The sequence below is a fragment of the Thermocatellispora tengchongensis genome (genome assembly GCF_014202315.1).
Classification (GTDB): Bacteria; Actinomycetota; Actinomycetes; order Streptosporangiales; family Streptosporangiaceae; genus Thermocatellispora; species Thermocatellispora tengchongensis.
Genome location: NZ_JACHGN010000016.1, coordinates 55,528 through 109,574 on the forward strand (window position 1 = coordinate 55,528; position 54,047 = coordinate 109,574).

The window sequence follows — 54,047 nt, forward strand, 5'->3', positions numbered from 1 at the left end:
GCGACGAGCTGGCGGCCGCCCGGGTGATCAGCGTGGAGCGGCGCCGGATCCTGCTGTTCCCGGTCGAGCGGATCAGGCTGCGCAAGACGTACCTGTCGCGCAGGCTGGCCGAGCGCGTCGGCGGGGCCATCCGCGGCGGCCGGCCGGTCGGGCACCTGGACCAGGACGTCCGTGTCCTGGCGGCGCTGGCCACGGCGGCCCGGCTCAAGACGGTGGTTCCCTCCTGGCGGGAGATGCGTCTGCGCCAGGACCGGATCCAGCAGATGTCCGCGCCCGTCGAGCCGATCGCGACCGCATTGCGCAAGAGCGTCGAGGCGAGCGGGGAGTACACCACTTGACCACGTCGTTGAGAGCGCCGGCCCGCGCCATCGAGCACATGTTCTCCCGCGACGACGATCGTCATGGGTGTGCTCCAGGCCGATTCCGGCTCGGTGAGCTGGCAGGGCCGCTCGCTCGGCCACGACGACCGGCGCCGCTTCGGCTACATGCCGGAAGAGCGTGGCCATTACCAGAAGATGCGGGTCGCCGAGCAGATCGAATACTTCGGCCGCCTGCACGGAATGAGCGCCGAGGCCGCCAAGGAGGCCACCGAGGACCTCATGGAGCGGCTGGGCGTGGCCGAGCGCAGGAACGACCCGGTGCAGGCGCTCTCGCTGGGCAACCAGCAGCGTGTGCAACTGGCGGTGGCGCTGGTGCACGACCCCGAGGTGCTGGTGCTGGACGAGCCGTTCTCCGGGCTCGACCCGATCGCGGTGGACGTGCTGGCCACCGCTCTGCAGGAGCGGTGCAGGGGCGGGGTGCCGGTGATCTTCTCCAGCCACCAGTTGGACCTGGTCGAGCGGCTGTGCGACTCGGTCGGCATCGTGGCCGCCGGGCGGATGGTGGCCACGGGCACGGTGGCCGGCCTGCGCTCGGCCGAAAACGACGCGCTGCGGGTGGTCGTCCGCGATCCCGCCCATGGCTGGGCGGACGGCCTGCCCGGCACGGTCACCGTGGCCGGTGACCGGCACACTCTGCGTACGACGTACGGCGACGACCAGGAGATCCTGCGCCGCGCCATCAAGGCCGGGCACGTCGAGCACTTCGGCCACGAGCGGCCGACCCTCACCGAGATCTTCAAGGAGGCCGTGGCGTGAACGGGTTGATGCTGGTCGCCGCTCTTCATGATGCTCATCGGCCAGGTCGGGATGGTGCCCGCTGAGTCAGGATGAGACCTCTCACCGGCCGGTGTAGCCACCGATCGTCAGATGTTCGTGCGTGGTCGCGGTGGTGTGCCCGATCGGCCGGTTGAGCGCTGCCCGTGCGCTACAGCGGTCCGGACTCGCCGAGCCGGCGCATGACGTCGTCCACTTGGTCGCGTGTCAGCGGGCGGACGGGCAGCGGGCGCGCGGCCTCGGCGCGCAGCCCGTCGAGGAGAAAGCCGATGCTGCGCCGCCACGCGTCCGGTGCGGTGTCGGCGGTGTGCCGGACCAGCATGGCGGTCGACCAGAACACGAAGAGCATGTCCTCTCGGGTGAAGTCGGCGCGCAGTGCGCCGGCCCGCTGGGCCCGCTCGATGATCTCGCGTTCGCGCTCCTCGGCGACCCGGCACACGACGGCGAGTTGCTCGGCCGCGTACCGGCGGGAGATCACGTCGTTGAGGGCGGGGTCGGACGCCTGGATCCGGGAGACGTCCTCGACGTAACCGGCGAACCCCTCCCACGGGTCCTCGCAGGCCAGCGCCCGCTCCGCCGCCTCGCCCAGGGCGGCGATGGCGAGGTCGGGCATGACCGCGTCGATCAGCCCCTCGCGTGAGCCGAACCGGTGGTACACGGTGCCCTTGCTCACCCCGGCACGCTTGGTGATCTCCTCCAGGGGTGCGTGCAGCCCTTTCTCGCGGAAGACCTCGACGGCGGCGGCCTTGAGTTTCTCGACGTTGCGGCGTGCGTCCGCGCGCAGCTCGGCCTGTGCCATCCAGCCTCTCCTCCGATTTTGACGCTGCCCCCAAGTTTAGTGCTAAGCTGCTGCCAAAGCAGAACTTGGGACACGCGTCAAGATAGGTGGTGGGTCCGGTGGACACCGCAGAAGCGCAGGTCAGCGAGGTATCCGAGGCTCAGGAGAAGCCCGCCGGCCTCATCCTGATCGACGCCGGCGGCGACGTCTGCGCCATCGACGGCACCGGCTGCTGAGCGAGGCGGGAGATCATCATGAAGATCGAAGTCTGGTCCGACTTTGTCTGCCCGTGGTGCTACATCGGCCGGCGGCGGCTGGAGAAGGCGCTCGCCCGGTACGAACGCGCCGACGAGGTCGAGGTGATCTGGCGCGGCTTCCAGCTCGACCCCACCCAGCGGCGCGGTGAGAACATCCCCACCGTCGAGATGCTCTCCACCAAGTACGGCGTCACCCCGCAGCAGGCCAAGGCGATGAACGACAAGGTCAGCGCGCTGGCCGCGGAGGAAGGGCTGACGTACCACCTGGACGACGCCCTCACCGCCAACACCTTCGACGCGCACCGCCTCGCCTGTTTCGCCGCCACCCGCGGCCTGGGCGATGCGATGCACGAACGGCTGCAGCGCGCCGCTCTGACCGACGGCGAGGCCATCGACGACGTGGACACGCTGACTCGGCTGGCCACCGAGGTCGGGCTGCCGTCCGACGCGACACGCACCGTCCTGGACGGCGACGCCTACGCCGAAGACGTACGAGCCGACATTCAGGAAGCCCAGGCGCTCGGTGTGCGCGGCGTACCGTTCTACGTCATCGACCGCACCTATGGCATCTCGGGTGCTCAGCCGGTCGAGGTGATCCTCGACGCCCTGCACAGGGCGTCGTCCGCGCTCGCGTCCTGACCCCGGCACCGGCACGCGGCAACGAGGCTGGTCCGACGCACCCCCGCCCTCGCCTCCGCCACGCGATGGGAACATGTGGCGACGCTCGGCTCAGGCGTTCAGGGGTTCGACCGGATGGCGCCGGCGGAGGAGGCGATCTCGTCGGCGTCGGGTTCGAGGATCTCGACGGTGATCTTGAACGGCTCACCGCATCACCACCGCGGGTGAACCGGCGGGCACCCCCGGCCGTCCGGCGCTTTCGGCATCGAGCGACTTTCCCGAAGCCGTGGAACTCGTGACGCGGCTGTACGACCAGTTCGGGTTCGACACCGTCGACAACAGCCCGCTCAGCGAGTCGTGGCGCAGCGCTCCCGGTCAACCCGCGTGGTTCGCGCACGAGCACCAGGCCCGTGCCGAACTGATCGCCAACCTTGCCAGGGCGCGACGGATCATCGTGAGGTGAGTCTGTCCCTGGAGCCAACCTCCGTCACGACCTGCATCCGCACGAGCCGATGCGCTGCTCCATGGCATCGAGGCGCCCTGCGACGATCACGCCGAGGCCGGACAGCCAGTCCTGGAAGCGTTCCGGCCAGGTGTCCACCGCGTGACCGGTGCTGCTGAGCCCGAAGCCGTGGCCGCCGCTGGGATAGACGTGCGCCTCGACCGGACGACCGGCCGCCTGCCACGCCTCGATCAGCCGCATCGTGTCGGCGAAACAGAGCGAATCGTCCGCGGCCACCGTGGTGAACAGCGGGGGCGCCTGCTCAGGGACGGGTACGTGGCTGTAGCCGCCATAAACGCACGCGACGAAGTCCGGGCGCTCGCGCGTTTGCGCGGAGACCGCCGCCCCCGCCGACAGGTAGGCGCCGGCCGAGAACCCGATCACCCCGACCCTGCCGGGATCGATCCGCCACTCGCCGGCGCGCTCCCGCAGCAGCGCGATCGCACGCCGAAGGTCGTCCAGCGCGAGGGCGGGAACCCCTCGCGTCACGTCGGCGACGGAGCCGGCCGGCGACTCGCCGGTTCGTGCCGCCGCGAAGATGGACACGAAGGATGTGGCGAAGTCGGACTGCGCGGGCCCGCTGTCCTTGAGACGGTACTTCAGCAGGAACGCCGCGACGCCCCGTCGCCGCAGCCACTCGGCGACGTCGCTGCCCTCGTTGTCCATGGACAGCATGAAGAACCCGCCGCCCGGTGCCACGATGACGGCCGCCCCGGTGGCGGCGGCCGGTTCGGGCAGGTAAGGCGTGATGGTCGGCACCACGACGTTGCGGATGCGGAGCCCGCCGGTCACGGGATCCTTGAACGCCTGCTCACGGTGTGTCCAGTCCTCGGAGCCGGGTGCGGCATGCGGCCACAGAGGGATCGCGTCATCGCTCACCGGGGAGTCGAAGGTCTCGGCGGCGGCGGCGGCGTCGAGCACGGCCTTCACGGCCTCCTCCGGCGGCTCGACAGGCGGAGCGCTCGTCTGGGACGCGTTGGTGGTCATGATGTCGGGGGTCTCCTTCTGCTGGTGACGTGCATCGGTGCCCGGTACCGCCGGCAGGTCCTCGATCACGGCGATGATCTCCCGCGCGATGGGCCTCGGCCTGGACCAGGAGCTTTCCGGCCGGGTCGTACGGTGTCGTCATCCCTTGACCCATCGGGCCATGTCGGCGTACGTCTGCTCCAACTGGGGGAGGGCCGGGCGGGCCAGGTGGCCGTGGTCGACGTCGGGCACGGTGTCCAGGACGACCTCCACCCCGGCCTCGCGCAACTGCCGGGCGAAATGCTCGCCCGACGCCCGGAGGCCGTCGTACTCATCGTTGATGATCATGGTGGGTGGGAGGCCGGTGAGGTCGTCCGCGAGGCCCGGCATGGCGTAGGGGGTCGCCTCGCTGATCGGCGCGCCAAGGTAGTTCTCCACGATCGGGGTCAGCAGGTGCGGGGCGAAGGCGGCGGCGGGCGACAGCCGGTCCAGTTTCTCCTGTAGTTCCGGTGACGCCGGAGGCAGTTCGGGGTGGAGGCAGGGGTAGGCGAGCAGGAGCGCGGCCGGCATCGGCGCCCCCTCGTCCCGTACGCGCAGCGCGGCTCCCGCGGCGAGGTTGCCGCCGGCGCTCGCGCCTCCCAGGGTGACGCGCGCCGGGTCGGCGCCCAGGTCCTTCGCCTTGTCCACCGCCCACAGGTACGCCGCCACCACGTCGTCCAGCGGGACCGGGTAGTGCACCCCGTCCTTGGCCAGCCGGTAGTCGACGGAGACCACCACGGCGTCGGCCCGCACGCAGACCTCTCGCGCCGTCGCGTCGGCCTCCGGGCCTTCGAGGTCGCCCGCGGCCCAGGCGCCACCGTGGCACCACACGAACAGCGGACGGCCGTCGGCGTCCGTCTCCGGCGTGTAGACCCGGACGGCGCACGAGCCCGTCGCATGGTCCACCGTCACATCGCGCACCCGTGCCGCCGGAGCGGAGTACCGGGCTTCGCCTTCCCTCGGTGCGCGCAGCCGTGCGGCCAGTTCGGGGTCCGGCGTCCGTGCGTCAGGGTGATCGGCCCCCAGGTGCGCGTGCTCGAGAAACAGCGTCCGAAGGCGATCCCAGTACGCGTCTGCCATGTCTTTCCACTCTTCCTCTCCGCCGCCTGGGGCGGCCGTTAGGTCACGTCGGCGCTGCTCCGGCGCCACCCGCCCGAGCCGGGCCTCGCTCAGGGTGCGGGTCCGTGCGAAGGCGGCGGGGTCCACTGCGATTGCGGGTGCGGGAGGTCACAGGGCGCTGGGGAACGTGTGGGCGCCTCCGGTCACCGTGTGGCGGGTGCCGTCGGGCAGGACGACGTCCGCCTCGATCCCCTCCGGGACGTGGACCTCGACCTCGAACCCCGCGTCCTGACGGCGCCAGCCGCACTCGACGCGGCCGTGGGGCGTGTTCAAGGTGCCCCGCGCCCAGTCGAGGCCCGGGCCGGGAGTGGGCTGCAGCAGGACGCGGGCGTAGCCGGGTTCGGCGGGGCGGATGCCGGCGACCGTCTTGTAGAGCCAGTCGACGACCGCGCCGAGCGCGTAGTGGTTGAAGCTGGTCATCTCGCCCGGGTTGACGGTGCCGTCGGGCAGCAGGGAGTCCCAGCGTTCCCAGATCGTGGTGGCGTCCATGGTCACGGCGTAGAGCCAGGACGGGCACCGCTCCTGCAGCAGGAGCCGGTAGGCGTCGTCGATGTGCCCGGTCTCGGTGAGGGCCCAGGTGACGTAGGGGGTGCCGGCGAAGCCGGTGGCGACGTGGTGGCCGTCTGCCCGTACGAGGGCGGCGAGCCGGTCTCCGGCGGCCTGGCGCGGCTCGCCGTCGAGCAGCCCGAAGTGGATGGCCAGCGCGTAGACCGTTTGCGCGTCGGAGTGGATGGTGCCGTCGTCGTGCACGTAGTGCTTCAAGAAGGCCTCGCGGGTGCGGCCGGCCAGGTCGCGCCAGCGGCGGGCGTCCTGATCCTCGCCCAGGATGGCGGCCGCGTCGGCGGCGAAGGAGGCGCTGCGGTACAGGCAGGCCGTCGCGACGACCCCTGTGTCGGCTTTCGCCTGGTGGGGCCGGTCGGGTGGCGCGGCCGGGTCGAGCCAGTCGCCGAACTGGAAGCCCTGGTCCCACAGGCCGGACGGGGAGAGCCGGGCTTCGACTCCCTCCAGGTGCCGGACGATGGCGGGGTAGTGCTCGGCCAGGCGGTCGCGGTCGCCGTACGCCTGCCACAGGCTTTCCGGCACCCAGACGGCGGCGTCTCCCCAGATCGCGGTCGGCCCGAGCATGGGTTCGCTCTTCGCGCGGACCTCTGCGGGCGCGAGTTTCAGCACGTTGGGCACCACGAACGGGACGTATCCGGAGTGTTCGGTCTCCACTGCGAGGTCGAGCAGCCAGCCGTGCAGGATGTCGGCGCAGTCGAACTGGTAGCAGGCGGCCGGTGCGTAGACGGCGATGTCGCCGGTCCAGCCGAGACGCTCGTCGCGTTGCGGGCAGTCGGTGGGCAGGTCGAGGAAGTTGCCCTTCTGGCTCCAGGCGGAGTTCTCCACCAGCCGGTTGACCAGCGGGTTCGAGCACTCGAACGTGCCGGTGCGGCGCATGGCGGAGTGCACCACGACGGCCTCCAGGTCGTCCGCGGTGACGTCGATTCCCGACACCTCGGCGTAGCGGAAGCCGTGGAAGGTGAGCGTAGGCTCGAAGACGTCCTCGGGGCCGCCGGACAGCACGAACGTGTCGGTGGCGCGGGCGCCGCGCAGCGGCCGGGTGGCCAGTTCCCCGTGCTCCAGGACTTCGGCGTGCCGGACGGTGATCTCGGTCCCGGCCGGGCCACTCGCTCGCAGCCGGATCCAGCCGACGAGGTTCTGCCCGAAGTCCACGAGGGTCTTCCCGCTGGGGGATGACCAGACGCGCACCGGCCGTAGCGTCTCGTGCCGGGTGATGGCCGGCTTCGTCTGCGGCACCAGCGTGGCGCGGTCGAAGTCGGCTGTGCGGACGGGCAGCCGCTCGCCGGATGGCGGGCGGGCGTCGATGCGTACCCCGTCGTACAGGCTGTTCTCGGTGACCTGGGAGCGGCGCGCGCTCCAGTGCGGCCCGGTCACCAGCACCTGGGTGGCGCCGTCGCGGTAGGTCACCTCCAGTTCCGCGACGAAGCCGATCGAAGGGCCGTAGTCCAGGTTCAGGCCGGCGAAGCCGAGGCCGCCGCGCCACCAGCCGTTGCCGAGGAGCACCTCGACATCGACGGTGTCGGCGATGTGGGCGATGTCGGCGATGAGGTCGGTGACGTCGTGTTCCTGCACCTGGAGCCGCCACTCGTAGGCGCTCCAGCCGGGGGAGAGGACGGCGTCGCCGACGGCGCGTCCGCCGATGCGAGCCTCGTATACGCCGTGGGCCGTAGCCCGGAAGACGGCCCCCGCCACCTGCGAGGCCGGCTGGTCGAGCGCGAGCCGGGCGCTGAGCACGAGGGCCGTGCCGCGTTCCGCATCAGCGGTGATCATGAAGGCGTGGTCGAGCACGCTGCTGTCTCCTTTCGTTACACGCACTACGCCGCGTCGAGCACCGCTTTCAGCGCGGAGACGATCCGCAGGACGTTGCTCGCGGCCTGCCTGCGGTGGGTGAGATAGCCGTGGGCGGCACCGACAGTGCCGCGCCACCCGACTGCGGCTCGGTCACCGTCTCGGCGAAGGCCGCCACCACCGGCCCGAACCGCGCCTCGAACGTACCCCCGGCCTCACTCACCGGATGCCTTCCTCGCGCAGGCGGGCCGCCAGGCGGCCGAGGATGGCGTGCGCGACGTCGAGCCCGACCAGGTTGAGGCGGCCGGTGGAACTCGTGGTCGCTCATGAGGTTTCCTTCCGCGCGGCGGCGGCGAGTGCGGTGATGGCGTCGGAGGTGAGCCCGAGGACGGGCCCGGCGAACTTGGCGAGCGGGATCTGGGCGACGGCGGACAGCACCAGAGGATCGACCTCATCGAGCTTGACGGCACCGGGATGCTCGGTGAGCCGTTTCCGGAGCAGATTCCCACCGACCGGATGGTCGAGCCACTCGCCCAGGAGGACGCGCCGGTCAGCTCGTCGGCTACGCCGTCGCCCGGCGTGTGCAGCTCGGCCCGCAGCCGGATGTCACGGGAGGAAGCGCCCACCTCGACCGTGAACGCGCCCGGGTCGATGCGCCAGCCGCCCCGCTTCGTGGAGTACCAGGCCAGGTCGCGGCCGGTGAGCCGGAACTCCGCCCGCGCCGAGGCGCCGGGCGCCAGCGCCGGCTTGGCGAAGCCGCGCAGCTCGTGCCGGGGCCGGGTGGGATGCGGCTCGTCGAAGGCGACATAGAGCTGGACGACCTCCTCGCCGTGGCGGGAGCCGGTGTTGGTGACGGTGACGCGGACCGTCCAGGCGTTCACACCGGTCTCCTCCACCTCCAGGTCGGAGTAGGAGAAGGTGGTGTAGCTCAGCCCGTGACCGAACGGGTAGGCCACCGGCAGGTCCAGGGTGTCGTAGTACCGGTAGCCGACGTAGCGGCCCTCACCGTGCACCGTGTGGCCGTCCTGCCCGGGAAAGTGCAGGTAGGAGGGGACGTCCTGGAGCTGGAGCGGGATCGACTCGGTCAGCTTGCCCGACGGGCTGTGCGCGCCGAGGATCAGGTCGGCCAGCGCGATTCCGCCCGCCTGGCCGCCGAGCCAGGACTCCAGGATCGCCTGCGCGTCGTCCCGCCAGTTGCTCACCGAGACCACCCCGCCGTTGGCCAGCACGACCGCGACCTTGCGGCAGACGGCGGCGATCGAGCGCAGCAGGTCCACCTGGCAGCGGGGCAGCGAGATGTCGGTGCGGTCCCGCCCCTCGGTCTCCGACTCCTCCGGCAGGCCAAGGAAGAGCAGCACGATGTCGGCCCGGGCCGCGTGGGTGACGGCCTCCTCCGTCATCGCCGGGCCGGGCTCGCCGGTCAGGGTGTAGCCGGGGGAGAAGGTCAGCTCCAGCTCGGGGCCGGCCGCCTGCCGCAACGCGTCCCAGGCGTTGTCCAGGCGGGTGGGCGTCACGCGGGAGCTGCCGTGGCCCTGGTAGCGCGGGGTGCGGGCGAACTCGCCGATGACCGCCACCTTCAGCCGCGCCGCCGGGTCGATCGGCAGCAGGCCGTCCTCGTTCTTCAGCAGCACCGCGCCCGCCCGGGCCGCCTCACGGGCCAGCTCGTGGTGGGCGTCCACGTCCCAGCCGTCGAAGCGCTCCGCGCGGTCCACGCGTTCCTGCAACCGCAGCCCCCGGGCGGCGGCGGCCGCGACGGACGCCCGCTCCAGGCTGCCCTCCTCCACCGCCGCCGTGATCCGGCCGTCGGTGCCGTCGGGCGGCATCTGCAGGTCGAGACCGGCGGCCAGAGACGCGACCCGGTCGTTGACCGCGCCCCAGTCGGACATCACCAGGCCGTCGAAGCCCCACTCCTCGCGCAGCACCTGCGTCAGCAGCCAGGGGTTCTCGCAGGCGTACACGCCGTTGACGCGGTTGTAGGCGGCCATCACGGTGTACGGCCGGGCCTGGCGCACGATGTGCTCGAAGGCCGGCAGGTACAGCTCGCGCAGCGTACGCTCATCGACGTCCGCGCTGACACGCATCCGGTCGGTCTCCTGATTGTTGACGGCGAAGTGCTTGACGCAGGCGCCGATGCCCAGGGACTGGATGCCGTCGACCAATGCGGCCCCCATGACGCCGCTGACATGCGGGTCCTCGGAGAAGTACTCGAAGTTGCGCCCGCACAGAGGGCTGCGCTTGATGTTGATCCCGGGGCCCAGGACCACGTCCACGCCGAGCGCCGCGGCCTCCCACGCCATAGCGGCGCCGATGCGGTGGACCAGCGCGGGATCCCACGTCGATCCGGACGTGACGGCGGGCGGGAAGCAGGTGGCGGGCACGCCGGCGGACAGCAGCGACCCGTCCTGTGGCCGCCTCAGCCCGTGCGGGCCGTCCGACAGGCGCAGCGCCCGGACGACGTCGCGGACGGCCTTGGTGGTCCAGGCCGTGCCGCCCGAGGTGAGGGAGGCCTGCTCGGCGAGGGTCAGCTCCGTGACCCGGTCAGACGTCATGCCCACTGCGCCGCCTCCGACTCGATGGCGGCGTGCCGCCGGGCGTCACGCAGCAGGTCGCGGTCGAACCCGTTGACGAGGAGGCAGAACGACAGGCCCGTGGCCGGGTCGGCCCAGGCGGACTGGCCGCCCGCCCCGCCGTGCCCGAACGCCCGCGGCGACACCCGGCCGCCGAACGGCCGCAGCGGCACCTCGACGCCGAGTGAGGGGATCTTCAGCGCCGCGCCGTCGTCGGCTCCGGCGATGATCAGGCCGATGCTCCGGTTGGCGGCGGCCCCCATCCGCATCGGGTCCGGTAAGGCGTTGCGGATCTCTCCCGTGGCCATCGCCAGTACGTCCGGCCGCCACAGCCCCGCGGTGTTGTGCAGCAGCTCCTGGTAGAACAGGGCCACACTGGCCGCGTCGGAGAAGGCGTTGGCGCCGGGCACCCCCGCTGCCACCACTTCCGGGTCGTTGGCGACGGCCAGTGTCCTCGCCGAGTCGGCGTCCAGGGCGGTCTCGTCGACCGGCTGCCCGAACAGCGCCTCCAGCACCTCCATCGAGCGGGTCCCGGTCGCGGTGACCCGCTTCAGGTCGGCCTGCCGCTCCACCGGGACGCCCAGCTCCAGCCGGTCCAGGCCCAGCGGGTCGAGCACCCGGGCCCGCAGTGCCTGCCGGAAGTCCTGGCCGGTCACGCGGTGGATCACCTCCGTCAGCACCCAGTGCGCCGAGGTGGCGTGGTATTCGTAGCGGCTTCCTGGCGGCCATTCCAGCGGCCACGCCTCCATCTCGGCGGCCCGTTTCTCCCGGGAGGCGATGGCGTCACGGGAGATGACGGCGGCCGGGAAGCCGCAGGTGTGCAGCAGCACCTGTTCGAGGGTGACCACGTCCTTGCCGTACGCGCCGAACCCGGGCCACACCTCGGCCACCCGCGTCCCGAGCTCGATCAGGCCCTCATCGAGCAACTGCCACACCAGCGAGGCCACGACCGGCTTGGTGGCCGAGAACAGGCAGAACCGGTCGGAATCACGGGCGTCACCGAACGACTCGAATGCCAGGATCTCACCGTGCCGGGCGACGGCGAACTGAACGGCGGGCCAGACGCCGTCATCGACCGCCTTCTGGATGTGGTCGCGCATCGAAGCGCGGCCGGTGGGGTTCATCGCATCTCCTCGCACAGACGGCACGCCGATCTCGACGGAGTTACTTATACGTCTCAGTGTTCCTGAGAGAGCAACTTAACCCCGGGTGAAGCAGAGGACAAGAGGGTGTTGAAACGTTTTTAGCCACATTCCGGAAACAGCCGCGACACCTGCGACATCAGGGCAGGCGGCCCAGCCTCCGGGCGATGACCACGGCCTCATGCCGGGACCCCGCGCCGAGCTTGCCCATGAGGGACTTCATGTAGCTCTTGACCGTGAACGTCGTGAGGCCGAGCGCCGAAGCGATCTGCGCGTTCGTCAGGCCGCCCGCCACCAGCGCGAGCACATCGTTCTCGCGGGGCGTCAGCGTGAGCGCGGGCGGCCCGGCCTCCTGATCGGTGAACCGGTCGGCCTCTCGCAGGAGCTCCTCGCGGATCACCGGATCGGCGGTCCGGGCGGCGAGCAGGCGCAACTGCGTGTAGGTGTCGCGCAGGGCCGCGCGCAGCCGGCGGTTCTCCTCGATGACCGCCGCCTCGCCGCCCTGCGGCGGCTCGATGGTCTCCAGCGCGTGCGCGACGACGAGATCGTGTTCGAGCGTTCTCGTCTCACCGGCGACGACGTCGTAGATGCGGCCGCCGATGATCTGCGTGTCGCGGAACGCGGCGTAGATGACGGTGACCGTCCGCTTGGCGACCACCACCGGGACCGCCACCATCGCGCGCAGTCCCTCGGCCTGAATGATGCGATCGTACTGGTGCGTGATGTGCGGAGCACGGACGTAGTCGTTCACGACCACGGGCCGCTGGATCGAGGCGGCCTTCCCGCCGAGGCCGTGCCCGAAGGACAGCCTGACCCCCGACAACGGACCCACCACCGGGCCGTCGAAGCGTTCGAGGAGCACGCCGTCACGATCGACAGGCCCGGCGAACGCGAGCGAAACCCCGGTCAGGGACCGGATCCTGGCCAGCGTGGCCTGCACCCGCTCGGCCCGGGGCTTCATCGGTACCCTCTTCGGAGGGTACGCGTGTTGACCGTCACGGCGCAGAGTATGGCGCATGCCATACGCGAATCACAGGGCCCATCACTCCTCCGTGCAGGCGCAGATCGAGTCCTGGCGGGCCGCTTTCGGCTCGGCCGAGGCGTGCGCGGCGGAGTTGCTGTGCGACCGGCACGACCCGTCGGCGGTCGCCTTCACCTTCGTCGAGCCCGATCTCAGCGCCCGTGACCTGACCTACGGCGAGCTGGCGGACGCCTCCAGGCGGCTGGCGACGCTGCTGGCGCTGTCCGGCGTCGCCGCCGGGGACAGCGTCGCCGTGCTGATGGGCAAGCGCCGGGAACTGGTGGTGACCCTGCTGGCGATCTGGCGGCTCGGCGCCGTGCACGTGCCCCTGTTCACCGCGTTCGCCACGCCCGCGATCGAGATGCGCGTGCGTGCCAGCGGCGCCCGGCTGGTCGTCACCGAGCCGAGCCAGCAGGACAAGCTCGCCCCCCTCGACGACCTCACGACGCTGGTGGCCGGACCCGAGCTGGACGAGCTCGTCGCCGGCTGCGAACCCATGGGTGACGCGGTGGCCGTCGGGGGAGAGAGCCCGCTGATCCACCTGTTCACCAGCGGCACCACCGGAGCGCCCAAGGCCGTGCCCGTCCCCGTCAAGGCACTGGCCTCCTTCGCCTGCTACATGCACTACGGTCTGGACGTCATCGCCGAGGACGTGTTCTGGAACGCCGCCGACCCCGGCTGGGCCTACGGCCTGTACTACGGCATCCTCGGGCCGCTGGCCACCGGCCGGCGCAACCTGCTGCTGAACGCCGGGTTCACCGCCGAATCCACCCTCGCCGTCTTCAAGGCGTTCGGCGTGACGAACTTCGCCGCCGCGCCGACCGTCTACCGCGGCCTGCGGCGCAGCGGCGAGGTGGACGGCCTCTCCCTGCGCCGCGCCTCCTCGGCCGGCGAACCCCTCACCCCCGACATCACGGCCTGGGCCCCGGGCGCGCTCGGCGTCGAGGTACGCGACCACTACGGGCAGACCGAGCACGGCATGGTGATCGTGAACGCCTGGCACCCCGACCTCGCCGAACCCGTCCGCCCCGGGTCGATGGGCAAGCCGCTGCCCGGCTTCACCGCTTCCGTTCTCGACGGAAAGGTGGTGCTCGACGTCACCGCCAGCCCGCTGATGTGGTTCACCGGGTACGCCGACGCGCCCGACAGGACCGCCGAACGGTTCACGCCCGACGGGCGCTGGTACCTGACCGGCGACGCGGGGTCGGTGGACGACGACGGCTACTTCTTCTTCTCCTCCCGGGACGACGACCTCATCCTGATGGCCGGCTACCGGATCGCGCCCTTCGACGTCGAAAGCGTGCTGGCCACCCACCCGGCCGTCGCCGAGGTGGCCGTGACCGGACGGCCCGACGAGCTGCGCGGCGAGGTCGTCGAAGCGTTCGTGGTCCTGGCCGACGGGGTCGCCGGCTCGCCCGAGCTGGCCGCCGAGCTGCAGCAACTCGTCCGTACCGGCTACTCCGCCCACGCCTACCCGCGCCGCGTGCACTTCGTGGAGGCGCTGCCGAAGACCCCCAGCGGCAAGATCCAGCGCTACCTCCTCCGTCAGGCCGGCGTACCTGGCCGACCCTGACCCTGCACGAGCACCGTCTCGCCGCCCCGGCCCAACGGAGGATCACCGTGTTCCGGCACTGCCGCCGATCAATCGGCAGCTCAGGCAGAGCGGCGGATCACCAAGGTCGCGCTCTCCGGCGGCGCGGGGCGGCGGGCGTCCGGTCTTTCCAGGCCGGTGAGCACCGTGTCGGCCAGTTCGGCGGCGACGGCCTCCATGTGCTGGTTGATCGTGGTCAGGGGCGGTTCGGCGAAGCGGGCCATGGGGGTGTCGTCCACGCCTATGACGGCCAGGTCGGCGGGGGCCGCCAGCCCTGCGGCGCGCAGCCCGGCCAGCAGGGCGATGGCGACCTCGTCGTTGAAGGCGCACACGGCGGTGACGCCTTCCTCACGCCAGGCCCGCGCCGCCGCTGCCGCGGCCTCGGTGTCCAGCGCGACTTCCCGCACCGACGGAGAAGCGAGGCCGTGGTCGGCGCAGCCCTGCCGGACTCCTTCCAGGCGTGGATCGAGGAAGGCGCGCATGCGGGCATCGGCTGGAGCGGCGTAGCCCACCCGGACATGGCCCTGCGCCACCAGATGCTCGATCTGCATCCGTCCGACGCGGACCTGTCCGCGTGTCATCACGTTCGGCTCGCCGTCGCTGTCGCCCCAGACGTTGACCACGTAGGTGCCGGCGGCGCGCATGTCCGCGCGGTGCTGCTTGGCGACGGGGGCGAAGGAGACGACGGCGGCCGGTGCCAGGTCCTTCCACAGCGTGGCGACGGTGCGTCCGCTCTCGATGCGGGTGACGACGCTGAGGCCGTGACGTTCCAGGCCGGCGGTGAGGTATTCGATCAGCTCGATGGCCGTGGAGCCCAGCGGCAGGTCCGGCATGAGCAGCAGCACGATGTCGCTGCGGCCCAGCCGCAGGGTCCGGGCCGCGGCCGAGGGCGTGTAACCCAGCTTTTCCACGGCCGCGAAGATCCGCTGCCGCGTCTCCTCGGAGATCTTCTGATGCGGCACGTTGTTGAGCACGTAGCTGACCGTCGTCTGCGAGACGCCGGCCTCTTTGGCCACGTCGATGGACGTGACGCGCCGCGCTTTGGCCATCGAGTCTCCCTGGTCCCGCCTGCCACCGTGCTGAATCGTATCAGCGGAGGGGAGCGGGCTGCTCACGTGCCTCTGACCGGCACGTGGTCAGGATCGGCCGGTGTCCAGGCAGGCTCCGTTGGTCGCGGCCACCCGCCCCAGATAGCGCAGGCTCGGCTTCGGGGCACGGTCGAAGGTCTGGCGGTCCACGGCGACCAGGCCGAACGTCATGGCGTAACCGGCGTGCCATTCCCAGTTGTCCAGCAGCGTCCAGTGCAGGTAGCCCAGCACGCCGGCGCCGTCGGCGATGGCCTCGGGCAGGCCGGCGAGGGCCTGGCGGATGTGGGCGATGCGCAGGTCGTCATCGGCGGTGGCGATGCCGTTCTCGGTGACCAGGACGGGCACGCCGGTGAAACCGGCCGCGAGACGGACGGCGTTCCCCAGGGCTTGCGGGTAGTACTCCCAGCCGGTCTGGAAGGTACGCTCGGTGCGGGCGGCCTTGAGAGGGCCGTCCGGGCCGAAGACCATGCGGGTGTAGGTCTGCACGCCGACGAAGTCGTCGTCCTTCGACAGCTCCAGGAACGGCTCCACAATGTGCCGCAGCATCTCCGCGGCCTTCTGCTCGCCGCCCTCGCCCGCCTGGACGTCCTGGAGGGTCAGCGACCAGCCCACGCGGGCCTTCGGCTGGAGTTCCTTGATGGCGGTACGGGCGCGGCGGTGGGCCTCGCAGAGGTTCGCCACGCCCTCGGGGGTGGTGACGGGCAGGGCGAGGGTCGCGGTGCCCGGCTCGCCGCCGACGCGGCGGGCGAAGGCATCCGCCGGGTCCTGCTGCGCGGCCTCGGCCGGGCCGCCGTAGGCGAGCAGGCCGGTCGCGGCCAGCAGCGCGCCCACGTTGGGCTCGTTCAGCGTGACCCACCACGTGACCTCGCCGGCGAAGTGGCTGACGACGCGGCGGCAGTAGCGTTCGAACAGCTCGGGCGCCTCGGGCTGGTTCCAGGCCCCGTCGCGGGCGAACCAGGCGGGCACGGTGAAATGGTTGAGCGTGACGACCGGAGTGAGGCCGCGTTCGTGGCAGGCGGCGGCCATGCGGTCGCCCTCCAAGTCTGCGAGCACACCAGGCCGGGCCGCGGGCGCTACTGCAGTTGGTCGCGGCGGCGGGTGAGGTAGGCGGTCTCGCCGGTGTTGCCGGCCAGCTCGATGGCCCGGTCGTAGGCCGCGCGTGACTGCTGACTTCGGCCCAGCCGGCGCAGCAGGTCGGCGCGGGTGGCGTGATAGGCGTGATAACCGGCCAACGTCTCGGCGAGGCGATCGACGATGGCCAGTGCCACCTCCGGCCCGTCGAGCTCGGCCACGGCGATGGCCCGGTTGAGGGCGATGATCGGCGAGGGGTCGAGGCGGACGAGCTGGTCGTAGAGGGCGAGGACCTGCGACCAGTCGGTGTCGCGGATGTCGCGGGCGGAGGTGTGCACCGCGTTGATCGCGGCGAGGATCTGATAGCGGCCCGGAGCCACCCCGGCAGCGGCAGCGGCCAGGCGCTCGCGTACCAGTCGGTGACCTTCGGCGATCAGTTCCGCGTCCCAGGCGCCGCGGTCCTGCTCGGCCAGGGGGACCAGTTCGCCGCCGGCCGAGACCCGGGCCGGGCGGCGGGCCTCGATGAGCAGCATCAGCGCCAGCAGGCCGGCCACTTCTCCGTCCTGCGGCAGGAGCGCGCGGATCAGGCGGGTGAGCCGGATCGCCTCGGTGGTCAGGTCGTGTCGTACGGGATCGGTGCCGGGGCCGCTCGCCAGGTAGCCCTCGTTGAAGACGAGGAACAGGACGGCCAGGACGCCGGAGACGCGTGCCGGCAGATCGCCGACGGACGGCATCCGATAGGGGATGCGAGCCGCCTTGATCTTGGCCTTCGCGCGGGTGATGCGCCGCTCCATGGTGGTCCCCTGCACCAGGAAGGCACGGGCGATCTCGGGCACGGTCAGACCGCCGACCATGCGCAGGGTCAACGCCACGCGGGCTTCCATCGCCAGTGCCGGGTGACAGCAGGTGAAGATCAGCCGGAGCCGGTCGTCGTCGATGGCGCCGACAGGCTCGGGCGGGTCGTCGTACGACATCTGAGCCTCCCTGTGCTTGGCGTCGCGCTTGCTCTCACGCCGGATCCGGTCGATGGCCTTGCGGTTGGCGGTTGTGGTCAGCCAGGCTCCGGGATTGGGCGGCACGCCGTCGGCCGGCCACCGCTCCACGGCGATCGCGAACGCCTCGGCAGCCGCCTCCTCGGCGATGTCGAGGTCACCGAAACGCCTGGTCAGGGCGGCCACCACCCGCGCCCACTCGCCGCGGTGGGCCCGGGTGATCGCCTCCTCGACGTCGCTCACAGGAACGGCCGCACCTCGATTTTCCGATCGCAGACCTTCGACGCCTCGGCGGCGAGCTTGAGCGCCACATCCAGATCGGGAGCCTCCCACACCCAGATGCCGGCGAGGTACTCCTTCGACTCCACGAAAGGCCCGTCGGTGAACACCGCCTGCTCGCCCCGGTTGTCGATGACCGTGGCCGTGTCGGTGTCCGCGAGTCCGCCCGCGAAAACCCAGTAGCCCTCGGCGATCAGTCGTTCGTTGAACGCGCTGATGGCAGGCCGCCTGTCCGTGCTGCCGGGATTGCTCTTGTCATCGATCACGGAAACCAGGTACTGCATCTGAAGATCATCTCCTGTGGTGTCGAGTAGGAACTTCAGGCCGTTGCGTACCGAGGGCGCCCGGCCGGCCGGTAGACCTGGATCGTCACGCCCTTCGAGTCGACCCGCGACTCGACCAGGTCGAGCGCAAGATCCGGACCGGTCTCCGGGAACAGTCTCGCGCCCTGGCCGAGGATCACCGGGATCACGATCAGAGTCATCTCGTCGACCAGGTCGTTCTCCAGCAGCCATTGGGTCAGGATGCCACTGCCGTGCACCTGCAGCTCACCCCCGGGCTTGGCCTTCAGCTCACCGATGGCCGCCGCGAGGTCACCGCGGAGAACGGTCGTGTCCTGCCAGCGCGGCGCGGCGAGCGTGGCCGAGGCGACGTACTTGGGGGACTCGTTCAAGGCCACGCCGATGGGATGTGCGCGCATCTGGTCGATCGATCCCCACGAGCCCGCGAACAGCTCGTAGGTGCGCCGGCCGAACAGGAACGCCTCTGCGCGCTGGTAGGTCTGCGTGATGAACGCCCTGGTCTCGTCGTCGCCCTTCCCCCGGGCCCATCCGCCGCGCTCGAATCCGTTCCTGCGGTCATCCGACGCGGCGCCGTTTCCCTGCATCACTCCATCGATGGTGACCTGAGTCATGGTCGTCAGCTTCATGATCGCGGTTCTTTCGCCGTGGCGCCGCCCCCTGCGGGCGGCCTCACCCCTGCTACGAACACCACCGCCCCGATCCGACACCGCTCCCAAATTTCTCGTCAAGCCGCCCAGTGCCCCTCGACCACGGCCTGGGCCCGCTCGTGGGCGATTCGGACCACGAAGGAGGAAGTCCATATGATCGCGGCATGGCGCTCGACTTGTTCGCAGGAATCCCGGTCACCGAGTACGCGGCAGCCCTGAAGTGGTACGAACGGCTGCTGGGCTCCCCGCCGACGTTCGTCGCGAGCGACACGGAGGCTGTGTGGGAGCTCGCAGAACATCGGTACGTGTTCATCGAGCAGCGGCCCGAGCGCGCCGGCCACGCCATGCACACGATCTTCGTCGACGACTTCGATGCGCTCGTCGCGCAGATCGCCGAACGTGGACTCGACCCCGCAGAGCGGGAGACCTACTCCAACGGCGTACGCAAGGCCACCTACCGCGATCCCGACGGGAACGAGATCGGGTTCGGCGGCGCTCCTTTGTGACCGCCTTGATGACCGCGTTGGCGCCGGTGTTCAACAGGGCCGAGCCGCGCCTGCAGACCGGCGAATACGTCCCGGGCGGTGATGCCTGACCTGCCCGAACGTAACGGGTGGACGATCGCGGAGTGGGTCGGAGACCGCAGTCGCGACGCCACCCGGCGGCTGCTGGACCGTGCCCGCTGGGACACCGCGCAGGCCATGCGCGTCCTCCGCGGCCTTGCCGTGGCCTTGGACGCGAGGGACGGCATGGGACCTGTCAGGTCCTCGGCTCCTGGCGGGCGCGCTCCTGGTGGCGACGGGCCTTCAAGCGGTTACCGCAGGTCTTCATCGAACACCAGCGGGCGGTGTTGGCCCGGCTGCGGTCCAGGAGGAACAGGCGGCACTCGTCGTTGGCGCAGGGGCGCAGCCGACCGGGCCTGCGCGCCTGGACGTCGTACCAGGCGAGCACCAGCTCCACCGCGAGCATCCGTTCGGGCGGTCCGCACAGACGCCACCGCAGACCTGACGCGCCGACCTCGGGGAGCTGGTGGACGCCCGTGAGCAGCCGCGCAGATCCTCCTCTGGCACGGGGCCGCAGGTGGCGGTGGCGGCGCCGATGCCGCTGGAGGCGCCCGAGACGACGGCCACGCGGCCGGCCAGCGGAGCTCCGGTGAGCAGAGCAGCGGTCATGACAGATCCTTTCAAGGGTGAAGGCGGGCCCGGGGTCAGGCCGCGTCGTCGTGTGCGGTGGCGGCGGATTTGTCCCGCCAGGGGGCCGCGTCCTGCTCGATGCGGTCCAGCTTGACCCGCAGCCGCTCAAGGGTGTCGCGGCCGAGGTACAGGTGCCCCGGCAGCTTGTCCTGGCAGGTGACCTCGTAGATCAGCGCGGCGCCCTTGACCGGGTCGCCGAGCTGGGTGTGGTTGGCGGTGCCGGCCCAGTCCAGGGTGACGTGGGCGGGGGTGCCGTCGTAGGCGTCGATGCGGTGCGCGGCGGTGGACAAGGAGCCGGCGTCGAGGAAGTCGGTACGGAAGACGCCCGGCTCGACGACCATGCACTGGATACCGAAGGGCTCCAGCTCCGCCGACAGTGCCTCGCTGATGCCGGCGACGGCGAACTTGGTGGCGGCGTACATGCTCACCCCGGGCTCGCCTTCGAATCCGGACCGGGACCCGATGTTGACGATCTTGCCGTGCCCGGCGGCGCGCATGCCCGGTAGGACGGCGCGGGTCAGATTGATCAGGCCGAAGACGTTGAGGTCGAACAGGGAGCGCGCCTCGGCGTCGGTGATCTCCTCCAGCGCGCCGAGCAGGCCCCGGCCCGCGTTGTTGACCAGGACATCGATGGCGCCGAAACGAGCGACGGCCGCCTCGACGGCGGGTGGGATCTCCTCGCCGCGGGTGACGTCGAGCCGGACCCCGAGCACCCGGCCGGACCGCTGGAGGTCCTCCGGCAGGGCGTCCGGGTTACGGGCCGCCGCCACCACGGCGTCGCCGCCCGCTAGGGCGGCACGAGCGATCTCCAGGCCGAGGCCCCGGGAGGCGCCGGTGATGAACCACGTGGACATGTGAAAGCTCCTTCGTGCGGATGAGAGACAGGACCGGATCACCGGTCCGATTCCTACTGAACCAGCTCTGAGCAGGGAAAACAGGCGGCAAAACAGCCCAAGCCATCGGGGGACGAACTGGGCCACCCTCACCGAATGCCGCACCGCGGGAAGGCGCGACACTGGGTGGTATGGACGGTGACCACACCAGCACCCCGCTGGCGGAGTTCCTGCGCTCAGCCCGGGCCCGGCTCGGCCCGCACGAGGCCGGGCTCGACGAGCCGCTTCTGGGCCGGCGCCGCGTCTCCGGGCTGCGGCGCGAGGAACTGGCCCGCCTGGCCGGGGTGAGCGTGGACTACTACACCCGCCTGGAGCAGGGCCGTAGCCGCAGCGCCTCGCCCGAGGTGCTCGACGCGCTGGCCACCGCCCTCCGCCTCGACGACGCCGAACGCGAGCACCTGCACATCCTCGCCCGTCCCCAGCCCGCCCGGCGCAGGCGGCGCCCCCGCCCGCAGCGGGTCCACCCGGCCACCTGGCGGCTGCTGGACCTCCTGGAGACGGCGTGCCGGCCCGCCTTCGTCCTGGGCCGCCGCCTGGACGTGCTGGCCCACAACCGGCTCGCCGGACGCCTGATCACCGACTTCCGGGCCCTGCCCGCGGCCGAGCGCAACCAGGCTCGTTTCGTCTTCCTCGACCCCCACGCCCGCGAGCTGTACACGGACTGGCCCGCTGTGGCCGCCGATACGGCCGCCATGCTTCGCCGCGACGCCGGACGCCACCCCGACGACCCCGCTCTCGGCGCCCTCGTCGGGGACCTGTCCATCCGCAGCGAGCACTTCCGCCGGTACTGGTCCGACAACAAGGTCCACCGGCGCACCACCGGTACCAAGGGTTACCACCACCCGCTCGTCGGCGACCTCACCATCACCTATCAGGCACTCGCCCCCGCGGACGACCCCGACCAGACCCTGTTCATCTACGACACCGAACCCGGCAGCCCGTCCGAGGCCGCACTGCACCTGCTCGCCCGCTGGAGCGAGTCGGCCGCCGGCAACCAGCTTGCCGAGAACCGGGCGGACGACCGGTCGAGATGACAGCGACTTTCAGGCTCGTCGGCCGCGGGAGGCGAGGCGGTCGGCGAGGGTGCGGGCCGAACCTGGAGGTGGCGGCGCCGGATCAGCGCGCCGCGCGGTGCACGATCATCGTCCGGTCATGCGGGTGGTCAGGCGGGCCAGCAGGGAGACGCACTCGCGCAGTCGCTGCTGCTCCTCGGGGCTGAGCGTGTCACGGATGGCGGCGTCGAGCCAGGTGGCGCGCTGTGCGCGTTCCCGCTGGAGGCGGGCGCGGCCGATGTCGGTGATGTGCAGCAGGAGCTTGCGGCCGTCACGGGGATGAGGCTCGGCCCGCACCAGGCCGTCGCCGAGGAGTTCCTTGACGGATTTGGCGGCCGCCTGGTGGGTCACGCCGCGCAGGTGGGCAAGGTCGGCCGTGGTTCGCGGGCCGCCGCGATCGAGGTGGCCGAGGATGGCGGCCTCTCCGGAGGGCATGGTGTCCGCGGCCCGTACGGCGCGGACCAGGTCCCCGATCACCTGCCGCAGGTCTTCAGCCAAGGCGTCGTCTTCCATGGCCTCACCCTACCTCTATTATGTAATCAAGTTGTACAGCTTGGTTGTATAGTTGGAAGGGTCGGGGACATGCATCTCACCAAGTTCGGTCACGCCTGCGTCCGCGTCGAGAAGGACGGCCGCCGCCTGGTCATCGACCCGGGCGGCCTGACCGAACCGCAGGCGCTTGACGACGTCGACGCGATCCTGGTCACCCATGAGCACTTCGATCACTTCTCGGAGGAGGCCCTGCGGAGAGCCGTTCAGGACAACGCGGCCCTGAAGATCTGGACCAACACCTCCGTTGCCAGGCAACTGGACGGTCTCGGCGCGGGCGTCACCGCCGTAGGGGAGGGGGAGGTCTTCACCGCGGCCGGCTTCGAGGTGAAGGTCTACGGGACGTGGCACGCCCTCATCCATCCTGACATCCCGCGCGTCACCAACATCGGCTTCCTCCTCGACGACGCCCTGTTCCATCCCGGAGACGCGCTCACCGTCCCGGACGCCACCGTCGACACCCTGCTGCTGCCCGTACACGGCCCCTGGTCCACCACCGGGCAGCTCATCGACTACGTGCGCGCGGTGGCCCCGCGGCAGTCCTACGCCGTCCACGACGGCGCCCTCAACGAGATCGGCACCGCAATGGTCGGCGGCTTCCTGGGCGGCATCGGGCCCCGCTATGACCACCTGACCGCGGGCGCGTCCGTCGAGATCAGTTGAAGCGGCGGCACACGGGTGCACGGCACCGTATGCTTCACCGGCGCTCCGGCGGGAGGGTGGTCCATCCCCGACTTGACCCCGTTCATGATCCCGAGCGGGGTGCGGCTGACCAGCTACGCGGGCGAGGCCGCCGACCTGCCGTCCGACCTCTTCGCCCGCCGGCTCCAGGCCCTCGTCGAAGGGCGCCTCACGACCCCGGTCGCGAAGGTCTACCACGGCCTGGAACAGGTCGGTGACGCCCAGGCCGGCGTCGAGTCCGGCGCCATCCCGGGCAAGCACGTCGTTGTCCTGAACGACTGAGCGGCGAGCCTTCGGGGCGCCGCACTCCGCTCACGGATCGGTCGTAAGCGCGCGGGCTGCGAAGGCGGCTGGGGTGATGCCGGTGCGGTCGCGGAAGAAGCGGCCGAAGTTCGCGGGATCGGTGATGCCGAGGTGGGCGGCCACACTCCGGGCGTCCCACCGGGCGCTTCCCAGCAGGCGCCGGGCTTCAAGGAGGCGCCGCTCGTCGATCAGGTCACGCACCCCTTTGCCAGTGGCGTTTCGAGTGGCGCGGCTGAGGGTGCGGACCGAGCAGCCGAGCAGCTCGGCGTAGTCCGCCGCCCGGTGCAGTTCGCGGAAGTGCAGCTCCAGGGCGTCCACGAACCGGCCGTAGGTATCACCACGGGCCGTGCCGGTCGTCGCCGCACCCGTGGGGGTGATGCCGGGGGCGTTGGCAAGGCGCAGCAGCAGCGATTCGAGCAGGCTGCGCCGCAGGGCGTGGTGGACATCGAGGGGGCGACGTCCAAGTGCGCGGTGTTCGTCAAGGAGCTGGAGTGCCGTCTGCTGCAGCCAGGCTGCACGTGTTCTTCACGCCGTCGCCGGAGGAGGTGGCGTGGGCCGAACAGCGCACCGGCAGCCCGGAGTCGTGCTTCGCGCTGGTGCTGGCGTTGAAGTGCTTTCAGAAGATGGCGCGTTTCCCGTCTCCGGACGAGATTCCCGAGGTGGTGATCGACCACGTCCGGCGCTGCCTGGACTTGGCCGAGGATGTCTGGCCGGGCCATGGGTCCTCCCCGAGCGCGAAGGCGCATCGCAAGCTGGTGCGCCAGCGTCAGGGCGTGAAGTACGACGCGGGCCGGGCCCGGGCGATCGCCGCGGTGGCGATCCGGAAGGCGGCCCAGGCCAAGAACAACCCGGCGGACCTGATCAACGTGGCGATCGAGGAGTTGCTCCGGCTCCGGCTGGAGCTGCTCGGGTACACGACGTTGGAGGACCTGGCCACCAGCATCCGCGCCGAGGTGAACGCCACCATCTTCGCCACGATCGTGCAGCGGATGGGCGAGGCCGGCCGGGCCCGGATGGAGGGTCTGCTCGTGGTCGGGCCGGACGGCAAATCGACGTTCAACCGGACACCCAGGGCCAGAACTTTCCGGTCTTCGCCCTGGCCACGTTATTCGGGTTCGACCTGATGCCGCGTATCCGCAACTTCAAGGACCTGATCTTCTTCCGCGCTTCGGAGAAGATCGCCTATCCGCACATCGATCAGCTGTTCGGCGAGAGCGGCCGCCACGTCATTGACTGGAAACTCATCGAAAGGCACTGGGGCGACCTGATGCAGGTGGCGATCTCCATCAGCGAGGGCCGCCTGTCCTCGGCCACGCTGATGCGGCGCCTGCGGTCCAACTCCCGCAAGAACCGCATCTACAAGGCCTTCCGTGAGGTCGGCCGCAGCGTGCGCACCGTCGCCCTGCTGCGGTATCTGGCCGACCCGGCGCTGCGGGCGCGCGTCACCGCGGCGACGAACAAGGTCGCGTCCTACAACGGCTTTTCCAAGTGGCTCGGCTTCGGCGGGGTGCTGGCCGACAACGACCCCGAAGAGCAGGAAAAACTGATCAAGTTCAACACGCTGCTGGCCAACCTGGTCGTCTCCCACAACGCCCTGGACATCTCCGACATCGTGCGGCAGCTGGTCGCCGAGGGCTGGAGCATCACCGCCGATCAGCTCGGCCGGATGGCGCCCTACCTGCGCGCCCACATCAGCCGCTTCGGTGCGTACGCCACCGACGACCTACGTCATCGGCCCGATCCGTTCGATCCCCTGCTGAAGGAGGTCGACTTCGCCGACGTCGAGCTGGCCGCTTGATCGCTCGCGCGGGTTGGTGTCATGAGCATGCGCAAGCGAACGGTGGCCCGCGCGCCGCGCGGGCCACCGTTGTGGCGCGGGATCCGGCCGGGGCTCAGCCGGGGCGGGCCGGAGTGGAGGTCAGCTCGGGCCGAACCAGGTGGAGAGTGCTTCTCGCAGCGCAGGCGCGGCTGTTGCGGCGGGTTCGTCGAGGGGCGCGGCCCAGGCGATGTGGGCGTCCGGGCGGATCAGCAGGGCGTCGGCCGGCCGGGTGTCGGTCCTGGCGGTGTGGACGTCGACGCGGTCCTTCCAGTCGTGGGCGGCCTCGCGCAGGTCGGGGCGGTCGGCGAGGTCGAGCAGGACGGGCCTGGCGGGGTGCATGAGCCGGGCGACGCTGGTCATGCCCTCGTCGGTGTGCAGGGTGAGGTCGGGGGCGAAGGCGCCGGTCAGTGGGTGGTGGTTGGTGCCGGGCGTGGGGTAGCGCAGGTCGCTTCCGGCGACGAGGGCTCCTATGCGGCGTAGGGGTTGTTCGTCGGTGAGCAGTTCGGTGAACATCTCGCGCAGGGCTTCGGCGGCCGCGTCGTGGCCGCGGCGCAGGGCGACCTGGGCGCGGGTGTGCAGCATGGTGCGGGCGGAGGCGAGGTGGCGTTCGGTGTGGTAGGTGTCCAGCAGGCCGAGCGGGGCCCGGCCGTGCAGGTCGGCGGCGAGTTTCCAGGCGAGGTTGACCGCGTCCAGCATCCCGGTGTTGAGTGCCACGCCGGTGGCGGGGAACAGGTGGGCCGCGTCCCCGGCCAGCAGGATGCGGCCTTTGCGGTAGTGGTCGGCCTGGCGGGCCTTGAAGGTGAAGCGGGACAGCCGGGTCGTGGCGGCGATCGGCAGGTGCGCGCCGAGCACGCGGTGCACGCTGTCCTGGAGTTCGGTGACGGTCATGGGGACGTCGTCGTCGTACTCGGTGGTCTCGTCCTCGATGGTGTAGAGGGAGACGCTGGTGGCGCCGGGTGCGGAGCCGAGGCCGAACAGGCCGTGGTCGGTGCGGGTGAATCCGGCGCGGACCACGCCGAAGCCGGGGACGTCCAGGTCGCCGTTGCCGAGCACGGTCACCGCGGTGGGCAGGGTGACCTGGGCCAGCCGGTTGACCTCCGGGTAGACGGTGCCCGGAAAGCCGATGCCGGCCCAGTCACGGACGCGGCTGCGGGCGCCGTCGCAGCCCACCAGGTAGCGGGCGGGCACCTGATACGGCCCGTCCGGGCCGCGCACGTCCACCGTCACCGCCGCGTCGTCCTGGCGGATGCCGGTCACCTCGTGCCCTCGGTGGATTTCGACGTCCAGCTCTGCGGCACGTTCCTCCAGCAGCCGCTCCAGCTCCTGTTGCGGCAGCGGCAGGGCGTGCATCGGAGGATCGGGGAGCCGGGTGAAGTCCAGGTGCACGCCGCCGAACGGGAACCGGGGCGCCGGCGGCGGTCCCGGGCAGGCGGCCTCGAAACGCTCCAGCAGGCCCCGGTAGCGCAGCAGCTCCAGGATCTGCCCGCCCAGGCCGCCGGCCTTCGGGGTGTCCCGGCGGCGCGGGTGCCGCTCCAGCACCAGCGGCCGCACCCCGGCCAGCCGCAGCTCGGCGGCGAGCATCAGGCCGGTCGGCCCGGCCCCCACAATGATCACATCGGCGTTCGTCACTTGTCTGCTTTCCTCGTCATTCCTCGTCATTCGTCGTTGTCGCCAGCGTCGCCAGCGTCGCCAGCGTCGTCAGCGTGCGCATGGCGCTATTCCCCGGTCCGCCGATCCCGGGCCCGGCCGATGATCCCCCGGGCGGCTCCGCCGGCATGGTGGTGCGGGCCTGAATCAGGGGCAGCATGGCGGGATGGGATGGCGACGGGTCACCAGGCGATGTGTCAGCTTCCCAGGTCGGCCACGGTCGAGGACGGGGCGGTCAGGACGGCGTCGAAAGCGTCCAGGACGGGAGTGTGCAGATAGGCGCTCTGGATCCGGTAGCGGTCGGGGCCGGGAGCCTCGCGGGGCGCCTGCCGGAGGTCGGCGATGCTGAGCCCGAGCCCGGCCTCGGCGAAGGCGGCCTCGACGCTGCCCGGCTCGGGCGGCTGCAGCGGGGTGTCGTCGATGGCGAAGCCGAAGCGGGCGTTCTCGTCGGGGCGCATGTCGGCGGTGTGCCCGCCGATGCTGGTCAGGGCGAGCGCGACGTAGTCTCCCCCGAGGGCGTGGTGCAGGTGCTGGCCCATCGGCAACCCGGTGAGCCGGCCGTTGAAGGAGACGGGCGTCTTCTGGATGTGGGCGTTGTGGGCCGGCAGCACGATGCGGGCGCCGGGGCCGGAGCGTCGCAGGTGCCACTGGACGGATCCGGCCATGTAGACGTCGCGGCCGGAGGTGTCGGCGGTCCAACCGGTGCCGGCGTACAGGCCGGCCATGGCACGGAAACCGTAGTCGGCGTGGCAGGCGGCCTCCAGGCGGCGCAGCGCGAGGTCGTAGCTGTGCCGGTCACCGCGGGAGACGTACAGCACCTCGACGGCACGGAAACGCAGCAGCAGCCGCATCAGCAGAGCGCTGAGCGCGTCCTGCTCGGCGGCGGGCAGACGGGTCCAGGCCGGTGCGGCCGAGGCGGCGGACGCGCCGGCGAAGGATCCGGCGATCCGCATCGCCTGCTCGATGGCCGGCAGGGTCTCGGGGTCGATGTCGCGCAGGTAGTCGGCGACCGGGGCCAGGGCGGGCAGCAGGGAGCCGCCGGCGGCCCGGATGTCGATGCCGGCGAACCGCATCGGCACCCCGGCGGTGGCGTTGTGCCGGCGCATCCAGCGCAGCGGCTCCTCAACGCCCACCGGGATCGTCGCGTCGAGCAGGGCCTTCAGGTCGTCGTCGGTGCCCTGGCCCTGGGCCCAGGCGTCCAGGGGGAAGCCCTCGCTGAAGCCGTACTCGAAGGCCAGGACGGTGAAACCGCAGCGTTCGGCCAGGAAGCGCAGGATGCGCTGCCGCAGGTGCGCGAACTCGGTGATGAAGTGGGAGTTCTCGCCGATCGCGACAACGCGCGCGTCGCCGATGAGCGCGCGCAGCGGCTCCAGGTCGTCCAGCGGCGCCTCGGGGTCGAGGTGGCCGAGCGGGATGGCGTGCTCGCGCAGCCAGCCGGTGAACGGGTCGAGGTGGGACGAAGCAGGCATGCTGATGAACCGATTCTGTCGTGCTTTGGTACGGGTTGGATCAGAGGTGCGGCAGCGCGGAAGCCGCACGCTCCAGGTCGTCGACGCTGCCGGACATGATCGTCCGGACGTGCGCGGTGATGTGCTCCAGCGGCCAGTCCCACCACGCCACCGCCAGGAGCCGGGCGATGTCGGCGTCGCTGTGGCGGCGGCGGATGAGCCGGGCGGGGTTGCCGCCGACGACGCCGTAGTCGGGCACGTCGTCGACCACCACGGCGCCGGAGGCGATGATCGCGCCGTGCCCGATGCGGACGCCGGGCATCACCATGGACCGGTAGCCGAACCACACGTCGTGGCCTACCACGGTGTCACCCCGGCCGGGCAAAGCGCTGATGAGGTCGAAGTGCTCGGCCCAGGAGCCGCCCATGATCGGGAACGGGAACGTCGAAGGGCCGTCCATGCGGTGGTTGGCGCCGTTCATGATGAACCGCACACCCTCGCCGAGCGCGCAGAACTTGCCGATGACCAGCTTCTCCGGCCCGTAGTGGTACAGCACGTTGCGGGTCTCGAACGCGGTCGGGTCGTCCGGGTCGTCATAGTAGGAGAATTCCCCGACCTCGATCAGCGGCGAGGTGACCAGCGGCTTGAGCAGCACCACTCGGGGCTGGCCGGGCATCGGGTGCACCACGGTCGGATCGGCGGGGACCAAGGCTGTCATGAACGGTTTCCTTTCTGCCTGGAGCGAGGTTCGCGGGTTCTGTGTGGAGGATGTGAGGCCGTCCGCCGGGCCTCATGATTCACTGCGGCTTGATCCGGGCCGCAGCCAGACGTCGCAGGCCGGGGTCATGGGCACTCACCGTGGCTCCCCATCAGCGGGGCCTGTGGGTCGTGGCGCCGGTGCGGCGCCCCTGTGTGTACGCCTACGCCCCAGCGGGCGGGACCCATTCGACGAACTGAATCACGATGCCGTTGGGGTCGGTGAGCTGGAAGAGCCGCTCGCCCCAGGGCTCCTCCCGCAGCGGTGCCGCGATGGGGACGCCTTCGCGGCGCAATCGTTCGTATTCGGCGACGACGTCAGAGATGCCGAAGTAGACCATGACCCCCGCCGGTCGCTGCTCGCGGACGCTGCCCGGCAGCATCCGGCTGCCGCGCGCCACCAACACGATGTCGGCGCTGTCTGGACGGGTGAGCGTGACGAAGCCTGTGGCCGCCACCGACTCGTGGAAGCCCAGATGCGTGGTGAAGAAATTGATGGAGGCCGCCAGGTCGTCGACGTTCAGCGACACGGCCGAGGTGATGATGTGCAGAGTGCCTCCCCAGAAACGGAAAATCCGGCAGCCCGGCGAGCACCACCAGCCATCGTGATCTCTACGGACGCCCTCCAGCCTGGCCGCAAGCCGGCACCGGTGACAACTCCGGCTCCGATAAGGTGCCTTAACCTCTCGCTTAACAACGAAAGAGCATGTGTGGAGCTGCGGGACATCGAGATCTTCCTAACCCTGGCCGAGGAACTGCACTTCGGCCGGACCGCCGAGCGGCTGCACGTGACACCTGCCCGTGTCAGTCAGGCGATCAAGAAGCAGGAGCGCCGGATCGGCGCCGCCTTGTTCGAACGCAACAACCGGGCCGTGGCGCTGACGCCGATCGGCAGGCAGCTCTTCGAGGACCTGCGGCCGATGTACCGGGGCCTGCACGAAAGCCTGGAGCGCGCCATCCGCGCGGCCGGCGGAAAGACCGAGGTGCTGCGCCTGGGCATGCTCTCCAGCAATGTCCAGGACTTCCGGCCGCTGCTCGACGGGTTCCACGCCCGGCATCCCGCGTGCGAGGCACAGATCCGCTACGTCGGGTTCGGCGACCCGTTCGGGCCCTTGCGGGCCGGGGAGGTCGACATCCAGATCGCCTGGCTGCCGGTCAGGGAGGCCGACCTCACCGTCGGGCCACTCGTCCGCGTCGAGCCCGTCGTCCTTGCCGTCGGCGCCGGCCACCGCCTGGCCCAACGGGAAACGGTGTCGTACGAGGACCTGGCCGACGAGATCGTCATCGGCGGTGCCAAACCCGACTACTGGCGGCAGGCCCTCGTCCCCAGCCACACCCCCGGCGGGCGGCCGATCCGCGTGGGGCCGGCCGTCACCGCCGAGAGCGAACTGCTGCCGATCCTGTCCAACGGCGAAGCCGTCGCGCTCGTGCATTCCCATGCCAGCCGTTACCACTCCCGGCCCGACATCGTCTACATACCGATTCGCGACGCACCTCCAGCACGGTGGGCGCTGCTGTGGCGCACCGCCACCGAAACCGACCTGATCCGCTCCTTCGCTCACACCGCCCGCCAGGTCGGACCCAGCGTCGCCGGACACGAGTGACCTGTGGACAGCCGCTGGCGCTGAGGATGGATCATGATCACGAAGATTCCTCAGCTGGTGCCACTTCGTCGTGCAGGCCGCAGACTTTAGAGGCGCGGATACCGAACACGTAGGCGGTCTCGAGCAGCGCGTGTTTCATAAGCGACCGCCTATGAAACACGTGTCGCGGCCGGGCGTGTCCAGGACGCACATCGTTTCATAGGTCGGTGCAAACAGATAGTCATTTGAAACGCTCCCATGAAACACTTCCGGGGGGCGCGACGACGACTACCTCTGTGTGGAGGCCCACGCCTGTCCGATGACCTCCTGCGCCGCCCCTGCCGGCTCGCCCTGCCGGACCGGCAAGGGCAAGGTGGCCGTCCAGTACCACACCGCCCGCTTCCGGCTCGTGCCTGCGCTCGCCAAGACGCTCACCGTGGCGACCCCGGCCGTCCGCAAGCCGGGCACGCTCTGGATCGAACTGCCCCGTCCGACCGCGCCCGGCGCAGAACCGGGGGTCGAGCAGCAATGGAACGGCCAGTGGCGTTAGCAAGGCGGCGGTGCGCGGCTTACCGCCACTCGTCGTTCCAATCCGGGTGGAGCGTCGAATAGGCAAGCATCTTGTAACGGTTCCATCGCTCTAGGTGATCCGTCTGCCGGTTGGCCCTACTTTGCGGGCATGCCGGTGGAGTTTTTGACGGATGATGAAGCTGCTGCGTACGGGCGATTCGCGGGGCCGCCGTCGCGGGCGGATCTGGAGCGAGTGTTCTTCCTCGATGACGAGGACCGGGCGCAGGTCGCGCAGCGGCGCGGTCAGCACATGAGGCTCGGGTTCGCGCTCCAGCTGGTGACAGTGCGGTGGCTGGGGACGTTCCTTGAGGACCCGCTGGATGTGCCGGGTGTGGTGCTGGAGTTCATGGCCGAGCAGCTGGAGGTCGAAGACCCCTCGCAGGTGAAGCGGTACGCCGAGCGGCGCGAGACGCCGTTCGATCACCAGCGGGACATCCGGCGGGCGTATGGGTGGAAGGACTTCACCGACGTTGACGGCGAGTTCGCGGCGTGGGTGACGGCCCGTTCCTGGACATCGGGCGACGGACCGAAGGCGATCTTCACCGACGGGATCGGGTGGCTGCGAGAGCGGAAGGTACTGCTGCCGGGCGTGACGACGCTGGCCCGGCTGGTGGCGAAGATCCGAGACGACACGACCAAGCGGCTGTGGGGTGTGCTGGAAGGGCTGCTGACGGGCGGGCAGCGGTCGGACATCGAAAGCCTGGAGCTTGCGGGCCTGGGGGCCGAAGCGCTGGTGCCGCCGCGTCGGCTGGGAGAGCTGGCCAAGTACGGGATGCGGGCAGACGCCTCCGCGCTGCGCCGTCATCCGGACGGCCGCCGACTGGCCACGCTGCTGGCCACGGTCCGGCACCTGGAGGGCAAGTCGGTCGACGACACCCTGGAACTGCTCGATCTGCTGATGGCGACCGAGCTGGTGAACAAGGCGCAGAACGCCTCTGACAAGGAGAAGGTCCGCAAGCACCCGAAGCTGGCGAAGTCCGCGGCCAGGTTGGCGGTCGCGGTGGAGGCGTTGTTTGAGTCCGACGGCTGGGGCGGCCCGGACGAGGAGGTCCGCGTGGCGGAGGTGTGGGAGGCGATCGAGACGGTCATCTCCCGCGCCGATCTGCGCGCGGCGCTGGTGCTGGTGAACGAAAGCGTGCCGCCGGCGGACGCCGCCGACCCCGACGACTGGCGGGCCGAGCTGCTGGGCCGGTACACCACCGTGTCGGGGTTCTTGAAGGTGCTGCCCGAGGTGATCGAGTTCGGCGCGAATGCCGAGGGGACGCCGGTGCTGGAGGCGATGAAGGCGCTGCCGGACGTGCTGACCTACCGCAGCCGCCTGCCCGCCCCGCTGATCCCCGGCCGCCTGGTCGACGCCGGCATGGTGAACAGCCCGTGGAAACGCCTGGTCTTTGGCCACCCGATCCGCGAGGACGGCTCGGTGAACCGGCACGCCTACGCCTTCTGCGTGCTGGAGCGGTTCTGGCGCGGCCTCAAGCGCCGCGAAATCCACGCCGACGCCTCCACCAAGTGGCGCAACCCCCAGGCTGAGCTGCTGGAAGGCGCCCAGTGGGAGGCGATCCGGCCTGACGCGCTCACCGCGCTCAGCCTCCCCACCGACCCCGACGCGCTGCTGGCCGAGCACTCGGCCACCCTGGACGCCGCCCTCCGCGAGGTCGGCGGACGCCTGACCGCCAACCCCGACGTCCGGGTCGACGGGGCGGGGAAGATCCACCTGACCGGGGTGAAGGCGATCGAGGAACCGCCGTCCCTGGTGGATCTGCGGGCCCGCACCACGGCGATGCTGCCGCGCGTGGAGCTGCCCGAGGTGATCTTGGAGGTCATGTCCTGGGTGCCCGAGCTGGCGGAGGCGTTCACCGCGGTGTCGGGAGGCCGGTCCCGGCTGGAGGACCTGCCGGTCTCGATCGCGGCCTGCTTGGCCGCACACTCCATGAACGTCGGCTACCGGCCGATCGCGAAGAAGGGCGTGCCCTCCCTGGAACGGTCGCGACTGTCGCACATCTATCAGAACTACTTCCGGCCCGAGACCCTGGCGCCGGCGAACGCGCCGCTGGTCGCCCGCCAGGCCGGGTTGTCGCTGGCCCAGGCGTGGGGCGGCGGCCTGGTCGCCGCGGTCGACGGGATGCGGTTCGTCGTCCCGGTCCCCGCCGCGTTTGCCCGCCCCAACCGCAAGTACTTCGGCTCCAAACGCGGAATGACCTGGCTGAACGCCATGAACGACCGCGGCATGGGACGCGGCGCGAAGGTTGTGTCGGGAACGATCCGCGACTCCCTGCACATGGTCGACGTCATCTTCGGCCTGGACGGCGGTGATCTCCCCGAGATCGTCGTGTCCGACACCGGCTCCTACAGCGACCTGGTCTTCGGCTTGCTGGAGCTGCTCGGGATCTCCTACCGGCCCGCGCTGGCGGATCTGCCCGATCAGAAGGGCTGGCGGATCAACGCGTCCGCGGAATATGGGCCGCTGGGCGCCTTCGCCCGGGGAAAGATCGACCTACGGAAGATCCGGCGGAACTGGGAGGACATCCTGCGGGTGGTCGCCTCGATCTACACCGGCACCGTGCGGGCCTACGACGTCGTCACCATGCTCCAGCGTGATGGCCACCCCACCGCGCTCGGCGAGGCGATCGCCTCCTACGGCAGGATCTTCAAGACTCTGCACATCCTGCAGTTCATCGACGTCGATGAGAGCTACCGCCGCGACATCAAGGACATCCGCAACCTCCAGGAGAACCGCCACTCCCTCGCCCGCAAGATCTGCCACGGCAAGAAGGGCGAGCTCTACCATCGCTACGAACGCGGCCTGGAAAACCAGCTCGGCGCCCTCGGGCTTGTCCTCAACTGCGTCACCCTATGGACAACCGTCTACCTGGACGCCGCCGTCCGCCGACTCAAGGCCCAGGGCTACCCGGTCCGGGAGGAGGACATGGCCCGGCTGTCCCCGTTCGTCCACTCCCACCTCGGTGTCCACGGCACCTACACCTTTGCCTTGCCCGAGCTGGCCCCCGGCGCAATCCGCGACCTGCGTGACCCCGACGCCGCCGAAGACGACGACGAGATCTGACCCCTCCCGCCGGCGGCGGCTACTTCCGGGCGTTCATCTAACGACCGTTAGATGAACGTCGAGCCGAGCGTGGCCAGGCGAGCCGTCAGATCCCGTCAAAGCGTTCATCTTGCCGTTCATTTTCCAATAGTGTTCAGCTACCTCTCACGGCACGTTTGATGAACGGAGGGCGCTTTCCATGGCGCTCATCGGCCTGGTCCGGGTCAGTACCGACAAGCAGAACACCCAGCGGCAGCACGACGCCCTCGACCCCATCTGCCTGAAGGTCTTCGAGGAGAAGATCAGCGGCAAACTCGCCACCGACGACCGGCCCGCGCTGCTGAACGCGCTCTCCCACATCCGTGACGGCGACCTGCTGACCGTCCAGGAGGTCGACCGCCTCGGCCGCAACCTCCTGGAAGGGCTGATCGTCCTCAACGACCTGTTCCAGCGCGGTGTCGGCGTCAAGGTGCTGGAGGGCATAGCGGCCGGCGAGCACATCGAACGCTCCCTCATCCTCGACCTGGCCCTCGCCCTGGCCGAAGACCGCCGCCGCGACATCACGCGCAAGACCAAGAACGGCCTGGAGGCCGCCCGCAAACGCGGCCGGGTCGGCGGCCGCCGTCCTGTGGTTGACGACGACAAACGCGCCGCCATTCTCGCCCGGCGCCAGCGCGGCGAATCCATCCGTACCATCGCCGCCGGAGTCAAAGTCTCCGTCGGTGTCGTCCACAAGACCCTCGCGGAGTCCGGCGTTGATGGCGACTCCAGGTAGTTGCAGGCAGCGAGTCCTTCCGCTCCTTGTCGGTCGGCTCCTCCCAGGCCGAAACAGAGGGTTCCTTCGTGGGCGAGCCGCCCGGAACCTGCCCGACCAGCTCGACGCGCCGCCGACCAACACCGGTGAGCAGCATCGCGTGCCCGCATCGGACCCGGACGCGACCCTCGATCTGCCGGGACTGCTCGCCGATCACCTGCGTACCACTGGTGATGAAACCGTCCGCCAGGCCCTCGCCTCCGGGCAGACCATCCGTCGCGGCCACGGCTACTCGGTCCGCATCACGGCCCCGCTCACACTCCACCGCGTCGCGCTGGAACAGAGCGCCGCCCTCGCCGGCCGGCCCGACCGAGCGCAAGGCGCACCGCGTGTACGCCGCCCGTGTCACAGCCGTTCAGGCCACCCCACTGCATCCCTCATGAGCTGCGACACGGCAAAGCCGCTCAACGCTGCCCTGCTAACGGGACTTTTCGTTCGGATCCTCGTCGTGCCCCGTTCCGCACCACCCCCTCCGGCGGGATGAGCGTAGGGACCGTCTTGAACAAGCTGGCTGAGACCGCCGAGCACGTCGGCGAGTTCGCCCGCGAGTTCGCCGCCCAGAACTGGGTCGACATGGATGAGGAAGAGGCCGTTGGCTGGCGCAAGGCCTTGGCGGACCTGGAGGCCGCTGCCGCCACCTTCCGCAGCACCGTGAACCTCATCGACTGACCGGGGCTCTGCAGGCCGCACAGCGCGACCACCCGCATTAGAACGGCCAGTGGCGATAACCCGAGCCCCAACGGCTCGCTAACGCCACTGGCCGTTCGGTTGCTGCTCAACCCCCGATCCATGGTGCCGGCTACAGACCGCCTGCTGCGAGGCCCGGCCCCGCAGCAGAAAGAACCGGTGGCGCAGTCAGACGCCGCGGGTCCAGAACTCCTGCGCCGACCCCGTGAACGACGTCGGGTCGCCGGCGAGGAAGAATTCGTCCCACACCGGCCCGTCGGAGAGCTCCCAGTGCTCAACGGCCAGACCGTCCCTGAAGCGCCACGCGCCCATGCCGACGCGCGTCCAGATCCATTCGCCACGCGCCGTGCGGAATGTCCCGTGGATGATGCCGTAATGGTCGTCGGCGAGGATCTGGTCGATCTCGAGGGGTTCGACGTTGGCGTCGGCGAGACTCGCCCGCCGCTTGGCGTAGCGGCGCAAGAAGTCCATTCCTCCGGTCGCCGCCAGACGCACGCCGCCGGTGTGAATCACCATGTCCGGAGACATCCGCTCCATCATTTTGCTGGTGTGCTCTTGTTGCCGCAGGAGCCGCTCGTCCTCACTGAGGCTCGGATCGGTCGTGATCGCCGCGCCGCCTCGGTACAGCTCGGCCAGCCACAAGGCGTTCGGATGGGTGTCGGACAGCATGATGTCACCTCTCGGTCGGGAAGTGTCCGCAGGGCCCTCGCCGGGTCGGAATGAGACATCGAGGACTCCATCAGATCGGGGAGGGGCGCGTTGCGCGGGTCAGCCACGCGTCGAGACCGTGCCCATTGAATCATAGTTCTCATATGAGAAGCATGTCTCACTCAGAACGGGGTAGCTCATCGTGTTCGTCTCCGCAGCCAGCCCGTCGCCGATAGCCGGGATCGCACGTCGCCGGACGACATCCGCCGCCTCGGCGAGGTGCCCGCCGCCAACGTCGGCGACGCTCTGGAAGGAAGGGGGCGGTTTCGAGCAGGGGGTCACGCCGGCCGATCGCCAGGTCACCGTGCTGCGGGTGTGAAGGGGCATGGATAGCGACCGGTTCAGAGGGTGACGGATCCCTCCGCGAGGTCGTCGTACAGGTCCAATTCCTCCGCCGGGCGGTCGAGGCCGCGTAGGGGGCCCTGGTCGGCGAGGTGGGTCTCGGCGTACAGGCGGGCCACCGCCGCCTTGCGGCCGTCGTCCAAGCCCCAGGTGGCCTACTCCTCCAGCAGGGCGGCGGCGTACACGTCAGCCATGAACTGGGCGAGCGGGTAGAGACGGGCCTCGGCGACGGGCGGGTCCAGGGCGGACCAGGCGGAGATCGCCTTGGCGAGGTCGTCGACGCGGGTCCGTACGAGGTCGGAGGTGGCGGCCTCGCGCAGGCGGTCGAGGAACGGTTCGTGGGCCCGTTCGCGGACCATGGCCCGCCGCACGTCCAGGCAGAGGATGTTGTCGCCGCCCTCCCAGATCGGGTTGACCTGGGCGTCGCGCAGGAGCCGGGCCACCGGCCACTGTTCGATGTAGCCGTTGCCGCCGTGCACCTCGATGGCGTCGCTGGCGGCCGTGACGCCGAGCCGGGCGGCGCGCAGTTGGAAGGCGCGGCCCGTTTCTGGCATATTCCGGCCGGCCCCCAAGAACGGCCTCGAAGCCGCCCGCAAACGCGGCCGGATCGGCGGCCGCCGTCCCGTGGTCGACGACGACAAACGCGCCGCCATCCTCGCCCGCCGAGGGCGCGGCGAATCCATCCGCACCATCGCCGCCGGCGTCAAAGTCTCCGTCGGCGTCGTCCACAAGACCCTCGCCGATGCTCAGGGCGCCGCCGCGGCCGCCGAGGGCAACCACGGCTGACCAGCCCGACCCACTCTGGAGGAGAGCGCCGTGCCGCTGCCGCAGATCCCGCTCGACGACCCGCGCGTCCTGCAGCGTCGCGGGCCCTCGCTGACCTGATCAACAAGTTCGCGCACCAGGAAAGCAACCCTGAGCGGCAGCTGACCATCATAGAAGCGCCCGAAACTTTGGGACTTCTGGCCTGAGAGTGGCCATCCGCCGGCTCGGCGGCCGGAAGGTGCCCGCGGGCGCGCCGACCGGTTTCGTGCCCATGTCGCCGGCCGCGCTTCATCTCCTTCAACACCGCCACCGCCTCCATCAGCTCGCCCGTGCCCGGCCCGCCCTGGAAGTCGATCGCGGCCAGCACGTTCGAGCGAGGTGAACCGGCGCAGGTAGGTGTAGGAGTCGGCTGCGGCGACTGCCCCCAATCACCCGTCGACGCAGAGTAACTTGCGGGAATTGCCATTCTCGGTAGTTGCTGGCGGGCGACGCCACGCAACAGACACGATTTTCTGTTTTTGATTTTCTGGAAAACAGAAAATGGTAGGGTGCGCGTGTGGCGACGGAGATCGACAGTGGGGTTGGGCAGTGCAAGCACTGCGGGGCGGTCATCGAGCGGCGGCAGGGGAGGGGGCGGCCCAGGGAGTACTGTCCGCAGGGCGACTGTCAGGCGGCGGCCAAGCGGGAGCGCGAGATGCGGCGGGCGACCCCCGGGCTGGAGGGGGCGCTGACCCGGGCCGAGGAGCTGTATGAGCGGATGGAGAAGGGGCTGGCGGCGGCCATCGCGCCCCTGGCCGACGCGCTGGCCCAGGAGCTGAGCCCGGCGGGGGTGGAGGCGCGGATCAGTGCGGTGCAGGCCGAGGCGCACACGCGTGTGGCCATCGCGCGTACCGAGCGGGAGCAGGCCTTCGAGCAGGTCCGCCTCGCCCGCGAGGCCACCGAGCATGCCCGCAGGGAGCGCGATGAGATGCGCGCCCGCGCCGAGGAGGCCGACGCCGAACGCGAGATGGCCCTTGGCGACGCAGAGAGGGCGCGCGAGCAGGCGCTGGCCGCCCTGAGAGAGGCGGCCACCACCGAGCGGCGGGCCAAGCAGGCCGCCAAGCAGGCGCGGGAGCAGGCCGAGCGGGCCGAGCGCGCCCGCGACGCCGCCGTACGGGAGATGAACGAGCGGGTAGAAGCCGCCGAGGCCGTCGCCGCCGCGGCGGAGGCCGCCGCCGGGGAGGCCCGGCACACCGCCAGGCAGGCCGCGGAGGAACGCGACGCCGCCCTCGCCCGCGCCGAGGCCGCCGAGCGAGGCAGGCTGGACGCCGAGCAGGCCGCGGCGGCGTCCGCCGCTCGCGCCGAGGCCGCCGAGGCGGAGCGGGACCGGGCCGTGGCACGTGCGGAGGCCGCCGAGGAGGCCAGGTCACAGGCCCTGGCCGAGTCGGCCGCGCAACGCGCCACGGCCGAGGCCGAGATCGCCGCCCTGCGCACGCAGGCCGTCCAGGCGGCCGAACGGGCCGAGCGCGAGGTGCGTACGGCCGCTCAGCGGCTCGAAGAGGAGCGCCACGCCGCCGCCGAGCGCATCGCCCAGGCCGAACAGCGCGAACGCGAGGCCGCCGCCGAACGCGACCGGCTGCGCATGGAACACGCCCTGCAGAGCGCCACCTGCGCCGACCTGCGCGCCCAGCTCGACGCCGCCCTCGCCGAGGCGGCCGCGCTACGGGAGCGCGCCATCGCCGCCGAACTGCGCTTGCGTCCCGACGGTGGCGCGGAACAGGTCGGGTAGCGGCAGGTGGCGTGGTGTCCGGACCCCGCGGCGACCGGCTCCGGCGGCTCCTGACCGGGCGCCGCCGGGATGCGGCAGAAAGGGTCTCGGGCTGCTATGGCGCTGCTGGTCAGCATTGCTTGAGTTCGGCGAGAGCGGGCGCAACGCCATCGGCCGGAAGCTGATCGAGAAGCGCGTGGGCGAGCGTTACTCGGCGGCGCGTCCCCTGCCCGCTCATGGTCAGCCGCTCCGCTTCCCGGGGTGCCGCCCGTTCCTCTTTACCGGTGGTGATGACCCGTCAGGACGACGGGCGAAGGGCTCCGTCGGAGTCGCCGGCTTGTTGGACAGCCGTTGGCGCTGCGTTCCGCGGCAGCGCCGGCTCACCGCGGTGGCTTGACGGTCTTCATCGTGAAGTGCGAGGTGATGCCCCACGTGCGCGGGATGGTCATGACGTGCTGACTCAAGAACGCCTCGTAGGCGGCCAGGTCGGCGACGGCCACCCGGACGACAGCTCGGCGATGATCGACGAGGCGTACGCCGTCAACGCCTCGCTGCCCGATGCCGAGCGTTCGGCGACCGGGTTGCTGGCGATGCAGATTCCCTGCCCGGGCCTACTGGGTCGGCGGCGGCCTGGCCGGCCTCGCCATCGGCGCGGTCCTGCCCGTGCCGATCAAGGGCCTGGAATTCGCCCTGTGCGCCCTGTTCACCGTGCTCACCCTGGACGCCTTCCGCTTTCGCGACGAGATCGGCTCGGCGCTGCTCGCCGGGGGCGAGCGTGAGCGTCGCCCTCATCGTCACCCCGGACATGGCCATCTTCACCGCGCTGCTGCTGTTCCTCGCCCTGCTGTTGGCACGCCACGCCCTCGCCGCCGCCAGCGTGGATGCTGGTCGGCATCCTGGCCATTCTGGCGGTGACCGCGCTGCATGGCACCATCGCCGCCGACCCGCGCGTGACGCTGTACGCGTTGCTCGCGGTCGCGCTCACCGCGGGCGTCCACGTCGCCTCCGGCCGCCGCACGATCCTGAGCGTCGGGGTCGGCACGGCCGTCTACGTCGTGCTCGTCAACGCCTACTAAGTCCCGCAGTGTGCCGGGCAGGGGATCCGTCCCATGCGGTCCTTGCCGGCCGGAACGTCACCGTGGCGGCGGCCGGGCGGCGATCGGGTCTGATGCGGGTGTCGTGTCAGCGGCCGTGTCAGTACGGCGACGGCCCGGCATCAGTGCCTGGGGTCATTGTGGACCACATGACGAAGAACAGCGCTTCCTCGATGCACTCGAAGTGGACAGGCATGGTGCCGGTGGGCGATACCGCCCTGGCCGTCACCGACACCGGTGGTTCCGGTATCCCTGTGGTCTACCTCAACGGCCACACCGCCACTCAGGGGTATTGGCGGCGGGTCATCGCCGAACTGGGGACGGAGTGGCGGCACATCACCTACGACATGCGGGCCCGCGGCAAGTCGAAGCGTTCGGCGGACTATTCGTTCGAGACGAACGTCCGGGATGTCGATGCCGTTCTCGCGGCCCGGGGCGTGGACCGGGCGCTGCTGGTGGGCTGGTCCTACGGAGCGTTCGTCGCGGCGCACTGGGCCAGCCGGAATCCCGGCCGTACCGTGGGCGCGGTCCTGGTTGACGGCGCCCAGCCCTACGACTGGCTCGATGAGGCCATGGAGCAGCGGATCCGGAAGCTGTTTCGGCGGATGAGGTGGATCCTGCCGTTACTGCGCCCGACGGGCCTGACCCCGCGGATGACCGCCGAACAGATCGCGAACAGCAACATCGAGCTCGGCCTGATCGCCCGCGAGCGCGAGCTGGGCCCCGTGCTGGACAGCATCACCGTCCCGGCGCGGTATGTGGTCGCTTCGGGGGTGTCCTTCGGAAGCAAGGGTGATGAGCAGGAACGGATCCGCGCCGGCCTCGGTGCGGTGACCGCCCGTAACCCGAACATCCGAATCAGCGCGAAGGTCCCCAGTAACCACGCCGCGATCCTGCGTAAGGACTTCCGCGCCGTCGCCGAGGCCGTACGCGAGGTCGCCGCCCTCGACCGCGGCCGGCCCTGACGACCTGACCGGCGGACTGACGATCCAGCCAGGCAGCGGCCTTCGCCCGTTGTCAGGGTGAAGACCGTGCGGCATTGCCACCGGTTCGGTCTGGCGGGCGATCCGGTCCGTGGGCGTGTCCGTCCCGTGCCAATGACGGCGGTCCGACCCGGCCTGAGCAGGCGAGAGACCCCGGGCGACCAGCAGGACCGCATTCCCACAATCCGTCCGTTCGACTGCCCTTCGCAACCGATCCAAAGGAGGCAGACCACCATGCCCATCACCCTTACCGCCCAGGACAAGATCACCCTGCGTACCGCCGCCTACGGCGCCGTCTCGTTGATCGTCGCCGCTGACGCGACCGGCAAGCCGCACCGGGCCGCGACCGACGGCTCCATCGCCCTGGGTTCCGCGACCGGCCTGGTCGGGCACGTGCTGGCCGAGTGGCCCAAGGGGGTGAACCTGAGCGGCAAGTCCGTGGCCGAACTCGCCGACCTGGTGCTGCCGGCTCTGACGGCGGCCATGAGCCTGCTCAAGCAGCAGGCTCCGGCAGAGGCCGGCAACTTCCGCAGTACCGTCGTCGTCGCCGTCGAAGCAGCCGCCCGTACTCACCAGGGCCGGCCCAGCCCCGTCCTGGCGGACATGATCCGCAAGATCACCGCAGCCCTCGACGCCGCTTGATGCCATGTCGCCCCGCGGCTACCGCGGGGGAGCAGGACCGGGCCCGGCGGCCGGTGGCACCCGCGGCGGGGGGTCGGCTCTGAGTTCAGTCGGCGGGCGACCATACCTGTGCCGGCAGCACGGCGTTCGCGCCGAACGGCGTCGCGCTCCGGGCCGGTGCGACGGGCTTCTCGGCGGCCGGGTGAAGGCCAGTTCGATGCTCGACATCAAATCAGGTCAAGGCCGTCTAGCCGAATTGCCAGCCGAGCAGGTTCCAGTGCCGGCAGAACCAAACGAGGGCCAGCATTCCGGCCAGCAGGACCACCTGGTGGCCGCGGGCCAGGACGCCGGGGCCCTGCCGCCTCCAGCCGATGACGGTGGTGGTGATCGCGGCGACGGTGAGGGCGAGGAACAGCGGGGGAAGGAGCAGCAGGGCCCGGAGGGAGTCCGGAACCCCGTACAGGATGCTCGTCTCGCCGGTCAGCATCAGCGTGAACAGGACGATGAACACCAGCCCGACGGCGCCGGCCAGGCCGGCGAGGAGCCGTCCGGCCCGCCAGGCGCGGGACGTCCGCGAGGGACGCCTACGCAGCCGCCGGATCGCGGCGGTCAGCGGCAGGCCGAGCACGGCGGTCAAGGCGGTGACGGCGAACGTCAGGACGACGACGAGGTTGGCCGGGGGAGTGTCCCACCAGGGGATGAGCTCGTAGGCGGGACCGTCGGTGGCCGCGTACGTGGCGGCGCCGTCCGTGACGAACGCCAGTCGCTGCCACCCGCCGTCCTGCTGGTAGAGCCCCGGCGCCAGGGGGCTCCACGTCTTGCCCAGGAACGCGAGCTTCCCGCCGTCCTCGATCCGCAGCCGGGACGAGCCGGTCAGCGTGAGCACCTTCTCGATGGTCGACTCGACGCTGCGGGTCGGCTTGTAGAAGCCCGCCACGGGAGCGGCCGTCCTCCCCGAGGAGGCGGGCGCGGCGCGATCGCCGGGGAGGAAGCGGTCGAAGAAGGCGGGCAGGAGCTCGGTGACGGCGTCGATGCCGCCGACGCCGTTGGTGGAGACGAACAGGCCGAGGTCGGCGTCGGGCACCAGCAGCAGCAGGCTCGCGAAGCCCTCCCAGGCGCCGTCGTGCATGATCACGCGGTGTCCGTTGAGCGTCTGCTCCTTGAACCCGTGGGCGTACCCGTCGATGCGCGGGTCGGCGGCGAAGGACCGCTGGTGCATGAGACGGGCGGTGGGCTCGTCGAGCAGGGGCCCGCTCCGCAGATGGGCGATCATGAAGCGGGCCATGTCGTTCGCGGTGGCGCTGATCGATCCGTCGGGCGCGAGGTTGTCGAAGACGAAGGGTTTGCGCTGGTACGTCCCCTCGTCGTAGTCGTAGCTGCGAGCCTGGCCGGCGGCCAGGGCGGCGGGGACCGGCTCGGCGGCCGTGCTGTGCCGCATGCCGAGCGGGTCCAGGATGTGCGCCTGTACGTACTGGTCGTACGGCTGCCCGCTCACCTGCGACACGATGTATCCGGCCAGCGCGGCGCCATAGTTCGAATAGGCCGACACCAGACCGGGCGGTCGCACCCGCGCCGGCAGGCGCTCGGCGAGATACGTGCCCAGCGGTGGCACGTCGGCCTTGCTCCGGGAGCCCAGGCCGATGGCGCTGTCCTCGAATCCGGCGGTGTGGCTCATGAGGTGCGCCAGCGTGATCGGCTGGGGGTACGTCGCGGGGATCTTGAACGTGGTGAGGTAGCGGTTCACGTCCGCGTGCAGGTCCAGCCGCCCCTGTTGCACCTGCTGCATGACTGCGGTCCAGGTGAACAGCTTGGTGATCGAGGCGATCCGCACCAGCGAGGTCTCGGGGTCGAACGGCGTCCGGTTCTCGCGGTCGGCCAGGCCGTACCCCTTGCTGAAGATGTTCCGTCCGCCGCCCACCACCGAGACCACCGCGCCCGGCACGTGGTTGGCCTCCAGTCCTCGCGCCATCGCGGCGTCGAAGAAGTCCGTCAGCTCACGGGTGTCCGGAATGTCCGCGGCCGACGCCGGGGCGGGGACGGAGACGACCCCCAGCGACAGCACGACGACGAGCAGCAGGCGAGGGAGGGTGACTGGCCACACGGCGTGACTCCTGACGTTGTAGGTGTCATCAAGGGTGCGGTCGGCGAGGGTGCGGCCACATCGCCATCAGATCCATGGCCGCGTCACACTAAAGTCGGAGATTTCCTGCGGTAGGCATCGACGCTCGGCCGAGGTGACGCCGGCGCCGCCCTGGCTACGCTGGGCCGATGGTGCCCGACCGGAGCGCGCTGCGGCGGCTCGTCACATCCGGCCCGCACGCGATCAGCGCGGCGTCCGTGGCGTTCTGTATGTTCCTGACCGTCCTGGCGGTCAAGACACCGTGGGCGCCGCTGCCGCGCGGAGTCATCGCCGCCGCCGGGCTGGTCGCCTCCAGCGCCGTGTGGTTCCACGAGCGGCGGCCGGCCGTCGTCGCCGCCGTCGGGGCGGTCGGGTACGCGCTGTCGGGCAATCCCGGGCCGCTGCTGATCGGCCTGTTCTCCGGCGCGGGGACCCGGCTGGGCGCACGGTTCGCGGCGCTGGCGGCGATCGGCGTCGCGGGATTCCTGGCCCAGCAGTGGATCGGCAACGGCGGGTTCGGAGCGGGCGCGCTCCTCTCCGCGGTGGCCGCCACCGGCGTCGTGCTCCTGGCCGGCCTGTACACCGCCACTCGCCGCGAGCTCACCCGATCACTGCGCGAACGCGCGGAGCGCGCCGAGAGCGAACGGCACCTGCGCGACGAACAGGCGAAGGCCGACGAGCGCGCCCGGATCGCGCGGGAGATGCACGACGTGCTCGCGCACAAAGTCACCCTCATCTCGCTGCACGCCGGCGGGCTGGAGGTGAACGCCGATGCGGAACCGGCACGGATTCGGCGGGAGGCGGCGCTGATCCGGCTCACCGCCCAGGAGGCGCTCGAAGAGCTGCGGAAGATCGTGGGCGTGTTGCGGGCGGGACACGACGACGACACCGGATTCGCCGACCTGCGGCGGTTGGTGGAGTCGTGGGCGGCGGCCGGCAACACCCTCACGCTGCACGACGACCTCGGCCCGTTGCCCGCGGCGACGGCCCGGGCCGCCTACCGGCTCGTCCAGGAAGGGCTGACCAACGCACACAAACACGCCCCCGGCGCGCCCGTCACCGTCTCGGTGACCGGCAGCCCGGAGGACGGCGTCACGATCGCGGTCGTCAACGAGCTCAGGCCCGGAGCGTACCCGTCCGGTGGCGGGGCCGGTCTGGTCGGCCTGGCGGAGCGTTTCCGATTGATCGGCGGAACGGTGCGCAGCGCGCCCGATGATGCGGGAGGCTGGCGTCTCGAGGGCCGGTTGCCGTGGGACGCATCCGCGAGGGGCACGCATGATCAGAACGCTGCTGGTGGATGACGAGTCGCTGATCCGCGCCGGGCTGCGATTCATCCTCGAATCCGCGCCCGACGTGGAGATCGTGGGGGAGGCCGAGGACGGGGACCAGGCGGTCGACGCCGTCCGCCGCCTCCGGCCGGACGTCGTCCTGATGGACATCAGGATGCCGCGGTCCGATGGCCTGGCCGCCACCGAGGCCATCCGCGAGCTCGCCCGGCCGCCCGCGGTGGTGATCCTCACCACGTTCGACACCGACGAGTACGTCTTCACCGCCCTGGAGGCCGGGGCCTGCGGCTTCCTGCTCAAGGACACCTCGCCGCACGACTTGATCGCCGCGGTGCGCGTCGCGCACGCCGGCGACTCGATGCTGTCCCCGCGGGTGACCCGGCGGCTGATCCACCGGGTCACCACCCACGTGCCGATCCGGCGGCACCGTGATGCGCTGGCCCGGCTGGAGATTCTCACCGACCGCGAGCGCGAGGTGCTCACCGAGGTGGGGCTCGGCCGCTCCAACGCCGAGATCGCGGCCAGTCTGAACATGAGCCAGGCGACGGTCAAAAGCCACATATCCCACCTGTTCACCAAGCTCGCCGTCACGAACCGAGTGCAGGTGGCCATCGCCGCCTACCGCGCCGGCCTGGTGGACTGACCCGTACGTTCGCCGCTCAGCACGCCTCACGACTTGGTCTGGGCGAGTGCGCTCCAGCCGTGTTCCAGGAGGTCGAAGGCCCGGGTGATGGCCTCGCGGGGGTCGTCGTGGGTGTAGGCCGCGCGGGGGGCTTCGAGGGCGAAGTGGGCCAGGGCGGCGCAGATGGGGTCGTCGGCGGCGAGGCCGCTCTCCTCGGCGATGGCCTGGGCGAGTGCGGCGGTGTGGCGCAGCCACATGTTCTGGGCATAGTCGCGCAGCGCGGGAGTACTGGCCACCAGGCCGGCGAAGGCGGTGAAGCCGGCGTCGCCGTCGGCGGCGGCCAGCCGGGTGGTCAGGGCGTGCTCGCGCAGCGCGGCGGGGATGGACTGGCCCTTGGGCCGCTCGCGGACGGCGGCGAGCAGGCGGGCCTCCTGGTCGGAGTCCTCGTCGAAGACGAGGGCTTCCTTGACCGGGAAGTGCTTGAACAGCGTGGTGGTGGACACGTCGGCGGCGTCCGCGATCTCGCGAATGCTGACCTCGTCGTATCCGCGCTCCAGGAACAGGCGCAGCGCGGCGTCGGCGATGGCCTGGCGGGTGGCGGCCTTCTTGCGCTCGCGGCGCCCCACGGGCGCGGGAGAGGTGTCGGTCGTGGTGCTGGGCATACCGGCACCCTACATCCTCGGTTGACTCACTTCAAAAGTTGACTTGTTGCACTTATTGGGTTGGTGTGCTTTTCTGGAGCGGCGGTTCCGAGGGATCACCCGGCCGCCCTCTCTTCTCGGCGAGGCCCCGCCATCCCCTGATCCCACCGCCCCCTTCAGCACGGCAGTCACGGCACTGCCGCACCGAACGAACGGAGCACCACGATGAACACCACGCCGACACCCCGTATCGCCATCATCGGAGCCGGCCCCGGCGGGCTGATCTGCGCTCGCATCCTCCAGCAGCACGGCATCACCGCCGCCGTCTACGACCGCGACCCCGGCCCCGACGCCCGCGACCAGGGCGGCAGCCTCGACCTGCACGCCGACAACGGCCAGATCGCCCTGCGCGAAGCCGGCCTCCTGGAGGAGTTCTTCCGACTGGCCCGGCCCGAGGGCCAGGAGATGCGCCAGATGGACCCGGCCGGCACGATCCTCTTCCACCACGTCCCCGAGCAGGACGAGCGGTTCAAACCGGAAATCGACCGCGGCCGGCTGCGCGAGCTGCTGCTCGGCTCGCTTCAGCCCGGCACCGTACGCTGGGGGCACGCCCTGCAGAGCGTCAGCGGCCCCGCTGAAGGCACCCGGCGACTCCACTTCGCCGACGGCGCCACCGTCGAAGCCGACCTCGTCGTCGGCGCCGACGGCGCCTGGTCCAAGGTCCGCCGCGCCGTCTCCCAGGCCACCCCCCGCTACAGCGGCGTAAGCTTCCTGGAAGCCTGGTTCCACGACGTCGCGACCCGACACCCCGACATCGCCGAGCTCGTCGGCCAGGGCAGCGCCGCCGCAGCCGACGGCGAGCGCGGTCTGTTCGCCCAGCGCAACAGCGGCGACCACATCCGTGTCTACATCATCCAGCGCGTCCCGGCCGCCTGGATCACCGCCGGCGGGCTCACCCTCCAGGACACCGGCGGCATCCGCGCCCTCCTGCTGGAGCGCTACCGCGACTGGTCGCCCCGCCTGCGCCAACTGATCGCCGACAACGACGGCCCCTACGTCGATCGCCCGATCTTCGCCCTGCCCGTCCCACACGTCTGGGAGCACAACCCCACGGTGACCCTGCTCGGCGACGCCGCCCACCTCATGCCCCCGCTCGGCGTCGGCGTCAACCTCGCCATGCTGGACGGATGCGACCTCGCCCTCGCCATCGCCCGCCACGACACCATCGGCGAAGCCATCCACGCCTACGAGAAGACCATGCTTCCCCGCTCCACGGAGATGGCCCGGCTCCTCGACGGCGCCGCCGACGGGCTGCTGTCCACGGAGCTGCCCGACTTCGCCACCGCCGAGGACCACTGACCGTCTGGACTCTTCCAGGGGGCGGGGTCGGGTACGGGGAGGATCCGTTCGACGCGGTGATCCGGGAGGTGATCGAGGAGACGGGCTGCGACGCGGTGGTCGAACGCCTGCTGGGCGTGGACTCAAGGGTGATTCCCGCCGCGGTCGCCCGTGCCGGCACCGAGCACCAGAATGTCGGCATCTTCTACCGGATACGTATCACGGGCGGCCGGCTCCGGCCCGAGCCGGACGGCGAAACCGCCGAGCCGGTCTGGACCGCTATCCCCGATGTCGCCCGCCTGCGTCGGTCATCGCTCGTCGAGGGATGGGCGCCGACCGGTTGCGTGGGGGATGCGTCCTCACGCGACGGGCCGGGCGGTTGCCGTCAGGCGGGTGTGGTGATTTCCCAGCGATAGCCGTCGGGGTCGGTGAAGTGCCCGGCGTACTCACCCTGGCCGGTCTGGGCCGCTGCGGCGGTGACCCGGCCACCGGCCGAGTTCGCGGCGGCGAGAAGAGCGTCCACATCGTCACGCGAGGCGGCGATGTGGGTGAGGACGAGCGCGGAGAAGCCGTCGCCGTGCTCGTCGCCGACGCCGGCGTCCTTGGCGAGGGCTTTGCGGGGCAGCAGGCCCAGCCGGCACACGCCGGCGGCGATGGTGAAGTCGATGAACTTGTCTCCGTAGTCGTGGTTGACGCTCATGCCCAGCGCCTCGTAGAACGCCTTGGACGCCTTCGGCTTGGCGACGCCGAGGTAGACGGCGGTCTCGGTCGGTTTCGGTGGGCCGCAGACGGGTTCGGTGTCCTTCTTGGAGGCCGCGGCCAGCTTCCACATGGCCCCGTCCGGTGCCTGGTAGACGGCGGTGAACTCGCCGAACATCTGTTTCTTGGCCGGTTTGATGACCGTTGCGCCGTTGGCGGTGGCGGCGTCGAGGAGGGATTTCACCTCCGCGGGCTGGTTGACGATGCAGGACAGGACGTGGCCACGGAAGCCCGCGCTCGGCGGCTTCGTAGCGGAGCCGGTGGCGGGCGCGTCCATCTGGCGGAGGGCGAGCCGTCCGGTGCCGTGCAGGTCGAGACCGGCATCGGTGGCCGTGGCCGAGAATGCGGCGGTGTAGAAGGAGCGGGCGGTTTCTACCTGCGGTACGCCGATCGTGATGATGTCTATGCGGAGCGTCATCGAGTGGGTCCTTGGTGTTGCGGGAGGTCGGTTGATCTGCGGCTCACGCAGATGCGCTGGTGACGCGGATGAGGTTGCCGGCGGGGTCGCGGAAGGCGCAGTCGCGGACTCCGTAGTCCTGGTCGATGGGTTCCTGCACCACATCGGCCCCGGCGGCCTGGAGGCGGTCGAACAGCCCGTCGAGGTCGTCGGTGGCCAGCGTGATGGCGGTGTAGACGCCCTTGGTGATGAGTTCCAGGATGGTGCGGCGCTCCTCCTCGGTGATGCCCGGATCGGCCGCCGGTGGGTGCAACACGATGGAGGTGCCGGGTTGCCCGACCGGGCCGACGGTGATCCACCGCATGTCCTCGTAGCCGGCGTCGGCCCGGACCTCGAAGCCCAGGATGTCGCGATAGAAGACCAGAGCGGCCTCGGGGTCGGTCTGCGGGACGAAGGCCTGCTGAATGGTGATGTTCACGTCCGTCACGCTATGCACCACTACCGGGCGCGGGCTTCTCGATTCTTGACCGGTCTGGTCACTTGCTTGCTCAGACACGGCGGAATGCCCGCCGCCGCCTGGGAGTGGTCACGCCGGTAGACGCTCGGCGGCACGCCGACCAGTTCGGTGAACCTCGTGCTGAAGGTGCCCAGCGAGGAGAAGCCCACCTCGAAGCACACCTCCGTGACGCTCAGGTCTCCGCGGCGCAGCAGCGTCATGGCCCGTTCGATGCGCCGGGTCATCAGGTACGAGTACGGGGACTCACCGTAGAGACGACGAAACCCCCGGCTCAGGTGCCCGATCGACATGTGCGCCCCGCGGGCCAGTGTGTCGAGGTTCAGCGGCTTGGCGTACTCACGATCGATCCGGTCCCGCACACGGCGCATCATGGCGATGTCGCGCAACCGTTGCGCCAGCGCACGCCCACCATCCATGAGCACCATCGTCCCATTTTCACACCCGGCGCACGGACGATCGGGCCGGCCAGAGGTGTCGCCGAGACACGGCGAGCATCGATCAAGAATCGAGAAGCGCCGGCTCCCACGGCACGGCTAACCTCGCTTGCGTCCTACCGCCCATGACAGGAAAGTGACAGCGATGAGCAGGAACGGCTTCTCCGAGGAAGAACGCGCCGCCATGAAGGAGCGCGCCGCGGAACTGAAGAGGGAGGCGAACCGCGGTCGTGGCAACAAGGCGGCGGCCGAGGAACTCGACGTGCTGACGAAGATCGCGGAGATGGAGCCGCCGGACCGCGCAATAGCGGAACGCATCCACGCCATCGTCACCGCCAACGCCCCGGAACTGGCGCCGAAGCTCTGGTACGGACAGCCGGCCTACGCCAGAAAGGGGAAGGTCGTGTGCTTCTTCCGGAGCGGGCACGTGGACAACGAGCCATACTCCACCTTCGGCTTCACCGCCGAAGCCAACCTCGCCGACGCCGCCGGCCTGTGGCCCACGTCCTTCGCCGTGACCGAGCTGAGCGACGAGGCCACGAACATGATCACCGCCCTCGTCAAGAAGGCCGTCAGCTGACGCTTCCGCGCGCCCGGCTCACACCTCCCGAGCCGCGCGCCGTGCTGCGGGCGGCAGCCGGATCGCCCTGGCCGGCCGTGACGGACCGTCAGCCGAGTTGCTGGGCCAAGGCGACGACGATGCCCTCGGGGCCGCGGACATAGCAGATCCGATAGCTGTCCTCGTACTGTTCCAGCGTGCCGACGAGTTCGGCTCCGTGGGGGCGCAGGCGGGCAATGACGTCCTCGATGTCGTCGACGACGAACATGACGCGGCGAATGCCCAGCGTGTTCGCCGGCGCGTCCTTCGGCTCGGTGCTGATCGCCTTCGGCGTGTGGAACTTCGCCAGCTCGATTCCGCCGACGCCGCCCGGGATCCGCAGCATTGCGACCTCCTGCCGCACCCCGTTGAGGCCGATGACACGCTCCGCCTGCTCCGCCCAACGCCCCTCGATCGGCGCCCTGCCCTCCAGTTCCATGCCGAGTTCGACGAAGAACGCGATGGCGGCGTCAAGGTCGTCGACAACGATGAGGACGTTGTCCATCCGCTGGATGGTCATGCCGGGTCTCCTTCATCACGCGGCCGGTTCGTGGCCGCTGGTGTCCCTGGGACGGAGCCGGCGCCGCATTCTCGACACCAGGCAGTCGATGTGGACGTACTGGAGCGGGGAGAGCCGGGCGAGGAGTTCGCCGGTGATGCATCACCCGCCCAGCGGTGATGTGGCTGTGGGACGCACGTCGCCATCGGCGTCCAGGCTGGCCAGGAGCCGCAGGGCGTCGGCGGAGGGGCTGCCGGGGGCCGCTGAGAGCACCAGCAGTTCCATGCCCGATTCGTCCGACAGCGTGAAGTTCTCCTGGTGCAGTTCCAGCTCCCCGACCAGGGGGTGCCGGTAGGCCTTGCGCCCGTACGTCCGCGCGCGCACGTCCGCGCGGGCCCACAGGCGCCGGAAACGCTCGCTGCCCATCGCCAGCTCCCCGATCAACGAGGCCAGGCGCGGATCGTCGGGGTACTTGCCGGCCGCCAGGCGCAGGTGCCCGACCACGTCGCGGGTGCACTGGTCCCAGTCGGCGTACAGGCCGCGCTCGGTCTCCGTGAAGGTGGTCCTGCCGTTACCAGGAAGCCGGGTCCGACGGAAGTAGCGCCCCTGAACGGCGGCCGCCCGGGTGTGAAGGATCGAAGGCACTCGATCCAAAGGAGTTCGCACATGAAGACGCTGATCGTCTACGCCCACCCGGAGCCGAGGTCGCTCAACGGCTCGCTGAAGGACCTGGCGGTGGCCACGCTGGAGAAGGCGGGGCACGAGGTGCGGGTCAGTGACCTGTACGCGATGCGCTGGAAGGCGGTCGTGGACGCCGGGGACTTCGGCCCGTCCGCTTCGAGCCCGCTGAAGGTCGCCGCGGACTCGGGGCGGGCCTTCGACACCGGAACCCTCACCCCGGACGTCCTGGCCGAGCAGGAGAAGCTGCTGTGGGCGGACATGATCATCTTCCAGTTCCCGATGTGGTGGTACACGATGCCGGCGATCCTCAAAGGCTGGGTCGACCGGGTCTTCACGTACCACTTCGCGTACGGCGTCGGCGAGCACAGCGACGTCAAGTACGGGGAGCGTTTCGGCGAGGGAACCCTCGCGGGCAGGCGGGCGCTGCTGTCGGTGACCGTCGGCGGCCCGGAGTCGCACTACGCCGAGCGCGGGATCAACGGCCCGATCGACGACCTGCTGTTCCCGATCCAGCACGGCATCCTGTACTACCCGGGGATCGAGGTGCTGCCGCCGTTCGTGCTGTACGGCTCGGACCGGGTCACCGACGAGGACTTCCCGGACATCGCCAAGGCCTGGGAGCAGCGGCTGCTGACCTTGGAGTCGACCGAGCCGATCGCGTTCCGGCGGCAGAACTTCGGCGACTACGAGATCCCGTCACTGCACCTGAAGGAAGGGCTGGAGCCCCCGGGCCGCTCGGGGTTCAGGCTCCACGTACGGCCCTAGCCTCCGGCGAGCGGCGACAACGTCTGGGTGCGCGCCCCCAATCACGGCCCGCCTCGATGTCAAGCACACTTGACATCGAGGCGGGCCGTCTCCTACCGTGTCAAGCGTACTTGACATCTCGCTGCGGGGAGGGCACCTCGTGCAAGCGCACAACACGGCCGGAGACTATCGGGAATCGATCAAGACGAGCGTTCGGCTCGTCCTCTGGACACTCGCCTGGGTGGCGACCCTCGCTTTAGCCAAGTTCGGTCCCGAGCTGTCCTGGGGCTCGCGGCAACCGGTGGCGAGCTGGGCCGCGGTTGCCGCCAACCTGGTCGCCGGCATCGGATGGATCGTCGCCTTCACGCGCTTTCTCCGAGGACAAGATGAGCTGCAGCGAAAGATCCTCCAGGACGCGCTGGCGATCACCCTCGGAGTGGGGTGGGTCGCCGGATTCGCCTACGTCGTCGCGGACGGCGCCGACCTCGTCGCCTACGACGTCGATATCGCGGTCCTCCCCGTGTTCATGGGAGTCGTATACTTGATCGCCATCGTCGCCGGCAAGATCAGATATCGATGAAGAACCGCATCCCGGAACTTCGGGCCGAACGCGCCTGGACCCAGGCCGACCTGGCTCAGCGTGTCAGCGTGTCGAGGCAGACGATCAACGCCATCGAGAAGGGGAAGTTCGACCCGAGCCTTCCGGTCGCCTTCCGTCTCGCCAAGGTGTTCAACCTGACGATCGAAGAGCTCTTCATCGACGATCAATGAAGCGCCTCGGGTGCACCAGCCGCGCGCGGCGCTCGGACGGCGGGCCGTCATGGTCACGGTCGACCAGGATCACCATCTCATGAGGAGGCCGGGAGGCGCTCGGTGAACGCGCCGGAGCGACCGCGGGCGACGTCGCCGCCCGGCCCGGCCGGGCCGGGGCCGGTGAGCCCCGCTGCGGCGGCCCCGCCCCGGTGGGGGCCTCCGTCCCGGGGAGCACGGCGGCCCCCGCCGGCACCAGGATCAGCGAGCCAGCAGCGCGTCGATCTCGCCCATCTGGGCCGGGGTCAGCGGGCCGCGGTCGAGCGCCCCGGCGTTCTCCTCCGCCTGGGCCACCGACTTGAACCCGGGAATGGGGATCATCGCCTCGCCCCGGGCGAGGATCCACGCCAGCGCGCCCTGGGCGAGGGTGCGGCCCTCGCTGGTGAGGATCTCCCGGACGGCGGCCAGCCGGTCGAGGGCGTCCTGGTCGGGACGTCCGTCGCGGAAGTAGGTCACCCACGAGTGCCCGCTGCCGCGTACGTCGTCGGCGGGCAGCCGCGACTCGGCGGTGAACTTGCCCGTCAGCAGCCCCATCGCCAGCGGCGAGCGGGCCAGGCCGGCCAGGCCGGCCTCCTCGCTGACCTCGACCAGGCCGGGCACGTCGCTGAGCACGTTGATCGCGAACTGCACGGCCGCCGCGCCATGCCGGCCGGCCAGCATCCGGGCCCGTTCCTCGTCGTCGGTGCTCCACCCGTAGCTGCGGATCATGCCCTTGTCGACCAGGCTCTCCAGCTCGGCGAACACGTCCTCGGCGGCGGCGGTGCCGGTGTCTCCCACGTGCAACTGGTACAGGTCGATGTAGTCGGTGCCCAGGCGGGCCAG

At 70.5% G+C, this 54,047-nt stretch carries 61 protein-coding genes and 1 pseudogene (2 of these 62 only partly in view); 29 read left to right on the forward strand and 33 right to left on the reverse strand.

What is annotated here, in order from left to right:
- Both HNP84_RS32645 and HNP84_RS32650 read left to right on the forward strand, forming a co-directional pair.
- Positions 1–338 carry the 3' portion of a GPP34 family phosphoprotein gene (locus tag HNP84_RS32645; protein ID WP_185053805.1) on the forward strand. 307 nt of this gene lie to the left of the window's left edge, so only the last 338 of its 645 coding nucleotides appear in the window; its start codon lies beyond the left edge, outside the window; its stop codon occupies positions 336–338.
- Between the two features lie 63 nt (positions 339–401).
- Positions 402–1,136 carry an ABC transporter ATP-binding protein gene (locus tag HNP84_RS32650; protein ID WP_185053806.1) on the forward strand — a complete coding sequence of 245 codons (735 nt, stop codon included), beginning with the start codon at positions 402–404 and terminating at the stop codon, positions 1,134–1,136.
- 169 nt (positions 1,137–1,305) lie between these two features.
- Here the strand turns inward: HNP84_RS32650 and HNP84_RS32655 are convergent, their stop codons facing one another.
- Entirely contained in the window at positions 1,306–1,953 is a 648-nt protein-coding gene (locus HNP84_RS32655; protein WP_185053807.1) for a TetR/AcrR family transcriptional regulator, read from the reverse strand.
- A gap of 233 nt (positions 1,954–2,186) precedes the next feature.
- Here HNP84_RS32655 and HNP84_RS32660 point away from each other — a divergent pair, with 233 nt between their 5' ends.
- Positions 2,187–2,828 carry a DsbA family oxidoreductase gene (locus HNP84_RS32660; RefSeq protein WP_185053808.1) on the forward strand — a complete coding sequence of 214 codons (642 nt, stop codon included), beginning with the start codon at positions 2,187–2,189 and terminating at the stop codon, positions 2,826–2,828.
- A gap of 265 nt (positions 2,829–3,093) precedes the next feature.
- The gene (locus HNP84_RS32665; protein WP_221337048.1) at positions 3,094–3,270 is read left to right on the forward strand and encodes an NAD(P)-binding domain-containing protein; all 177 of its coding nucleotides are present in this window, start codon (positions 3,094–3,096) and stop codon (positions 3,268–3,270) included.
- Between the two features lie 24 nt (positions 3,271–3,294).
- Here HNP84_RS32665 and HNP84_RS32670 read toward each other — a convergent pair whose 3' ends face one another.
- From HNP84_RS32670 to HNP84_RS32695, 6 genes are all read right to left on the reverse strand, one after another.
- A complete protein-coding gene (locus HNP84_RS32670) occupies positions 3,295–4,296 on the reverse strand; it encodes an alpha/beta hydrolase (RefSeq protein WP_185053809.1) in 1,002 nt (333 codons plus the stop codon).
- A gap of 138 nt (positions 4,297–4,434) precedes the next feature.
- Entirely contained in the window at positions 4,435–5,226 is a 792-nt protein-coding gene (locus HNP84_RS32675; RefSeq protein WP_185053810.1) for an alpha/beta hydrolase, read from the reverse strand.
- Positions 5,227–5,541: 315 nt separating this feature from the next.
- Positions 5,542–7,782, reverse strand: a complete 2,241-nt coding sequence (locus HNP84_RS32680; protein ID WP_312926310.1) for a family 78 glycoside hydrolase catalytic domain — start codon at positions 7,780–7,782, stop codon at positions 5,542–5,544.
- A 215-nt stretch (positions 7,783–7,997) separates the two neighbouring features.
- Positions 7,998–10,331: a glycoside hydrolase family 3 C-terminal domain-containing protein gene (locus tag HNP84_RS32685; RefSeq protein WP_221337049.1), complete on the reverse strand. Its 2,334-nt coding sequence runs from the start codon at positions 10,329–10,331 to the stop codon at positions 7,998–8,000.
- The gene (locus HNP84_RS32690; protein WP_185053811.1) at positions 10,328–11,473 is read right to left on the reverse strand and encodes a serine hydrolase domain-containing protein; all 1,146 of its coding nucleotides are present in this window, start codon (positions 11,471–11,473) and stop codon (positions 10,328–10,330) included. The genes HNP84_RS32685 and HNP84_RS32690 overlap by 4 nt, the downstream gene beginning before the upstream one ends.
- A 157-nt stretch (positions 11,474–11,630) precedes the next feature.
- The gene (locus tag HNP84_RS32695; protein ID WP_185053812.1) at positions 11,631–12,452 is read right to left on the reverse strand and encodes a helix-turn-helix transcriptional regulator; all 822 of its coding nucleotides are present in this window, start codon (positions 12,450–12,452) and stop codon (positions 11,631–11,633) included.
- A gap of 55 nt (positions 12,453–12,507) precedes the next feature.
- Between HNP84_RS32695 and HNP84_RS32700 the strand changes: the two genes are divergently transcribed.
- On the forward strand, positions 12,508–14,085 hold the full coding sequence (locus HNP84_RS32700; protein WP_185053813.1) for an AMP-binding protein: 1,578 nt from the start codon (positions 12,508–12,510) through the stop codon (positions 14,083–14,085).
- Between the two features lie 80 nt (positions 14,086–14,165).
- On the opposite strand, the gene HNP84_RS32705 is transcribed toward HNP84_RS32700, so the two are convergent.
- The 5 genes from HNP84_RS32705 to HNP84_RS32725 form a co-directional block, all read right to left on the reverse strand.
- Positions 14,166–15,152: a LacI family DNA-binding transcriptional regulator gene (locus HNP84_RS32705; protein WP_185053814.1), complete on the reverse strand. Its 987-nt coding sequence runs from the start codon at positions 15,150–15,152 to the stop codon at positions 14,166–14,168.
- A gap of 87 nt (positions 15,153–15,239) precedes the next feature.
- Positions 15,240–16,232 carry a family 1 glycosylhydrolase gene (locus HNP84_RS32710; protein WP_185053815.1) on the reverse strand — a complete coding sequence of 331 codons (993 nt, stop codon included), beginning with the start codon at positions 16,230–16,232 and terminating at the stop codon, positions 15,240–15,242.
- Positions 16,233–16,264: 32 nt separating this feature from the next.
- A complete protein-coding gene (locus HNP84_RS32715; protein ID WP_185053816.1) occupies positions 16,265–17,497 on the reverse strand; it encodes an RNA polymerase sigma factor in 1,233 nt (410 codons plus the stop codon).
- Positions 17,494–17,817: a YciI family protein gene (locus tag HNP84_RS32720; RefSeq protein WP_185053817.1), complete on the reverse strand. Its 324-nt coding sequence runs from the start codon at positions 17,815–17,817 to the stop codon at positions 17,494–17,496. The genes HNP84_RS32715 and HNP84_RS32720 overlap by 4 nt, the downstream gene beginning before the upstream one ends.
- 35 nt (positions 17,818–17,852) lie before the next feature.
- Positions 17,853–18,461 (reverse strand): dihydrofolate reductase family protein, encoded by a 609-nt coding sequence (locus HNP84_RS32725; protein ID WP_185053818.1) that lies wholly within the window; start codon positions 18,459–18,461, stop codon positions 17,853–17,855.
- A gap of 185 nt (positions 18,462–18,646) precedes the next feature.
- Here HNP84_RS32725 and HNP84_RS32730 point away from each other — a divergent pair, with 185 nt between their 5' ends.
- Positions 18,647–18,988, forward strand: coding sequence for a VOC family protein (locus HNP84_RS32730; protein WP_185053819.1), 342 nt, complete (start codon positions 18,647–18,649; stop codon positions 18,986–18,988).
- A 253-nt stretch (positions 18,989–19,241) separates the two neighbouring features.
- On the opposite strand, the gene HNP84_RS56860 is transcribed toward HNP84_RS32730, so the two are convergent.
- Positions 19,242–19,451 carry a CGNR zinc finger domain-containing protein gene (locus tag HNP84_RS56860; protein WP_376771994.1) on the reverse strand — a complete coding sequence of 70 codons (210 nt, stop codon included), beginning with the start codon at positions 19,449–19,451 and terminating at the stop codon, positions 19,242–19,244.
- A 238-nt stretch (positions 19,452–19,689) separates the two neighbouring features.
- On the reverse strand, positions 19,690–20,529 hold the full coding sequence (locus HNP84_RS32740; protein ID WP_185053820.1) for an SDR family NAD(P)-dependent oxidoreductase: 840 nt from the start codon (positions 20,527–20,529) through the stop codon (positions 19,690–19,692).
- Positions 20,530–20,699: 170 nt separating this feature from the next.
- Here HNP84_RS32740 and HNP84_RS32745 point away from each other — a divergent pair, with 170 nt between their 5' ends.
- The gene (locus HNP84_RS32745; RefSeq protein ID WP_185053821.1) at positions 20,700–21,602 is read left to right on the forward strand and encodes a helix-turn-helix transcriptional regulator; all 903 of its coding nucleotides are present in this window, start codon (positions 20,700–20,702) and stop codon (positions 21,600–21,602) included.
- A gap of 105 nt (positions 21,603–21,707) precedes the next feature.
- Here the strand turns inward: HNP84_RS32745 and HNP84_RS32750 are convergent, their stop codons facing one another.
- A complete protein-coding gene (locus tag HNP84_RS32750) occupies positions 21,708–22,133 on the reverse strand; it encodes a MarR family winged helix-turn-helix transcriptional regulator (RefSeq protein ID WP_185053822.1) in 426 nt (141 codons plus the stop codon).
- Between the two features lie 69 nt (positions 22,134–22,202).
- On the opposite strand from HNP84_RS32750, the gene HNP84_RS32755 reads away from it, so the two are divergent.
- The gene (locus tag HNP84_RS32755; protein WP_185053823.1) at positions 22,203–22,832 is read left to right on the forward strand and encodes an MBL fold metallo-hydrolase; all 630 of its coding nucleotides are present in this window, start codon (positions 22,203–22,205) and stop codon (positions 22,830–22,832) included.
- A 72-nt stretch (positions 22,833–22,904) separates the two neighbouring features.
- Entirely contained in the window at positions 22,905–23,132 is a 228-nt protein-coding gene (locus HNP84_RS32760) for an MDR/zinc-dependent alcohol dehydrogenase-like family protein (RefSeq protein WP_221337050.1), read from the forward strand.
- 30 nt (positions 23,133–23,162) lie between these two features.
- Here HNP84_RS32760 and HNP84_RS51450 read toward each other — a convergent pair whose 3' ends face one another.
- Complete coding sequence (locus HNP84_RS51450) at positions 23,163–23,471, reverse strand: helix-turn-helix domain-containing protein (protein WP_221337051.1); 309 nt, start codon at positions 23,469–23,471, stop codon at positions 23,163–23,165.
- Between the two features lie 173 nt (positions 23,472–23,644).
- Here HNP84_RS51450 and HNP84_RS32770 point away from each other — a divergent pair, with 173 nt between their 5' ends.
- The gene (locus tag HNP84_RS32770; RefSeq protein ID WP_312926385.1) at positions 23,645–24,277 is read left to right on the forward strand and encodes a DUF4158 domain-containing protein; all 633 of its coding nucleotides are present in this window, start codon (positions 23,645–23,647) and stop codon (positions 24,275–24,277) included.
- Positions 24,217–24,951, forward strand: a pseudogene (locus tag HNP84_RS32775) (Tn3 family transposase); the annotation flags it as partial. The gene HNP84_RS32770 and the pseudogene HNP84_RS32775, both read left to right, overlap by 61 nt.
- A gap of 120 nt (positions 24,952–25,071) precedes the next feature.
- Here HNP84_RS32775 and HNP84_RS32780 read toward each other — a convergent pair.
- The 5 genes from HNP84_RS32780 to HNP84_RS32800 form a co-directional block, all read right to left on the reverse strand.
- Positions 25,072–26,601 carry an FAD-dependent monooxygenase gene (locus HNP84_RS32780; RefSeq protein WP_312926312.1) on the reverse strand — a complete coding sequence of 510 codons (1,530 nt, stop codon included), beginning with the start codon at positions 26,599–26,601 and terminating at the stop codon, positions 25,072–25,074.
- Between the two features lie 16 nt (positions 26,602–26,617).
- Positions 26,618–26,779 carry a hypothetical protein gene (locus HNP84_RS32785; protein WP_185053826.1) on the reverse strand — a complete coding sequence of 54 codons (162 nt, stop codon included), beginning with the start codon at positions 26,777–26,779 and terminating at the stop codon, positions 26,618–26,620.
- A 37-nt stretch (positions 26,780–26,816) separates the two neighbouring features.
- A complete protein-coding gene (locus HNP84_RS32790; protein ID WP_185053827.1) occupies positions 26,817–28,088 on the reverse strand; it encodes an erythromycin esterase family protein in 1,272 nt (423 codons plus the stop codon).
- A gap of 40 nt (positions 28,089–28,128) precedes the next feature.
- Entirely contained in the window at positions 28,129–28,785 is a 657-nt protein-coding gene (locus HNP84_RS32795; protein WP_185053828.1) for a CatB-related O-acetyltransferase, read from the reverse strand.
- A gap of 202 nt (positions 28,786–28,987) precedes the next feature.
- Positions 28,988–29,353 (reverse strand): VOC family protein, encoded by a 366-nt coding sequence (locus HNP84_RS32800; protein WP_312926315.1) that lies wholly within the window; start codon positions 29,351–29,353, stop codon positions 28,988–28,990.
- A 180-nt stretch (positions 29,354–29,533) separates the two neighbouring features.
- Here HNP84_RS32800 and HNP84_RS32805 point away from each other — a divergent pair, with 180 nt between their 5' ends.
- The 5 genes from HNP84_RS32805 to HNP84_RS32825 all read left to right on the forward strand — a co-directional run bounded on the left by HNP84_RS32805 (position 29,534) and on the right by HNP84_RS32825 (position 35,502).
- On the forward strand, positions 29,534–30,427 hold the full coding sequence (locus HNP84_RS32805) for a LysR family transcriptional regulator (RefSeq protein ID WP_185053829.1): 894 nt from the start codon (positions 29,534–29,536) through the stop codon (positions 30,425–30,427).
- A gap of 277 nt (positions 30,428–30,704) precedes the next feature.
- Positions 30,705–30,956, forward strand: a complete 252-nt coding sequence (locus tag HNP84_RS32810) for a zinc finger domain-containing protein (protein WP_425586066.1) — start codon at positions 30,705–30,707, stop codon at positions 30,954–30,956.
- Positions 30,957–31,085: 129 nt separating this feature from the next.
- Positions 31,086–34,040 carry a Tn3 family transposase gene (locus HNP84_RS32815; RefSeq protein ID WP_185053830.1) on the forward strand — a complete coding sequence of 985 codons (2,955 nt, stop codon included), beginning with the start codon at positions 31,086–31,088 and terminating at the stop codon, positions 34,038–34,040.
- A 178-nt stretch (positions 34,041–34,218) separates the two neighbouring features.
- Positions 34,219–34,794: a recombinase family protein gene (locus HNP84_RS32820; RefSeq protein WP_185053831.1), complete on the forward strand. Its 576-nt coding sequence runs from the start codon at positions 34,219–34,221 to the stop codon at positions 34,792–34,794.
- 537 nt (positions 34,795–35,331) lie between these two features.
- Positions 35,332–35,502 (forward strand): hypothetical protein, encoded by a 171-nt coding sequence (locus HNP84_RS32825; RefSeq protein WP_185053832.1) that lies wholly within the window; start codon positions 35,332–35,334, stop codon positions 35,500–35,502.
- 186 nt (positions 35,503–35,688) lie between these two features.
- Here HNP84_RS32825 and HNP84_RS32830 read toward each other — a convergent pair whose 3' ends face one another.
- The 3 genes from HNP84_RS32830 to HNP84_RS32835 all read right to left on the reverse strand — a co-directional run bounded on the left by HNP84_RS32830 (position 35,689) and on the right by HNP84_RS32835 (position 37,124).
- Positions 35,689–36,189: a nuclear transport factor 2 family protein gene (locus tag HNP84_RS32830; RefSeq protein WP_185053833.1), complete on the reverse strand. Its 501-nt coding sequence runs from the start codon at positions 36,187–36,189 to the stop codon at positions 35,689–35,691.
- Positions 36,190–36,569: 380 nt separating this feature from the next.
- Positions 36,570–36,713 carry a hypothetical protein gene (locus HNP84_RS53780; RefSeq protein WP_246519023.1) on the reverse strand — a complete coding sequence of 48 codons (144 nt, stop codon included), beginning with the start codon at positions 36,711–36,713 and terminating at the stop codon, positions 36,570–36,572.
- A 12-nt stretch (positions 36,714–36,725) separates the two neighbouring features.
- Positions 36,726–37,124 carry an acyl-CoA dehydrogenase family protein gene (locus tag HNP84_RS32835; RefSeq protein ID WP_246519024.1) on the reverse strand — a complete coding sequence of 133 codons (399 nt, stop codon included), beginning with the start codon at positions 37,122–37,124 and terminating at the stop codon, positions 36,726–36,728.
- 70 nt (positions 37,125–37,194) lie between these two features.
- On the opposite strand from HNP84_RS32835, the gene HNP84_RS32840 reads away from it, so the two are divergent.
- Together HNP84_RS32840 and HNP84_RS32845 are read left to right on the forward strand one after the other, a co-directional pair.
- Positions 37,195–37,356: a helix-turn-helix domain containing protein gene (locus tag HNP84_RS32840; RefSeq protein WP_185053834.1), complete on the forward strand. Its 162-nt coding sequence runs from the start codon at positions 37,195–37,197 to the stop codon at positions 37,354–37,356.
- Positions 37,357–37,891: 535 nt separating this feature from the next.
- Positions 37,892–39,103, forward strand: coding sequence for a coiled-coil domain-containing protein (locus HNP84_RS32845; RefSeq protein WP_185053835.1), 1,212 nt, complete (start codon positions 37,892–37,894; stop codon positions 39,101–39,103).
- 359 nt (positions 39,104–39,462) lie between these two features.
- On the opposite strand, the gene HNP84_RS32850 is transcribed toward HNP84_RS32845, so the two are convergent.
- Positions 39,463–39,582: an Lrp/AsnC ligand binding domain-containing protein gene (locus HNP84_RS32850; protein ID WP_221337054.1), complete on the reverse strand. Its 120-nt coding sequence runs from the start codon at positions 39,580–39,582 to the stop codon at positions 39,463–39,465.
- Between the two features lie 381 nt (positions 39,583–39,963).
- Between HNP84_RS32850 and HNP84_RS32855 the strand changes: the two genes are divergently transcribed.
- The 3 genes from HNP84_RS32855 (at position 39,964) to HNP84_RS32865 (ending at position 41,801) form a co-directional block, all read left to right on the forward strand.
- On the forward strand, positions 39,964–40,158 hold the full coding sequence (locus HNP84_RS32855; protein ID WP_221337055.1) for a hypothetical protein: 195 nt from the start codon (positions 39,964–39,966) through the stop codon (positions 40,156–40,158).
- Positions 40,159–40,325: 167 nt separating this feature from the next.
- A complete protein-coding gene (locus HNP84_RS32860; RefSeq protein ID WP_185053836.1) occupies positions 40,326–41,141 on the forward strand; it encodes an alpha/beta fold hydrolase in 816 nt (271 codons plus the stop codon).
- A 252-nt stretch (positions 41,142–41,393) separates the two neighbouring features.
- On the forward strand, positions 41,394–41,801 hold the full coding sequence (locus HNP84_RS32865; RefSeq protein ID WP_185053837.1) for a hypothetical protein: 408 nt from the start codon (positions 41,394–41,396) through the stop codon (positions 41,799–41,801).
- A 226-nt stretch (positions 41,802–42,027) separates the two neighbouring features.
- Here HNP84_RS32865 and HNP84_RS32870 read toward each other — a convergent pair whose 3' ends face one another.
- Positions 42,028–43,881 (reverse strand): serine hydrolase domain-containing protein, encoded by a 1,854-nt coding sequence (locus HNP84_RS32870; RefSeq protein ID WP_185053838.1) that lies wholly within the window; start codon positions 43,879–43,881, stop codon positions 42,028–42,030.
- A 167-nt stretch (positions 43,882–44,048) separates the two neighbouring features.
- Between HNP84_RS32870 and HNP84_RS32875 the strand changes: the two genes are divergently transcribed.
- The gene (locus tag HNP84_RS32875) at positions 44,049–45,200 is read left to right on the forward strand and encodes a sensor histidine kinase (RefSeq protein WP_185053839.1); all 1,152 of its coding nucleotides are present in this window, start codon (positions 44,049–44,051) and stop codon (positions 45,198–45,200) included.
- Positions 45,175–45,828, forward strand: coding sequence for a response regulator transcription factor (locus HNP84_RS32880; protein ID WP_185053840.1), 654 nt, complete (start codon positions 45,175–45,177; stop codon positions 45,826–45,828). Before HNP84_RS32875 ends, HNP84_RS32880 begins: the two co-directional genes overlap by 26 nt.
- A 26-nt stretch (positions 45,829–45,854) precedes the next feature.
- Here the strand turns inward: HNP84_RS32880 and HNP84_RS32885 are convergent, their stop codons facing one another.
- Positions 45,855–46,469, reverse strand: a complete 615-nt coding sequence (locus HNP84_RS32885) for a TetR/AcrR family transcriptional regulator (RefSeq protein ID WP_185053841.1) — start codon at positions 46,467–46,469, stop codon at positions 45,855–45,857.
- Positions 46,470–46,673: 204 nt separating this feature from the next.
- Here HNP84_RS32885 and HNP84_RS32890 point away from each other — a divergent pair, with 204 nt between their 5' ends.
- Both HNP84_RS32890 and HNP84_RS32895 read left to right on the forward strand, forming a co-directional pair.
- Positions 46,674–47,807 carry an FAD-dependent oxidoreductase gene (locus HNP84_RS32890; RefSeq protein ID WP_185053842.1) on the forward strand — a complete coding sequence of 378 codons (1,134 nt, stop codon included), beginning with the start codon at positions 46,674–46,676 and terminating at the stop codon, positions 47,805–47,807.
- Entirely contained in the window at positions 47,804–48,202 is a 399-nt protein-coding gene (locus tag HNP84_RS32895; RefSeq protein WP_185054094.1) for an NUDIX hydrolase, read from the forward strand. The genes HNP84_RS32890 and HNP84_RS32895 overlap by 4 nt, the downstream gene beginning before the upstream one ends.
- On the opposite strand, the gene HNP84_RS32900 is transcribed toward HNP84_RS32895, so the two are convergent.
- Genes HNP84_RS32900 through HNP84_RS32910 form a run of 3 tightly spaced genes read right to left on the reverse strand, consistent with a single transcriptional unit; the run spans position 48,172 to position 49,875 of the window.
- On the reverse strand, positions 48,172–48,963 hold the full coding sequence (locus tag HNP84_RS32900; protein ID WP_185053843.1) for a VOC family protein: 792 nt from the start codon (positions 48,961–48,963) through the stop codon (positions 48,172–48,174). The two genes, HNP84_RS32895 and HNP84_RS32900, sit on opposite strands and share 31 nt — an antisense overlap.
- Before the next feature lie 43 nt (positions 48,964–49,006).
- Positions 49,007–49,420, reverse strand: coding sequence for a VOC family protein (locus tag HNP84_RS32905; RefSeq protein WP_185053844.1), 414 nt, complete (start codon positions 49,418–49,420; stop codon positions 49,007–49,009).
- A gap of 20 nt (positions 49,421–49,440) precedes the next feature.
- The gene (locus HNP84_RS32910; RefSeq protein ID WP_185053845.1) at positions 49,441–49,875 is read right to left on the reverse strand and encodes a helix-turn-helix transcriptional regulator; all 435 of its coding nucleotides are present in this window, start codon (positions 49,873–49,875) and stop codon (positions 49,441–49,443) included.
- A 163-nt stretch (positions 49,876–50,038) separates the two neighbouring features.
- On the opposite strand from HNP84_RS32910, the gene HNP84_RS32915 reads away from it, so the two are divergent.
- Positions 50,039–50,473, forward strand: a complete 435-nt coding sequence (locus HNP84_RS32915; RefSeq protein WP_185053846.1) for an iron chaperone — start codon at positions 50,039–50,041, stop codon at positions 50,471–50,473.
- A gap of 88 nt (positions 50,474–50,561) precedes the next feature.
- On the opposite strand, the gene HNP84_RS32920 is transcribed toward HNP84_RS32915, so the two are convergent.
- Positions 50,562–51,011 (reverse strand): VOC family protein, encoded by a 450-nt coding sequence (locus HNP84_RS32920; RefSeq protein WP_185053847.1) that lies wholly within the window; start codon positions 51,009–51,011, stop codon positions 50,562–50,564.
- Between the two features lie 141 nt (positions 51,012–51,152).
- A complete protein-coding gene (locus HNP84_RS32925) occupies positions 51,153–51,635 on the reverse strand; it encodes an MmyB family transcriptional regulator (protein ID WP_312926322.1) in 483 nt (160 codons plus the stop codon).
- A 21-nt stretch (positions 51,636–51,656) separates the two neighbouring features.
- On the opposite strand from HNP84_RS32925, the gene HNP84_RS32930 reads away from it, so the two are divergent.
- The 3 genes from HNP84_RS32930 to HNP84_RS32940 all read left to right on the forward strand — a co-directional run bounded on the left by HNP84_RS32930 (position 51,657) and on the right by HNP84_RS32940 (position 53,186).
- Positions 51,657–52,436 carry an NAD(P)H-dependent oxidoreductase gene (locus tag HNP84_RS32930; protein ID WP_185053848.1) on the forward strand — a complete coding sequence of 260 codons (780 nt, stop codon included), beginning with the start codon at positions 51,657–51,659 and terminating at the stop codon, positions 52,434–52,436.
- A 139-nt stretch (positions 52,437–52,575) separates the two neighbouring features.
- Complete coding sequence (locus HNP84_RS32935; RefSeq protein ID WP_185053849.1) at positions 52,576–52,995, forward strand: hypothetical protein; 420 nt, start codon at positions 52,576–52,578, stop codon at positions 52,993–52,995.
- Entirely contained in the window at positions 52,992–53,186 is a 195-nt protein-coding gene (locus HNP84_RS32940; RefSeq protein ID WP_185053850.1) for a helix-turn-helix transcriptional regulator, read from the forward strand. Before HNP84_RS32935 ends, HNP84_RS32940 begins: the two co-directional genes overlap by 4 nt.
- A 240-nt stretch (positions 53,187–53,426) precedes the next feature.
- Here the strand turns inward: HNP84_RS32940 and HNP84_RS32945 are convergent, their stop codons facing one another.
- A protein-coding gene (locus tag HNP84_RS32945) for an aldo/keto reductase (RefSeq protein WP_185053851.1) crosses the window boundary here: on the reverse strand, positions 53,427–54,047 show its 3' portion. The gene runs 363 nt beyond the window's last position; the window shows 621 of its 984 coding nt (coding positions 364–984); its start codon lies off the right edge, out of view; the stop codon is at positions 53,427–53,429.

What these genes read in the sequence shown, in the direction of transcription:
- HNP84_RS32650 (WP_185053806.1), top strand. Translation starts at nt 402, where the DNA reads ATGGGTGTGCTCCAGGCCGATTCCGGCTCGGTGAGCTGGCAGGGCCGC.
- HNP84_RS32655 (WP_185053807.1), bottom strand. Translation starts at nt 1,953, where the DNA reads ATGGCACAGGCCGAGCTGCGCGCGGACGCACGCCGCAACGTCGAGAAA.
- HNP84_RS32660 (WP_185053808.1), top strand. Translation starts at nt 2,187, where the DNA reads ATGAAGATCGAAGTCTGGTCCGACTTTGTCTGCCCGTGGTGCTACATC.
- HNP84_RS32670 (WP_185053809.1), bottom strand. Translation starts at nt 4,296, where the DNA reads ATGACCACCAACGCGTCCCAGACGAGCGCTCCGCCTGTCGAGCCGCCG.
- HNP84_RS32685 (WP_221337049.1), bottom strand. Translation starts at nt 10,331, where the DNA reads ATGACGTCTGACCGGGTCACGGAGCTGACCCTCGCCGAGCAGGCCTCC.
- HNP84_RS32690 (WP_185053811.1), bottom strand. Translation starts at nt 11,473, where the DNA reads ATGAACCCCACCGGCCGCGCTTCGATGCGCGACCACATCCAGAAGGCG.
- HNP84_RS32695 (WP_185053812.1), bottom strand. Translation starts at nt 12,452, where the DNA reads ATGAAGCCCCGGGCCGAGCGGGTGCAGGCCACGCTGGCCAGGATCCGG.
- HNP84_RS32700 (WP_185053813.1), top strand. Translation starts at nt 12,508, where the DNA reads ATGCCATACGCGAATCACAGGGCCCATCACTCCTCCGTGCAGGCGCAG.
- HNP84_RS32705 (WP_185053814.1), bottom strand. Translation starts at nt 15,152, where the DNA reads ATGGCCAAAGCGCGGCGCGTCACGTCCATCGACGTGGCCAAAGAGGCC.
- HNP84_RS32720 (WP_185053817.1), bottom strand. Translation starts at nt 17,817, where the DNA reads ATGCAGTACCTGGTTTCCGTGATCGATGACAAGAGCAATCCCGGCAGC.
- HNP84_RS32725 (WP_185053818.1), bottom strand. Translation starts at nt 18,461, where the DNA reads ATGAAGCTGACGACCATGACTCAGGTCACCATCGATGGAGTGATGCAG.
- HNP84_RS32730 (WP_185053819.1), top strand. Translation starts at nt 18,647, where the DNA reads ATGGCGCTCGACTTGTTCGCAGGAATCCCGGTCACCGAGTACGCGGCA.
- HNP84_RS56860 (WP_376771994.1), bottom strand. Translation starts at nt 19,451, where the DNA reads ATGCTCGCGGTGGAGCTGGTGCTCGCCTGGTACGACGTCCAGGCGCGC.
- HNP84_RS32740 (WP_185053820.1), bottom strand. Translation starts at nt 20,529, where the DNA reads ATGTCCACGTGGTTCATCACCGGCGCCTCCCGGGGCCTCGGCCTGGAG.
- HNP84_RS32745 (WP_185053821.1), top strand. Translation starts at nt 20,700, where the DNA reads ATGGACGGTGACCACACCAGCACCCCGCTGGCGGAGTTCCTGCGCTCA.
- HNP84_RS32750 (WP_185053822.1), bottom strand. Translation starts at nt 22,133, where the DNA reads ATGGAAGACGACGCCTTGGCTGAAGACCTGCGGCAGGTGATCGGGGAC.
- HNP84_RS32755 (WP_185053823.1), top strand. Translation starts at nt 22,203, where the DNA reads ATGCATCTCACCAAGTTCGGTCACGCCTGCGTCCGCGTCGAGAAGGAC.
- HNP84_RS32785 (WP_185053826.1), bottom strand. Translation starts at nt 26,779, where the DNA reads ATGCTGCCCCTGATTCAGGCCCGCACCACCATGCCGGCGGAGCCGCCC.
- HNP84_RS32790 (WP_185053827.1), bottom strand. Translation starts at nt 28,088, where the DNA reads ATGCCTGCTTCGTCCCACCTCGACCCGTTCACCGGCTGGCTGCGCGAG.
- HNP84_RS32795 (WP_185053828.1), bottom strand. Translation starts at nt 28,785, where the DNA reads ATGACAGCCTTGGTCCCCGCCGATCCGACCGTGGTGCACCCGATGCCC.
- HNP84_RS32815 (WP_185053830.1), top strand. Translation starts at nt 31,086, where the DNA reads ATGCCGGTGGAGTTTTTGACGGATGATGAAGCTGCTGCGTACGGGCGA.
- HNP84_RS32820 (WP_185053831.1), top strand. Translation starts at nt 34,219, where the DNA reads ATGGCGCTCATCGGCCTGGTCCGGGTCAGTACCGACAAGCAGAACACC.
- HNP84_RS32830 (WP_185053833.1), bottom strand. Translation starts at nt 36,189, where the DNA reads ATGCTGTCCGACACCCATCCGAACGCCTTGTGGCTGGCCGAGCTGTAC.
- HNP84_RS32835 (WP_246519024.1), bottom strand. Translation starts at nt 37,124, where the DNA reads ATGCCAGAAACGGGCCGCGCCTTCCAACTGCGCGCCGCCCGGCTCGGC.
- HNP84_RS32855 (WP_221337055.1), top strand. Translation starts at nt 39,964, where the DNA reads ATGCTGGTCGGCATCCTGGCCATTCTGGCGGTGACCGCGCTGCATGGC.
- HNP84_RS32860 (WP_185053836.1), top strand. Translation starts at nt 40,326, where the DNA reads ATGACGAAGAACAGCGCTTCCTCGATGCACTCGAAGTGGACAGGCATG.
- HNP84_RS32865 (WP_185053837.1), top strand. Translation starts at nt 41,394, where the DNA reads ATGCCCATCACCCTTACCGCCCAGGACAAGATCACCCTGCGTACCGCC.
- HNP84_RS32875 (WP_185053839.1), top strand. Translation starts at nt 44,049, where the DNA reads ATGGTGCCCGACCGGAGCGCGCTGCGGCGGCTCGTCACATCCGGCCCG.
- HNP84_RS32880 (WP_185053840.1), top strand. Translation starts at nt 45,175, where the DNA reads ATGATCAGAACGCTGCTGGTGGATGACGAGTCGCTGATCCGCGCCGGG.
- HNP84_RS32885 (WP_185053841.1), bottom strand. Translation starts at nt 46,469, where the DNA reads ATGCCCAGCACCACGACCGACACCTCTCCCGCGCCCGTGGGGCGCCGC.
- HNP84_RS32890 (WP_185053842.1), top strand. Translation starts at nt 46,674, where the DNA reads ATGAACACCACGCCGACACCCCGTATCGCCATCATCGGAGCCGGCCCC.
- HNP84_RS32900 (WP_185053843.1), bottom strand. Translation starts at nt 48,963, where the DNA reads ATGACGCTCCGCATAGACATCATCACGATCGGCGTACCGCAGGTAGAA.
- HNP84_RS32910 (WP_185053845.1), bottom strand. Translation starts at nt 49,875, where the DNA reads ATGGATGGTGGGCGTGCGCTGGCGCAACGGTTGCGCGACATCGCCATG.
- HNP84_RS32915 (WP_185053846.1), top strand. Translation starts at nt 50,039, where the DNA reads ATGAGCAGGAACGGCTTCTCCGAGGAAGAACGCGCCGCCATGAAGGAG.
- HNP84_RS32920 (WP_185053847.1), bottom strand. Translation starts at nt 51,011, where the DNA reads ATGACCATCCAGCGGATGGACAACGTCCTCATCGTTGTCGACGACCTT.
- HNP84_RS32930 (WP_185053848.1), top strand. Translation starts at nt 51,657, where the DNA reads ATGAAGACGCTGATCGTCTACGCCCACCCGGAGCCGAGGTCGCTCAAC.
- HNP84_RS32940 (WP_185053850.1), top strand. Translation starts at nt 52,992, where the DNA reads ATGAAGAACCGCATCCCGGAACTTCGGGCCGAACGCGCCTGGACCCAG.